We start from the raw sequence: 55,417 nt of genomic DNA on the forward strand, positions 1-55,417 counted from the left end.
CCTCGCGCTGCGAGGGCCGAAGAAGGCCGTGGACAAGGCGATCAAGGGACTCTCGCTGCACCGCTGAACGCTCCTCGGTTGTCCGCATGGCGCCGTCACGGCGCGCCGGTACATTCGCCGGATGCCATTGAGTCAAGCCGCCTGGGCCCGCATCGTCCCCTTCGCCCTCTTCATGCTGCTGCTGGCGCTGCGGGGCGCCTTGCCCGAACAGAACGCCCTGGGCCTCGATCCGCGCTGGATCTATGCGCTGAACCTGGTGGTGGTCGGCGGCGCGCTGGCGTGGTTCTGGCGGGGCTACGGCGAATTCGACCGGCAGAACCGGCCGCGCCTCGGCGAAGCCGCCTTGAGCGTCGCCGTCGGGCTCATCGTCTTCGGGCTGTGGATCAACCTCGACGCGTCGTGGATGCAGCTCGGCGAAGCCACCGCCGCCTTCGTGCCGATGACCGCGGACGGCCGCGTGGACTGGCCGTTGATCGCGGTCCGCTGGCTCGGTGCGACGCTGCTCGTGCCGGTGATGGAGGAACTGTTCTGGCGCAGCTTCCTGATGCGCTGGATCTCGAGCCCGCAGTTCGAGACCGTCGATCCACGCGCGGCCGGGCTGCGGGCGCTGGTGCTGTCGACTTTCGTCTTCATGCTCGCGCACACGCTGTGGCTCGCGGCCATCGTGGCCGGCGCGGCCTACGCGTGGCTGTACATCCGCACCGGCAAGCTGTGGTGTGCCGTCATCGCGCACGCGGTGACGAACGGCGTGCTCGGGATCTGGGTGGTCTGGAGCGGACGATGGGAATTCTGGTGATGCGCCCGCCGCGCCTCAACGCTTGAGCGCCTTCGTGACGGCCGCCGGCCGCTGCAGGTGCTTGAAGCGCTCGAACAGCCAGCAGCGCATGCCCATCACCAGCGTGAACTGGCGCTTCTCCTCGTCGGGGAGCTTCTGGTCCAGCAGATGCTGGCGCGCGAAGTCCTCGGCGACGCGCTGGAGCCGGTCGCGCAACTCCCGCGCCATGCCCGGGCTGAGCTGGCCGTGGACCAGCATCAGCAGCTCCGCATCGTTGTCGAAGCCGCCGGCGAAGAAGTCCTGCATGACGTTCTCGCGGAAGAAGGCCATCACCGGACCTTGCGGCCGCCAGCGGAAAGTCTTCGCGACCTGCAGCCGGTAGCGGTTCAGCGGCCGCAACTCGATGATCCCCAGCCGGTCCAGTTGCGTGAGCGCGCGCGTCACGTCGGGCTCACTCATCCGGTAGGTCGCGACGATCTGCTCGAAGCTCCACTGGCTCAGGCAGCAGATGGCGGTCAGCAGCAGCTTCTCGTCGGCGACGACCTCGCGTTCCTGCTGCAGCGTCAGTTCGCTGCGCAGCGACTTCGACTGGGCGAGACGCTGCGACAGCTCCGCGAAATCGGTCTTCAGCACGCGGCAGATCTCGTCGATGCGCGACAGCGGCATCTCGCCACCCGCCGCGAACATGCGCTTCACGCTGGACTCGGACAGGTCCAGCGCCGTCGCCAGCTGCGCATAGCTGATGCCGGACTGCTTCAGCTCGGCCTTGATGAGATCGATGAGGGATTGCGTGCTCGCCATGGGGGCGGACGTTAGCGCAAGTCGATGGACGCGACCCATGGCGGGTAGCGGGATCCGAGACCGGCCGTCTCGCGCGGCGATACCGCCGCAGGCCAAGCGCGTCGGAGGAAGCGCGCGTCCCGACCATCGCACCCGTTCCAACTTCCACGGGCGCCGTCATGCTCAGCCGACGTCATCTCCTGTGCTGCGGCGCCGCCGCGGCGGCGGGCCTCTTCAGCGCGCTCGCGGCCGATGCCGCGGGGCCGTTGCGCAATCCCTGCGGCCATGCGTCGCTGCCGATCCCCGGCGTCGATCCGCAATGGCTGGCACGCATCTGGGACGGCATCGACCCCGCCCAGCTCTGGGACGTCCATGCCCACCTGATCGGCACCGGCGACTCGGGGTCGGGCTGCTGGATCGCACCGTCGCTGTCGCAGTGGTGGCATCCGGTCGAGTTCGCCCGCAAGCACGCGATCCTCAACGGTGCCTGCGTCGATCCGCGCTCCGTCGCCGCGGGGGACATCGACCGCGCCTACGTCCGCCGTCTCACCGCGCTGGCCGATGCTTTCCCGGCGGGCGCACGCTGGCTGCTCTTCGCGTTCGACGAGGCCGTCGACGCGCACGGTCGACGTCGTCCCGACTGGACCACCTTCCACGTCCCCGACGCCTACGCCCGCGCCGTCGCCGCCGAACGTCCCGACCGCTTCGGCTGGGTCGCCAGCATCCATCCGAACCGCGAGGACGCGCTCGAGCGCCTCGACCGCGCGATCGCCGGCGGCGCGCTGGCGATGAAGTGGTTGCCGAGCAGCATGGCCATCGACCTGCGCGACGCTCGGTTGCGACCGTTCTACGACCGCCTTGCCGCCGCTCGTCTCCCGCTCATCGTCCATTGCGGGGAAGAGCATGCCGTCCCCGGCGCGGACCGCCAGGACCTCGGCAACCCGCTGCTGCTGCGCGAACCGCTGCGCCACGGCGTGCGCGTGATCGCGGCGCACTGCGCCTCGCTCGGCCATGCGATGGACCTGGACCTCCCCCGCCCGCGCTCGGTCCCGGCCTTCGAACTCTTTGCCCGCCTGATGGACGAGCCGGCCTGGCAAGGCCTGCTGCTGGGCGACGTCTCCGCGATGTTCCAGTTCAACCGCCGACCCGAGGTCTGGCGGACCGTGCTGCAGCGCAAGGACTGGCACGACCGGCTGCTGCATGGCTCCGACTACCCGCTGCCGGGCGTGCTGCCGCTGGTGCGGCTGCCCCAGCTCGCCCGGGCCGGCGTGCTGGACGAGGCCCACGTCGCCCCTTTGGGGGCATTGCGCGACCACCACCCGCTGTTGTTTGATCTCGCCCTCAAGCGGCTCGCCCGGTGGCAAGGCGACACGCTGGGCACGGCGGTCTTCGAGACCGCCCGCCACTTCCGCATGAGGCCGACTTGAGAGAGTCCCCCAACCGGGACCGTTCCCGCAGCTCCGGTCCGGACCGAGCGGTAGCACCGATCGATACCGGGACAGGCGGCGGGTGATACTCGCCGCAAATCGGCACCGGGAACCCGACGCCCGCGGCGACAGTCGCACCATCGCCACCGGAACCACTCACTGGGGCGACGAACCCTGGCAACCGCCCTCGATCTCGACCGCAAGGAACCTGCTCATGCGTCCCCGTTCATCCCTGCTCACCCTGCTGACCGCCGCCGCCCTCGCCTTCGGTACGACCGGCGCGGCCCGGGCCCAGGCCGGCCCCAGCGACGCCAGCGCGGCGCTGTCCGCCATCCCGGTCGCCATCTCGGTCGTCGCGCCCTCCGCGGTGCTGGCCGGCGGCGCGGCCTTCGTCGTCGTCGCGGTCGAGAGCACCGCCCGCGGTACGGTCTGGGTGCTGCAGCGCGCCTCCGACGGCGTGCGCCTCAGCGTCGAGTTCTCCGGCAAGGTCGTCTCCGGTGCCGCGAACTCGGTCGGCACCGCCGTCGTCATCACGGCGATCAGCACGGGCTACGTGATCTCCGCGGCGGCCGAGGCCATCGCCTTCATCCCGAACGAGATCGGCGCCTCGCTGCTCCACAACGAGCGCGTCACCGACAAGGACCGCGTCACGCGATGAGCGGCGGACACGCCATGAAGACGATGCTGGCGACGGCCGTGCTGGCCGCCCTGCTCGCGGCGGGTCCGGCGCAGGCCGGCCGCCCGTGCGAGAACGCCAAGCCCACGCTCGACCAGATCCGCCGCGGCATGGACCTCGCGCAGGCGACCGCCGCCGCGCTGGACCGAAGCGGCGCCGACGTGGTGCTGCTGGCGCGCGCGGGCCAGGACCTCAGCGAGTACGGGCTGCGCTGGTCGCACGTCGGCTTCGTCTACCGCGACACGATGGGCAGCGGCGCCGACGCCAAGCCGGTCTGGCGCGTGATGCACAAGCTCAACCAGTGCGGCACGGCGCTGGCCGACCTGTATCGCCAGGGCCTGGGCGAATTCTTCATGGACAGTCCGGTCCGCTACGAGGCGGCGTTCTCGGTCCTCAAGCCCGAACTGCAGCAGGCGCTGCTGCCGGTGCTGAAAGAGAACGCCCGCTCGGCGGCCTTGCACACGCCGGACTACAACATGGTCGCCTACCCGTGGTCGCGGCAGTACCAGCAGAGCAACCAATGGGCGCTGGAGACGCTCGCCGCGGCCGCGGCGCCGCGCGAGGTGCTCAACCGGGCGCAGGCGCAGGACTGGCTCAAGCGCCAGGGCTACGAGCCGTCGGACCTGCGCCTGTCGACCGCGAAGCGCCTGGGCGCGCGCATCGGCATGGCCAACGTGGCCTTCGACGATCATCCGTCCGCGAAGCGCTTCGCCGGCCACATCGAGACCACCACCGCCGATACCGTCTTCAACTGGCTGACCCGCAGCGGCTACGGCCAGGCGCCGCAGAGCGTCAAGGCCGCCCCGTGAAGGCGTCGCCCCGATCCCGCGCCAGTCTCCGAACGCCCGACCGTCGGACACCGATCCACGCCTTTCCCGCACTCCCACAGCGAGCCCTCCCATGAGCGACTCTTCCCACACCAGCCAGTTCGCGTTGCTGAGCCAGCGCCGGTTCGCGCCCTTCTTCTGGACGCAGTTCCTCGGCGCGGGCAACGACAACCTGTTCAAATTCGCCTTCACCGTGCTGGTGACCTACCAGCTCAACGTGAGCTGGCTGCCGCCGACGCAGGCGGGACTGGCGATCGGGGCGTTGTTCATCCTGCCCTTCGTGCTGTTCTCGGCCACCAGCGGCCAGCTCGCCGACAAGTACGACAAGGCGCGGCTGATGCGCTTCGTGAAGTCGCTCGAGATCTTCATCATGGCGCTGGCCGCCTACGGCTTCTACGCGGTCGACGTGCCGGTGCTGCTGGGCTGCGTGTTCCTGATGGGGCTGCACTCGACGCTGTTCGGGCCGGTGAAATACGCCTATCTGCCGCAGCATCTGAGCGATCACGAGATCACCGGCGGCAACGGCATGGTGGAGATGGGGACCTTCGTCTCCATCCTGCTGGGCAATCTGGCGGGCGGCCTGCTGGTGGCGACGCCGATCGTCGGACCGCAGCACGTGGCGATCGCCTGCGTGGTGGTGGCGCTGCTGGGTCGTGCGACGGCGCAGGCGATTCCCGCCAGCCCGTCGACGGTGCCGGACCTCGTCATCAACTGGAACCCGGTCAGCGAGACCTGGCGCAACCTGAAGCTGGCGCATAGCCAGCTGGCGGTGTTCCGCTCGTTGCTGGGCATCTCGTGGATGTGGTTCTTCGGCGCGGTGTTCCTGGCCAACTTCCCGTCCTTCGCGAAGGAAGTGCTGCACGGCAATGAGCAGGTCGCGTCGCTGCTGCTGATGGTCTTCTCGGTCGGCATCGGCATCGGCTCGCTGCTGTGCGAGGTGCTGTCGCGCCGGCAGGTCGAGATCGGCCTGGTGCCGCTGGGCGCGATCGGCATGAGCGTCTTCGCGATCGACCTCTACTTCGCCTCGCGCGGGCTGCCGCCGTCGGCGCCGCTGAGCGTGGGCGCCTTCCTCGCCGATCATGCGCACTGGCGCGTGCTGGCCGACCTGGGCCTGCTGGCGCTCTTCGCCGGCCTGTACAGCGTGCCGATGTACGCGCTGATCCAGATGCGCGCGCAGCCCTCGCACCGCGCGCGGATCATCGCGGCGAACAACATCCTCAACGCGCTGTTCATGATCGCCAGCTCCCTCCTGGCCGGCGCGCTGCTGGGCGCGGGTCTGACGATCCCGCAGCTGTTCCTGGTGGTCGGCATCGCCAACGCGGTGGTGGCGTTCTACATCTTCCTGGTCGTGCCCGAGTACCTGCTGCGCTTCTTCGCCTTCGTGCTGTCGCGGGTGGTCTACCGCTTCCGCGTCAGCGGCGACCAGCACATCCCGACGCAGGGCGCGGCGGTGCTGGTGTGCAACCACGTCAGCTTCGTCGACGCGGTGCTGCTGATGGCGGCGAGCCCGCGGCCGATCCGTTTCCTGATGGACCACCGCATCTTCCGGGTGCCGGTGCTGGGCTGGATGTTCAAGCTGGCCAAGGCGATCCCGATCGCGCCGCAAAAGGAAGACGCGGCGACCTACGATGCGGCCTTCGCGGCGGCGCAGGCGGTGTTGGACGACGGCGAGCTGGTGGGCATCTTCCCGGAAGGCGGCCTGACGCGCGACGGCTCGCTGCAGGCCTTCAAGGGCGGCGTGATGAAGCTGCTGGAGGGACGCCCCGACGTGCCGGTGGTGCCGATGGCGCTGCAGAACCTGTGGGGCTCGTTCTTCTCGCGCGTCGAGCAGGGGCAGGCAATGGTGCGGCCGTTCCGGCGCGGGCTGTTCAGCCGCGTGGGGCTGGTCGCGTCGGCGCCGATCGCGGCGAAGGACGTGACGCCGGAGTTGTTGAGGGAGCGGGTGGCCGAGCTGCTCGGTCCGAAGGAAACGGCGGCGGCGCAGCCGGTGAAGGCGTGAACTGATCTGATCCGGTACCAAGCAGGAAGGCCTCCGAAAGGAGGCCTTCTTCGTTCGGGAGCAGGCTACCCGATTCTTCTGTACAGGCTCATGGGTGACGCCCCACCCAACCCACCACTACACGGCGCTCGTCCTCGCGGTAATCGAAATAGATGCGCACGCACCGATCAGGATGAGTGGCTTCGGCGGGCTTGAGGTGCAGGTCAAATAACCGGCTGTCTCCGCCAGCATCCCATGTCCGATCGCGACGGTCGCCAGCCGAGTTCCTGATGGTCTCCGATTCCGTCGATGCGATCGCACCACGATCATTGAGCCAATCCACTGAGGTGGTGCCGAGCGGCCCGGCCCGTTTCGCCTGCGCCAACTCAGCCAGCGTTCCAAGGTAACGCAGGACTTTTTCTGGAGGTCCAGCGTCCGTTGCGACGCCAGCCACGCCTCCAGCCACATCGTTTCCAAAAATCAGAAGATCCGGATAACGACTCTTGGCCATCTGAACTGCTTCAGCGACCGTCGTTGGTTGAATGTCCTCGTCCGGCGCCACCTCGTGCTCAGCCTGGTCTGTCCATCGCATGGACAACTGCAACTGTCCGACAACATCTTGCAGTTCTCGAATTCTGTCCTGGTCAGCTTGTTGCTGTGCCAGCAGCCGGTAGTTGTCCTCCGAATATTGGGTGGCCAGCTGTTGCCAATCCTGGTCCGTGACAAGCGCATGGCGCTGCTCAGCAGCGACCCGATTGGCATGCTGCCGCCTGATTGCTGTGATCTCTCTAGGCTCCGGAATAGCGAATGCGGACATGCCGAGGAGCATGCGGCGCAACTGGCGGCGAATGCGTGCCGCAGCAACTTGAGGATCGCTATCCCGTGCCAAAAGCGATGACCGCGTCCAAAGCGGATTCGCCTGAGCTCTGCTGTTGGCATTCAACCCAGGCCAATACAAACGAACAGCGCCGTTAAAACACAACCATTCCTGACTTATGCGGCGCGTCAGCGATACACCTGCCGCCACGTCCAGGGTAGCGACGAGTGCCACGCCGGCCAAATCATGGGCAACCTTCTGCGGGAAGTCATCCGTCAGATAGTGACCTTCGAACGACGTGATCGCCACGACGGGGAGATTTCTTTCGCTATGCCAAAGCACCTCTTGCAGGCTGCGGCCACCTTCGTCGCCCTCAAACGGCACAGGCCGCGCGGTCAGCGGTACTTCTCCAAGACACCAGTCGTCGTATTCGGAGATCAACGTCTTGACGATGTTGGGACTTCGGATATCGACGTGTATGGGGGCGAGGCGATACTCATCGCCAGCGGCCTGCAACTCGATGTACACGACGATCCGATCACCGCACCGAGCCAATGAAACCTGCGTGCGCACCTTGGCGTTGTTCGAGGGCTCAACTAGCAAATGATCGATGACGATACTTCCATCGTCGCCGGACCACTCGGCCTTCGTGTACTCCGCAGGACGGCCATCAATCAGTCGAAGAAGATCCGCCGACTCCCAGGTGCCTTTGCCATCGAGCCAGCGGCTCACGACCTCGCAGACCGCAACGAAACGGACCTGCAGCTGCTCACCCAGCGCGGGCGTGAACAGCGCGCAACCGACTACTTTTCTCATCTGCGCCCCCCCGTGTAGATGAGAAGTCTGCGCAAACGGCATCAGCTGCACAGTACTGTTTTCCCCCTAGTGGAGCCGGGAAAACCGACTAGCAATGCAGTTGGGGGGTCGGCGATGCGACTGGCGACCTCGCGATGGCGACAACGGCTGCAAATGCTGGTCTCGACTTCGCGGGCTTCATGCGCCCAAATTCATCGAAACAATTCAACGGCAGCTCGCCGACGCCATCTTGAAGTCGCTGTTCTTCGAACGCTTGTAGACCACCTCGCAGCTGGAGTAGCCGTCGAGCGACCGCGCCAACTCAACGCGCGTTCGGAAGTAGCTGCAGACAGCGAAGCCGCCGGACATGCCTTGCAGGTTCCAGCTCTGCGTGCGCGTCGCGCCTCCCTTACCGTCCTTGCGCTCTTCTTCCTTGTCGTATATCTCGCCGTTGGGCGAGCCGACCGGGCCGCCGTTGACGGCGAAGTTGGTCAGGTCATGCTGGGTGCGCTCACTGCCTGCAGTCGTCGCAGACCAGCCCGCGGGTGCGGACGCGAGCGACTGACTTGTCAACGGAATCTGCACTGGACAGCTGAATGGCTCAGGCGCGGCCATCGAGTTGCCGGCAGCGGCGAGCAGCAGCGCGCCGGCAGCGCAGTGAAAGATCGACGAACGGATTCGCATTAGGTTCACCACTGGATGGTCGCGTAGTCGAGACCATTGTTCAGGTAGCTGGCACGCTTGCCGTGCTTTGCAGGCTCGAAGTACACGGTCCGCTCGGTGATCGCAACGATGCCGTTGTACTGCTCAATGATGCTGAAGCCGATGACCTCGCCCGACTTGTCCCGGACGGCGCCGTTGAAGAGGCCAGCATGCTGCCCAGTCGAGTTGTTGGGATAGTAGCCCCCGGCCGTCCAGCCCGTGGCGATGGGGGTTCCAACAGCAAGGCCCGCGACGAGGCGCCCGGTCAGATCCATCCCACGCTTCCAGTTGTTCGGCTGCGTCATAGGCGCGTCCGTGTTCTGCTTGACCAGCTCCACGCACGGTGTGGACGAAGAGCCAGGCCGATTCAATGGCGCCTTGCCGACGAGCTGCGACGGATTGAGGACGGCACCGAGATGCTCGGTGAACACGCGAGTTGGAGCGGAAGTGGCCACGGCGGATGAAGGGATCAAGTGAGGGCGACTGGAGTCTAGGAAGCCGATATCTCCCACCCTACCCACCAAAGTCACTTTGCGGGGCTTTGGGGTTAGGCGTTGCGATGTCCTCGCCGCATCAGCCGTTTGATCCTCAACTTGATCGCCCTTGCCGACCGCCACACCGCGCTCGCTCGCACCCAGACCAGCAGGCTTTCCTTCCACGCGGTCCAGCGGCCGTAGAGCCGCGCGAACCAGGGCAGGCTCATCAGCGCGGGCTGCGTCAACGCGAAGATCCGCGCGACCACGGCCGTGCCGACGACCTTCGCCAGCACGATGACGCTGAGCCCCAGGCCCGGCCGGCCGATGCCGATGAGCCAGAGCGCCAGCAGCTTGATCGGCAGCAGCAGCAGGCCCGGCAGGAAGAACACCAGCAGCGCCAGATACGGCGGAAGACGCCTCACGACGGCTTCCAGCTGGCGCAGTACCGGCAGGCGGCCGATGGCCGCCATCACGCGCTGCAGCGGCTCCCAGCCCCATTCCTCGAAGAGGATGACGATGGCCAGGACCACGCGGATCAGCCATCGGATCGGCGCGAAGAGCAACTTCAGCATCACGCCATCTTTGCACGCCCTGACTTAGCGCCTTCTGAAGTCAGACCCCGCGCGCCCGATCCGCCGCGAAGCGCTGCCGGAAGCCCTCGAAGGCGCCGGCGTCCAGCGACTCCCGGACTTCCTTCATCAGGTTGAGGTAGTAGTGCAGGTTGTGCACGCTCGTCAGCATGGGGCCGAGCATCTCGCCGCAGCGGTCGAGGTGATGCAGGTAGGCGCGGCTGAAGTTCTGGCAGCAGTAGCAGGTGCAGGTGTCGTCCACCGGCTTCTCGTCGGACTTGTAGCGCGCATTGCGCAGCCGCAGGTCGCCGAAGCGGGTGAACATGTGGCCGTTGCGCGCGTTGCGCGTGGGCATGACGCAGTCGAACATGTCCACGCCCTGCCGCACGCCTTCGACCAGGTCTTCCGGCGTGCCCACGCCCATCAGGTAGCGCGGCTTGTCCGCCGGCAGCTGATGCGCGATGTGATCGAGGATGCGCAGCATGTCCGCCTTGGGCTCCCCCACGGACAGCCCGCCGATCGCGTAGCCCGGCAGGTCCAGGTCCTTGAGCCCGGCCAGCGACACGTCGCGCAGGTGCTCGAACATCCCGCCCTGCACGATGCCGAACAGCGCGTTCGGGTTCTGCAGCTTGCGGAACTCGTCCTGGCAGCGCTTGGCCCAGCGCAGGCTCATCTCCATCGACAGCCGCGCTTCCTTCTCGGTCGTCAGCTGGCCCTTGGACTCGTAGGGCGTGCATTCGTCGAATTGCATGACGATGTCGCTGTTGAGCACCGTCTGGATCTGCATCGAGATCTCCGGCGTCAGGAACAGCTTGTCGCCGTTGACCGGCGACGCGAACTTGACGCCCTCCTCGCTGATCTTGCGCATCTCGCCCAGCGACCAGACCTGGAAGCCGCCCGAGTCCGTCAGGATCGGCTTGTTCCAGCTCTCGAAGCGGTGCAGGCCGCCGAACTGCTTCATGATGTCCAGGCCCGGTCGCATCCACAGGTGGAAGGTGTTGCCCAGGATGATCTGCGCGCCCATCTCCTCGAGCGAGCGGGGCATCACCCCCTTGACGGTGCCGTAGGTGCCCACCGGCATGAAGATGGGCGTCTGCACGACGCCATGGTTGAGCGTCATCACGCCGCGACGGGCGCGGCCTTCGGTCTTGAGCAGTTCGAACTTCAGCATGGGCGCGATTATCGGGCCCCGCGTTCGCTGGGGGTCGAGGCAGGCCGGCGCCTTCGGGCTCCGGCGTAGACTCGTCGCGCAATCGGGAGCGCAGACTCCCGCGGAGAAGCATCTTGAGGTCCTGGATCGCCGCCTTCGTCGCGACGGCCGCCTGCGTGATCGCGTCGGCGCCCGCGCTCGCCTGCGGGCCGTACACGGTCGGCCTCTACGAGTACAGCGGGCTCTACTACCGCGACGCCCAGGGCCGATGGACCGGGATCGACAAGGACGTCGTCGACGAGGTGGCCCGCCGCAGCGGTTGCAAGCTCAAGGCTGTCACCGAGTCGCGCGTGCGCATCTGGGCGCAGATCGCCTCCGGCCAGATGGACATGACGGTCTCCGCGCTGATGACCAAGGAGCGCGAACTGCTCGTCGAGTTCATCCCGTACATCGAGTCCAAGCAATTCGTCGTGATGCGTCCGGCGCTGGCGGCCCGCTTGTCGACGCCCGCGGCCTTCCTCGCCGACAGGGCGCGTCGCGTCATCGTCGTGCGCGGTTATGTCTTCACGCCGACGGTGGAGTCCTGGCTCACGTCCCTGCGCATCCAGGGCCGCGTCGACGAGGCGCCCGATCAGCCCACCGCGATCCGCATCTTCAAGGCCGGCCGCGGCGACGCCGTCGTGCTGGGCGCGCACAGCCTGGCCAGCGCGCGGCGCGCCGATCCGGTGTTCGCGGCCTTCACCGCGCTGTCCTTCGCGCCGAACGAGCGCAGCATCGGCGCGCTGGCGCTGTCCCGCGAGCGCATCCCGCAGGTCGATCGCGACCTCATGCGGCATGCCGTCGAGGAGATGCTGAAGGACGGCACCATCGACGGCTTCAAGCACCGCCATCTCGGCGACGTGTCCGAGACGCCCTAGCGACGGGCACCCACGGCCGGCGGCGTGCCCCGCCGGGCCGCGACAATCGCGGCCATGCCCCACAGCCTCGCCGCGCCGGTCCACGCCGAACTGATCATCAAGAAGAGCCGCTTCATCGGCTGCGTCGAGTCGGTGCCCGATCGCGCGGCGGCGCTCGCGCGGGTCGAGGCGCTGCGCGCCGAGCATCCCGGCGCCGCCCATGTCTGCTGGGCGCTGATGGCGGGCGGGCAGTCCGCCGCCAACGACGATGGCGAGCCCGGCGGCACCGCCGGGCGGCCGATGCTGGAGGTGCTGCGCCATCAGGACCTGGAAGGCGTGCTGGCGACGGTGGTGCGCTACTTCGGCGGCGTGAAGCTGGGCGCGGGCGGCCTCGTGCGCGCCTACACGGACGCCGTCGCGCAGGCGCTGCTGAAGGCCGACAAGGTGCCGGTGATCCGGCTGCGCACGCTGCGCTGCACCCTGCCCTATGCGCAGGAAGGCCTGTTGCGCCGCGAGGCCGAGAAGGCCGGCGCGCTGCTGGTGGACGTGGCGCACGGGGCGCTGGTCGACGTCACGCTGCGCTTGCCGGAGAGCGCCGCCGACGCGTTCATCGCCCTGCTCAACGAAGCCGGGCAAGGGCGGATCGGCTGGCTGAAGTCCCCCGAAGACTAAGGGGTCGCGCCGCAACGTCGCACATTGGCAGCGACGACGGCGGCAATGGCCGACCTGGTTGCCCGTCGGACGCCCTCTGCGTCCAACGCCTCGACCAGTCCGCGCGCGGTTTCGCACATCCCATCGATGACGGCCTTCGCATGTTGGTTCGGGATGTCGCAAGCCTGCGCCAGGTGCAACAGATGCTCGCGCCCCGGGCTCTGCGCTTCTCCCATCACCGAGGTCTGGTGGTAGCCGCCCGGCCCCGCATTGAAAGTCAGATCGAAGGCGGGCGCGAGCGACCATTCCATCCGTCGGTTCATCCTCAGAGCGAAATTCTTCGTGTGATCGTCGCGGTTGTTGAAGACGACGTTGAACACGCAACGTTGGAAGGCCTTGAGCACCTCCGGATGGCTGGCGGTCACGAACTTCGTCGCCTGCAGCAGCTGCTGATAGTCCGCCGAGGGCAGGCGGAAGTCGGCATGAAGCAGAGAGGCGAAGGACTGCACGGGCACTCGCATGCCATCGCTGCGATCGAAACGCTCCACGCCGAAGGCGGCCAGCTTCGGCGCGATCTTGAACAGATGGATCGGCGGCATGTCGATGTCTGCCGCCTGAGCGAGTCGCGCATAAGCGACTTCGATACCGCACACCTCGACGTGCTCGTCCTGCGCGGGAAACTTCACCAGCCACGGGGCGCCCGGCGCCTGGGGGTCGGTGCTCACACGGCGTGATTGCGGATCGAACTGGACCAGCGCCTTGGGCCGCGCCCCCTGCGGAGAGCCGCCCACCACGGCCAAGGTCTTGAGCGCCTCGGAGTCGCGGTCCTCCACCACGTCATGCGCCGCCTGGGCCAACTGCAGCAGCGTCAGGTCTTCCTGCGTGATCTCCACGTCGCTGGCCGGTTTGAACGAGAGTGCCCCCATGGCCCGGTCGGCGATGAAACTCAGTCGATCCAAGGTGCTCAGGCTCGCCGGTTCGCGTCCGGATTTCCGGAAGACCCGGTCCATCAGCAGCAAGCCCCAGCCATCGGGCAGCGCGTCGGCAATGAATCCGGGAACACCGCCGAGGTGGCGCGGAAAGTCCGAGTAGGTCTGTACCTGCAGGGGCACCCGCAGCGGTGAGAACTCGATGCCGCGCGCGATGGCCTCCGCGGAGTACTCGAACAAGGTCGTCCGTGCGCGCAACGCCAAGGTGCCCAGGGTCCACGACTGGCCCCAGCCCTGGAAGACGATCTCGACCTTGTTCATGTCTTCCCCGACCTCACGCGTTGGCGCGGCGGTGTCTCTAGCCGTTCGAGATCGGCGATGGACAGCGCGGCCTTCGGCTGGAAAGCGTCTTCCAGTTCGACGATGAGCGCCAGCACCTGCAGCACCTTCACGAGCGAGGCCACGGTGACGTTGCCACCCGCTTCAAGATTCCTCACGGCGTTCAGCGCCACACCGGCGCGCAGCGCCAAGTCCCGCTGGGTCCACGACCTCGACATCCTCTGCAGACGCAGCCGCTCGCCGAGCTCCGCCTGGATCTGGGTCGCCGATGCCAATCTGAAGTCAATCATGAAGCGTCCTTTTATAGATGCTTATGTCCCGATAATACGGCTTAAGCACCCTTAAAGAGGCTCTTATTTCCAACTCGCTCTGTCGAGGTGTCCCTCCCGGTTCCACTCCTCCATCGCCCATCCGCGAAGCCTCGCCGGCCTCCGCAGCCTAGAATCGCCGGCTGTTTTCCCCACTACCGCGCGAGACTGCCCGTGGCCGCAACCATCCTCCAAAAGATTCCCGCCGGCGAGCGCGTCGGCATCGCCTTCTCGGGCGGCCTGGATACCAGCGCCGCGGTGCACTGGATGCGCGGCAAGGGCGCCGTCCCCTGCGCCTACACCGCCAACCTCGGCCAGCCCGACGAGAGCGACTACGACGAGATCCCCCGCAAGGCCAAGGCCTACGGCGCCGAGATCGCCCGCCTGGTCGACTGCCGCGCGCAGCTGGTCGCCGAAGGCATCGCCGCCCTGCAGTGCGGCGCCTTCCACATCAAGAGCGGCGGCGCCACCTACTTCAACACCACCCCGCTGGGCCGCGCCGTGACCGGCACCGCCCTGGTCGTGGCGATGCGCGATGACGGCGTCAACATCTGGGGCGACGGCTCGACCTTCAAGGGCAACGACATCGAGCGCTTCTACCGCTACGGCCTGCTGGCCAACCCGGCGCTGAAGATCTACAAGCCCTGGCTGGACCAGACCTTCATCGACGAGCTCGGCGGCCGCAAGGAAATGAGCGAATACCTCATCGCCAACGGCTTCGACTACAAGATGAGCGTGGAGAAGGCCTACTCGACCGACTCCAACATGCTGGGCGCCACCCACGAGGCCAAGGACCTGGAGTTCCTGAACCAGGGCATGAACATCGTCAACCCGATCATGGGCGTGGCCTTCTGGAAGGAAGACGTCGTCATCCAGGCGGAGACGGTGTCGGTGCGCTTCGAGGAAGGCGTCCCGGTCGCGATCAACGGCCGGACCTTCCCCGACCTGGTCGAGCTGTTCATGGAAGCGAACCGCGTCGGCGGCCGCCACGGCCTGGGCATGTGCGACCAGATCGAGAACCGCATCATCGAGGCCAAGTCCCGCGGCATCTACGAGGCCCCCGGGATGGCGCTGCTGCACATCGCCTACGAGCGCCTGGTGACCGGCATCCACAACGAGGACACCATCGAGCAGTACCGCATGAACGGCATGAAGCTCGGCCGCCTGCTGTACCAGGGCCGCTGGTTCGACCCGCAGTGCCTGATGCTGCGCGAGACCGCCCAGCGCTGGGTCGCCCGCGCGATCACCGGCGAGGTGACGCTGGAGCTGCGCCGCGGCAACGACTACACGATCCTCGACACCGTCAGCCCCAACCTGACCTACGCGCCGGAGCGCCTGTCGATGGAGAAGGTCGAGGACGCGCCCTTCACGCCGGCCGACCGCATCGGCCAGCTGACGATGCGCAACCTGGACATCGCCGACACGCGCGACAAGCTCGGCGTCTACAGCCGCAGCGGCCTGCTGGGCAAGCATTCGGAAGGCTCGATCCCGCTGCTGACCGGCGGGGACGAGTAAGCCGCGGTTCCCTGTGAAAGCCGCCGTCATCGGCGGCTTTTTTCATGGGGTGTCGGCGGCGCCTCGCGACACTGATCGGGCTCCCCTGTTTCGTGAGAGCTCTCATGCGTCCGATCGCCCTGTCCGCCCTGCTTCTGCTTGCCGGCGTCTTGTCCGACGCCACCGCCGCAGCACCTCCCGCAGCCCCTTCCGAGTCAACGGCCTCCCCTGGCGAATGGAAGAAGTGGCACGGCGGTTGGGTACGGCTCGAAGCAGACGACAACCACAACCTGAGCTGCCTCAGTCCCGACGGCACGAACTGCTACTGGAGCGGTGAGGTGGCCGATCCGAAAACCTTCGACGAGCGCCAGTTGCGACCGCTCGTCTGCGGCACGGCTCACATGCGCTCGGTGTGGCAAGTCAACGGCTACAACGACGAGCGGGCCGGCGAGGAGGACGGCGACCTGCATTGGTGCCGCTCTGCCTATGCCACGCTGTTCGCGAAGTGGCAGGACTATTCCGTGCTCGGCGCCAGGCACTGGCTGTCCGAAACACCGGCCGGCGACGCCATGTGCCACTCGACGGATGGCAAGACTTGCACGCCGGTCACCCCGGGGCAATCGCAGCCGCCGGCCGGCGATGTGCATCCGCTGGTGTGCGGCGCCCATCACCGCCGCATGAAGGGCAATGACGGTTATGGTCAGCCCGATCACTGGTGCGCGACGCCCAAGATCGACGAGGACTTCGGCAAGCAACAAGCGACGGGTGACTGGACGCAGATCAAGGCCAAAGGATGGGTCAACGTCATCGAGCCCGCCATGCTCCTGCGCGTCAAGGTGCCTGAAGGGCGGTCGCTGACCCTGCGCACGGAGGCGCTGCTCGGCAACCCGGTGATTCATCAGCAGCAGGCACTTTCGAAGGCATTTTTCGGGCTGGAGTTCGGAAAGCACCTTCGTTTCCATCTGGGAGACGCCTCCGTCGAGGCACCCCCATCCTGGACGAGGCTGGAACCGTCGAGCGATGAGGTCACGGTGGCTGCGACCGTGACGCCGAAAGGCAATGCCTGCTTCTTTGCCGGGAAGAACGGGGGCCGCTTCTTTGCCGATGCGAACCTGATCGGCGACACCCGCCAGATGCTCGACGACACCGGGCAGCCTGTCCGTTTCAAGGCCAGCAGCACCGAAGCGATGGCGATGCTGATGACCGGGAAGCCGATGACGGCCGTCGGACCCGTCGATTGGCGCGCCGACGCCGGGCCCGACTTCGCGATCGACAAGGTGCTGATGCTGTACGCCCGTTTCGTACCGGTCGAAGGCGACGACACCGGCAGGAAGAAGCGCCCGATCTACTACGCGGCTGATTGCGACCAGCGGTGATCCGTCGCCCGGGGTCATTCGATCCCGGCAAAGCAAAAAGCCGCTGATCACTCAGCGGCTTTTTCTTTGCGTCGAAGCGAGGCGGGGCTGGGCGCGAGGCCCGTCAGCCTCAGCCGCGACGGCGGCGCGCCAGGAAGCCGAGCGCGCCCAGGCCGGCCAGCATCAGCGCGTAGGTGTGCGGTTCCGGCACGGCCGGTGCGACTGCGGCGTTGACGTTGGAGCTCAGGAACTCCGCGCGCAGGCCGGTGAAGTTGTAGGTCTGGTCGACCGTGTCGGTCACGACGAACTGCAGCGTGTTCACGCCGGCGAGGAAGCCGCTCGACGCCGAGAACGAGGTCCAGTCCGCATAACCGCGCTGGCCGGAGATCGTCGAGATCGCCACGCCGTTGAGCAGCAGCACGCCGTTGTTGTCCGCCGCCCAGTGGCCGGTGAACGCGGCGCTGCTGGCGTCGAAACCGGTCAGGTCGAAGCTCAGCGTCCAGGTGAAGGTCGAGTTGCCGTTCGGGCTGTAATTGGTGTTCTGGTCGGCACCCGGGATCAGCCACGCCGAGGACGCGGTGTTGGGCAGCCAGCTCGGGAACGGGTCCGCGTTGCCGTTGCTCACGACGCCGAAGCCCGACAGGCCGGCCGCGTCGCCGGTCGCCGTGTACTTGTAGTTGGTGTCGGTGCTGCCGGTCGACTGTCCGGCGCCGGTATTCACCAGGCCCCCGATGGAAGCGGCGGCGGCCAGACCGCTGAACAGCGCAGCGGCGGCGGCGATCGAGGTGCGAGCAAACAGCGTCATGTGAATCCCGGGCGGTGGTAGATCTTGTCGGCCCGATTGTCCCTAAAGCTAGGGATGTACGCCCCCCCGTGGGCACGGGGGGACACCACAGTCCGAAAGAGGGGTCGGGTGTTGCCCGAGCGGTCATGTCGCGCCAGAACAGCGCGCTTTCGCCTCAGAAGGGCGCATCGCGCCCATCACGGGATCATGTCGCACCGTCTTCGCGCGGGGCGGACATGCCCGGTGGGACCGGCGCCGGCGACGCAGCCGGCGCGATCCTGGGGAGGTGCCCGAGCTTGTCGGGATTGCGCTGGACATAGATCGCGCTGATCCGGCCCGGTTCCGGCGCAGGGCGCAGTGCGACGGTCTGGACCGGCTCGCCGGCCGCGTCGTAGACGATGTAGCCCGGCAGCCCGTTGACGCGCGCGGGGCGGATGCGCCAGTCCCGGGCGGCGGGCATCTTCACGAAACCCACGAAGGTCCGCGCCACCAGGGCCCCGCCCTCGAGCTTCCGCGGCACCGCCGAGACCTTGCCGCCGCCGTCCGCGAGCAGGATCGCGTCATCGGTCAGCAGCTGGGCCAGTCCTTCGACGTCGAAGGACTGCAACGCCCCCACGAAAGCCTGGAACAGGCGCTGGCGCTCCTCGTCCTCGACCTCGTGACGCGCGTAGTCCGCCTTGACGTGCTGCCGCGCGCGGCTCGCCAACTGGCGGCAGGCCGCCGCGCTGCGGTCCAACCGGCGCCCGATCTCCTCGAAGTCCAGCTCGAACACCTCGTGCAGCAGGAAGGCGGCGCGCTCCAGCGGGGACAACCGCTCCAGCGTCAGCATGAACGCCACCGACACGTCCTGCGCGAACTCCGCCTGGGTCTCCGGGTCCGGCGACCAGTCGCCGGCCTCGTCGATCAGCGGCTCGGGCAGCCACACGCCGACGTACTGCTCGCGCCGCATCGCCGCCGACTGCAGCCGGTCCAGGCAGAGGTTGGTCACCAGCCGGGACAGGAAGGCGCCGGCGTGGCGCACGGTCGACTCGTCGACATCGGCCCAGCGCAGCCAGGCCTCCTGGACGATGTCCTCGGCCTCGGCGCGCGATCCCAGCATCCGGTAGGCCAGCGCCCGCAGCGCCCGCGCGTGATCGCGGTCGTAACGCAGCGCACGCGCGGCGGGCGAGTCGTCAGTCACCGGATCGCTCCCGCGCGCTCCAGCAGCATGGCGTCGCCGTAGCTGAAGAAGCGGTAGCGCTGCGCGATCGCGTGGCGGTAGAGCGCCATGATCGGCTCGTAGCCGGCGAAGGCCGACACCAGCATCATCAGCGTGCTCTTGGGCAGGTGGAAGTTGGTCACCAGCCGGTCGACGACCTGGAAGTCGAAGCCCGGCGTGATGAAGATGTCGGTCTCGCGCGCGCCGGCCTTCAGTCCGCCGACCAGCGCCGCCGATTCCAGCGCGCGCAGCGTCGTCGTGCCGACGGCGGTCACCTTGCCGCCCGCGGCGCGGCAGCGCGCGATCGCGTCGACGGTCTCCGGCGTGACCTGGAACCACTCGCTGTGCATCTTGTGCTCGGCCAGCGACTCGACGCGCACCGGCTGGAAGGTGCCGGCGCCGACGTGCAGCGTGACATGCGCCGTGCCGACGCCGCGTGCCGCCAGACGCGCCAGCAGCGCCTCGTCGAAGTGCAGCGCCGCGGTCGGCGCGGCGACCGCGCCGGGCTCCCGCGCGAACACGGTTTGGTAGCGCCGCACGTCGTCGGCCGAGTCGCCGTGCTCGATGTAGGGCGGCAGCGGCACATGGCCGTGCTGCTCGAGCAATTCGAACGGGTCGCCGGACAGCCGCAGGTGGAAGAGCCCGTCGTCCGGCCCGCAGCGGCCGAGGACCTCGGCGTCGAAGGCGTCGGCGAAGCGCACCACGGCGCCCGCCTTCGGGCTCTTGCTGGCGCGCATGTGGGCCCAGACCTCGCGGGTGCCGGGCAGCACGCGCTCGACCAGCGCCTCGACGGCGCCGCCGCTGGCCTTGGCGCCGTACAGCCGGGCCTTGATGACCTTGGTGTCGTTGAACACCAGCAGATCGCCCGGGTTCAGCAGGTCGGGCAGTTCGCGGAACACGCGGTCGACGGGGGGATCGGACCGGCCGTCGAGCAGGCGCGAGGCGCTGCGTTCCGCGGCGGGATGCTGGGCGATGAGATCGGGGGGCAGAGCGAAATCGAAATCGCTCACCGAGAAGGTTCGGGACATGCGGGCGATTTTCCCACTACTGCCAGCGCGCCCCTTGCTGCAGCAGGATCGCGAGCCGGCCGCTGCCCTGCAGCTCGCCGATGCCGCGGCTCAGCGCGGCGGCCAGGCGCTCGCCCTCGGGCCGGAGCTTCGAGAACACGGTGTACAGCGGGATCTCCGACACCGCGGGTTCCAGCCACGCCAGCTTGCCGGCGGACTCGCGCAGGTGCGTCTCCATCAGGTGGGCGGCGACGCCCTTGTCGATCAGCGCCAGATCGACGCGCCCGGCCAGCAGCTTGCGCAGGTTGGCGAGGTCGTCGACGGCGCCTTCGACCGGCAGGTTCGCCGCGTCGAAGTGCGGCGGGTTCGCGTACCCGTTGACCACGCCGATGCGCAGGTCACGCAGGGCGGCGAGGTCGTCGACGCGGCGCCTGCGGTCCGCCCGCGCCATGAATCCGACCTGGTTGAGGATGCCCAGCGCCTGCGGGAAGCGCATCGTGCGCTCGCGCTCGGCCGACCGCCACGCGCCGATGACGCCGTCGTGGTCGCCGCGATGGAACTCGAGCAGCGCCCGGGCCCAGGGCCGGAAGGTGAGCGTCATCGACTGGCCCGCCTGGTGCAGCGCGGCGCGCGTGATCTCGCAGGCGATGCCGCCGCCGGGCAGGGTGCTGCCGGTATACGGCGGGAACTCCGTGGCGACCATGCGCACCGGCGCGTCCGCCGCGCGTGCGGGCAGGGCAGCGGCGGCAAGCCAGAGCAGGCTCTCGCGGCGGGTGGTCATGGACGTGCGGATCGGGCAAGGGAGGTGGACACAGCCTAGCAGCCAGCCGCGTCGGATGCGCCCCTGTCGATCGGGGGGAAATGCCCGGTCGCTCGCCCGGAAGCGGCAATCGGTCACGGCGGTCCATGAAAAAAGCCGGCCGGGTCTCGCGACCCCGGCCGGCTTTCAGATGCCGTCGCCTGCGCTTACTGGCCGCCGGTGCCCGTGGCCAGCAGGGTGCCGTTGCTGCCGGAGATCCAGCCGGTGCGGGCATCCAGGAACTGCACCTGCGTCAGCGTGCGTTGCGTGCCGGACGCCTGCGAGCGCCAGCTCTTGCCGCCGTCGGTCGTCAGCAGGATCGTCCCGACGTCGCCGACCGCCCAGCCCCGCTGCGCATCCAGGAAGCGGATGCCACGCAGCGACAGGCCGGTGCCGCCGAAGCCGGCCGACTGCCAGGTCACGCCCAGGTCGGTCGAGGACATCAGCAGCCCGTTGTCGCCGACGGCCCACAGCGTCGAAGGGTCGCTGAAGGCCAGCTGGCGCAGCGCCGAGGACGTGCCGGAGAAACGGCCGGTCCAGGTCTTGCCGCCGTCGGCGCTCACCGCGATGCGACCGCCCTCCCCGACCATCACGCCGTTCTTGCCGCTGAACTTGATGTCGTTGTAGGCGACGTCGAGCTTGGCCTGTTCGGTCCAGGTCTTGCCGCCGTCCGTCGTCGACAGCACCGTCGACGTCGCCGGGTACGCCCAGTAGGCGCTCGCCGTCACTGCGAAGCCGTTGGCCGCGTCGGTGAAGTGGAAGGCGCTCACCACCCGATTGGCCGGCATCAGCGGCGTCAGCCACTTGGCGCCGCCGTCTTCGGTCACGTAGACGCGCCCGTCGCCGGCCAGCAGCCAGCCGGTCTTGGCATCGATGAACTGGAAGCGGGACGCCTGCGTCGAGCTCGACGGCGACGCCAGGCCGGTCAGCTTGGCCGTCCAGTCCAGCCCGCCGTTGGTGGTCTCCATCAGGTCGCCGCCGTTGGTCAACGCGATGCCGCGCTTGGCGTCGAAGAACCAGAAGGCCGTCAGGGTCTTGGCGGCCGCATCCGGGTCCGGGCCCGCGACGCGCTTCCAGGTCTGCAGCCCGTCATTGCTCAGCAGCGTGGCGCCGTTGTAGGTGCTCACCGCCAGCCAGCTCTGGCCGCCGATGCGGGTCAGGCGGTAGGTGTAGGTCGGATCGGTCAGCCCCTTCAGGCGCGTCCAGTTGGCCCCGCCGTCGATCGACACGTCGTACACGGTGACGCCGGTGCCGTTCTCGTAGTACTGGCGCAGCCAGTTGCCATCCGGCTGCATCGAGTAGTAGGTGCTGAAGCTCGGCGCGCCGGATGGGGCCGGCAAGGCCGCCCAGGTGCGTCCGCCGTCCTGGGTGCGGTACAGCGTGCCGTTGTAGGTGAGGGCGCCCACCAGTCCGTCGAGCATCTGGATCGAGCCCGAGAAGGGCCAGTAACCCACGGGCAGACCCTGCGCATCGAAACTCGCCCAGGTCAGGCCGCCGTCGGTGCTGAGACGGAAACGCTGCACGTAGGTCGTGCCCGAGCCCGGCACGTAGGTCTCCGTGTAGCTGCGCACCTGGACCGTCCTGCCCCAAGCCTGGACGACGGGCTGGCGGTCCGTCGTGTCCAGGGTCAACGCGGTGGTCACCGTCTTGCCGAGATCCGTCGAGCGACGCAGCGTCAGACCCTCGAGCACCCACAGCGTGCCGTCATTCGCCAACTGGGGCTCGCCTTGGAAGGCCTGCTCGACCCAGGTCGCGCCGCCATCGCTCGTCGCGCGCAGACGGCTACCGTCGACCAGCGCCAAGGTGTTGGCACCGGCCAGCTGGAGCTTGGGCGCGTAGGCTTGTGCGGTGCCGATCGGCTGCAGCGTCCAGTGCTCACCGCCGTCCGTCGTGCGCAGCAACGCGCCGAAGTCGCCGACGATCCAGCCGTTCTTCGCATCGGCGAAGCGCACGCTGTTCAGGCGCGTGGTGACGCCACTGGCCACCTTGGACCATGTCTGCCCGCCGTCGACCGTGCGCAGGATCTCTCCGCCATCGCCGACCGACCAGCCGTTGTTGACGTCCAGGAAGCGGACGTCGTTCTGCACCGTGCCCGTCGGTCGCGGCGCCTGCCAGCACCAGCCGGCGTTGTCGGCGGCGCTGCAGTTCAGGCCCTGCACGTGGGCCCGGTTGAACACCGTCACCGCCCACTTGACCTCCTTGGAGGCCCCGGCGGCGTTCGACACCTTCAGCGACACCTGGTAATCGCCGACCTTGGCGAAGTCATGCTTGGGACTGGCGTCCGTGCTGGTGGTGCCGTCGCCGAACGTCCAGGCGAAGCTCAGGCCCGCGGTGGTGGCGGCATTGCTGGTGAAGGCGGTGGCCGACGTGACGTCGGTGGTCGCGGACGCGGCGATCGCCAGATTGTCGGGAATCGCCACGCCCTGCACCGGCGGCGGCGGGGGTGGAGGCGGCGGGGAATCGTCACCGCCGCCGCCGCAGGCGCTCAGCAGCGCGGCACTGATCAGCACGCCGGCCCAGCCGGCGCGCATGCGTTCGTTCATGCTCAAGGAATCCTCCCGATGTTTCAATTTGTTTGCTTTTTTTAGCGGGCGGATTCTGCATCAACTTCACGCGATCTGAACGCCTCGGTCCCTCGCCCGAACGGGGGATCGCCCCAAGGCAAAATCCCACCCACATGACCCAGGCCAGCACCGCTCCATCGTCACCGCCGCCGCCCGCGACGCCGGGTCGCGCGGGAGCGGGCGCAGACGCCGCTCCGCCCAAGTCCGCGCCGCAGAAGGCGATGGAGAAGATGGGACTGGCGCGCGACATCGACCTCGCGTTGCACCTCCCGCTGCGCTACGAGGACGAAACCACGCTGACGCCGCTGGGCCGCGCCCACGACGGCGACACGATCCAGTGTGAAGGCGAGGTCGTCGAGAGCCGCATCGAGCACCGCGGCCGCCGGCAGCTGCTGGTCAAGCTGCGCGACGACGACGGCGCGCTGCTGACGCTGCGTTTCCTGCACTTCTATCCCGCCCATCAGAAGACGATGGCGGTCGGCACCCGCGTGCGCGTGCGCGGCGAGATCCGCGTGGGTTTCTTCGGCCGCGAGATGGTCCACCCGAACTTCCGCAAGGTCGACGCGGACACGCCGCTGTCGACCTCGCTGACGCCGGTCTACCCGACCAGCGCCCAGCTCCCGCAGGCCTACCTGCGCAAGGCGGTCGCGTCCGCGCTGCGCAGAGCGCCGCTGGACGAGGTGCTGCCGCTGGCGCTGGTACCCAAGGGCCTGCCCGCGCTGCGCGACGCCCTGAACTTCCTGCACCATCCGCCGCCGTCGGCCGGCCTGTCCACGCTGGAGGACCACACCCATCCGGCCTGGCAGCGGCTCAAGTTCGAGGAACTCCTCGCCCAGCAGCTGAGCCAGCAGCGCGCCCAGCGCGAGCGCGCCCTTCTGCGCGCCCCACCCCTGCGCGGCGCGGCGGGCGGCCTGCATGAACGGCTGCTCGCCGCCCTGCCCTTCGCATTGACCGGTGCGCAGCACCGCGTCGCCGAGGAGATCGCCGCCGACATCGCCCGCCCGCAACCGATGCACCGCCTGCTGCAGGGCGACGTCGGCTCCGGCAAGACGGTGGTGGCCGCGCTCGCGGCCGCCGTGGCCATCGACGCCGGCTGGCAGTGCGCGTTGATGGCGCCCACCGAGATCCTGGCCGAGCAGCACTTCCGCAAGCTCATCGGCTGGCTGGAACCGCTGGGGATCCGCGTCGCCTGGATCACCGGCAGCGTCAAGGGCAAGGCGCGGCAGAAGATGCTCGACGCGGCCGCCTCGGGCGAGGCCGCGCTGGTCGTCGGCACCCACGCGGTGATCGAGGAGAAGGTGCGCTTCCACCGCCTGGGGCTGGCGATCATCGACGAGCAGCACCGCTTCGGCGTCGCGCAGCGGCTGGCGCTGCGCAAGAAGCTCGCCGACGAGGCGGCCGGGGCCGCGGAGGCAGGCGCGCCAGGCGCGCCCGGTTCGGGCCCGCTCGAGCCCCACCTGCTGATGATGAGCGCCACGCCCATCCCGCGCACGCTCGCGATGACCTACTTCGCCGACCTGGACGTGTCGACGATCGACGAGCTGCCGCCGGGACGCAGCCCCATCGTCACGCGCGTCTTCGCGGACGGCCGGCGCGACGACGTGATCGAGAAGATCGCCGCCGCCGTCGAGGACGGGCGGCAGGTCTACTGGGTCTGCCCGCTGATCGAGGAGTCCGAGGCGCTCGACCTCAAGAACGCCACCGAGACGCACGCCGAGCTCGGCGCCGCGCTGCCGGGCAAGCGGGTCGGGCTGCTGCACGGGCGCATGCCGGCGGCGGAAAAGGCGGCGGTGATGTCGCTGTTCAGCAGCGGGCAGATGGACATCCTGGTCGCGACGACCGTCATCGAGGTCGGCGTCGACGTGCCCAATGCCAGCGTGATGGTCATCGAGCATGCGGAGCGCTTCGGCCTGTCGCAGCTGCACCAGCTGCGCGGGCGCGTGGGACGGGGGTCGGTCGCCAGCGTCTGCGTGCTGATCTACACCGGGCCGCTGTCGGACACCGGCAAGTCGCGCCTGCGCGCGATGGCCGAAACCACCGACGGTTTCGAGATCGCGCGTCGCGACCTCGACATCCGCGGGCCGGGGGAATTCATGGGGGCGCGCCAGAGCGGCGCGCAGCTGCTGCGCTTCGCCGACCTGCAGGAGGATGCGCCGCTGCTGAGCGCGGCGCGGGCGCTGGCGCCCCGGCTGCTCGACGAGCAGCCGCGCGCGGCGCAGCTGCAGGTCGAACGCTGGCTCGGTCACAAGACCGAATACCTCAAGGCCTGAACCGTCCAGGCCTGATCGCGCGGGGCGGGACCAGGCCGGACCGGATCACCGCAGGCGGATCGCCCAGTACAGCAGGACTTCGGTCGCCGGGGTCTCGGCACCGGTGTAGAGCTGCGGCTCGGCGTTGATCTTGTCGACCGTGGCCTGGCCCGAGATCACGCGGCCGAAGGCCGCATAACCCGGATCCGTGGCGGACTTGTAGTCCAGCACCGCGCTGTTGTCGACCGAGTTGAAGAAGAACTGGCTGGTCGCAGAGTCGAACGGCGTGGCCTGGCGCGCCATCGAGATCGTGTACTTCAGGTTGGACACGCCGACGTTCGTCTCCAGCTTGATGGTGCCACCGAGGTTGGCGCCCGGGCTCTTGGAGACGTAACCCGTGATGAAGCCGCCGCCCTGCGCGACGAAGCCCGGCACCACGCGGTGGAAGATCGTGTTGTCGTAGTACTTCGCGTCGACGTACTTGAGGAAGTTGGCGACGGTGATCGGCGCGCGGGTGTCGAGCTCGACGACCATCTCGCCGTCGCTGGTCAGCATGCACACGACGTTGGCCGCGGTGCTCGCGGTCGCCGCGGCGATGCCGGCGGTGCTGCACGAGGTCGTCGGCGCGACCGGCACCGGGTTCGGCTTGGGCGTCTGCACCGGGGTGCCGCTGTCGTTGTCGCTGCCACCGCCGCAGGCGGCCAGCATCAAGGCGCCGCCCAGCGCGGCGCACAAGGCCAGCAGGCGGGGTTTGGACGAGATCGTGGAGGTGAGGGTGATCGACTTCATGTGGGCTCGCGTGGGAACACGGGGCTCCCGCTTTCTGGCAAAGAAGGGCGAAGTATCGTGGGCGGATCGACACAAGTCAGGGGGGTGGGTGCGCGCGCCGCACGAAATCAGACCGGGCTTTCCCTAACGCCATCTTTACAGAGTGTCGGACCTCACCGAGCGGATTGTGGACAGCCCAGGATCCTCGCCGGAAAGACACGTTCCGTTTCAGAACTCGAGGTTGTCGATCAGGCGCGTCTGGCCGATTTTCGCGGCGGCAAGCGCCACCAGCGCGTCGCCCTCGCGCGCCGTGCCGAGGTCATGGCGGCGGCGCAGCGTGAGGTAGTCCGGCGCCCAGCCCGCGTCCCGCAAGGACTGCATCGCGTCGGCCTCGATGCGGTCGAGGTCCCGCTCCCCGGCCTGCCAGCGCGCGATCATCGCCTTCAGCGTGCGCGACAGCAGCAGCGCCTCCTGCTTCTGCTGCTCGCTGAGGTAGCCGTTGCGCGAGGACAGCGCCAGGCCGTCGCCATTGCGCTCGGTCTCGCCCGCGAGGATGCGGATCGGCATCGCCAGCTGGTCGACCATGCGGCGGATCACCATCAGCTGCTGGTAGTCCTTCTTGCCGAAGACGGCGACGTCCGGCCGCACGATCTGGAACAGCTTGGCGACCACCGTGCAGACGCCGATGAAGAAACCCGGTCGGAAGTGGCCTTCCAGGATGTCGGCCAGGTCCGCCGGCGGGTGCACCTTGTAGCCCTGCGGCTCGGGGTACATCTCGCGCTCGTCGGGCGCGAAGACGAGGTCGCAGCTGGCGCTGGCCAGCAGGTCGGCGTCGCGCGGCAGCGTGCGCGGATAGCGGTCGAAGTCCTCATGCGGCGCGAACTGCAGTCGGTTGACGAAGACGCTGGCGACGACCAGGCCGTCGGGACCGACGGCCGCGCGGGCCTGGCGCACGAGCGTCAGGTGGCCCTCGTGCAGGTTGCCCATCGTGGGCACGAAGGCGACCTGGCGGCCGCCCGCGAGCGCGGCGCGCAGGCCGGCGATGTCGTGGTGGATCCGCATGATCAGTAGGTGTGCTCGGCGGCGGGGAAGGCGCCGGACTTGACGTCGGTCACGTAGCGCGAGAAGGCCTCGCCGATCGAGGCCGCGCCCTGCAGGAAGTCGCGCACGAAGCGCGGCTTGCGGCCGCCGCCCACGCCCAGCATGTCGTGCATGACCAGCACCTGGCCGGAGCACTCCGCGCCGGCACCGATGCCGATTACCGGCACGCCGAGGGACCGGGTCAGCTCGCCGGCCAGCGCCGCCGGCACCATCTCCAGCAGCACCATCTGCGCGCCGGCGTCGACCAGCTCGCGCGCATGCGCCTTGATGCGCGCGGCGCCGGCTTCGTCGCGGCCCTGCACCTTGAAGCCGCTCAACGCGGTCACCGTCTGCGGCGTCAGGCCGAGGTGGGCGCAGACGGGGATGCCGCGTTCGGTCAGGAAGCGGACCGTCTCCGTGGTCCAGCCGCCGCCTTCGAGCTTGACCATGTGCGCGCCAGCCTGCGCCAGCTGCATCGCGTTCTGCCAGGCCGCCTGCGGCGACTCGTGGTAGGTGCCGAATGGCAGGTCCGCGATGATCCAGGAGACCCGCCGCGCGCGCGCCACGTTGGCCGTGTGATACACCATCGCCTCCAGCGTGACCGGCACCGTCGTCTGCAGGCCCTGCACGACGTTGCCCAGCGAATCGCCGATCAGGATCGAGTCCACGCCGGCGTCCTCCATCGCATGCGCGAAGGTGGCGTCATAGGCGGTCAGCATCGCGATCTTCTCGCCGGCGGCATGCATGTCGAGCAGGCGCTGCAGCGTGACGGGCTTGCGGTCGGGCGAAGCGCCCGCCGGACGCGGCACGGCATAGAGGGACGTCGGCGAAGATGTCGGGGAAGGCGCCGGCGGAGCGGTCGGGGGGGAGGTCGATTCGGTCATGCGTATCCCCTGGAGGAAGATCCGGGGGGGTCCGGGGGGTGGGGCGGCAGTGTACCGGGACGGTGTCACGAAGCCGCTTTCTGAGGACAATGCCGGCCCATGACCCTGACTGAACTGCGCTACATCGTCGCCGTCGCCCGCGAGCGCCATTTTGGCCGCGCCGCGGAAGCCTGCTTCGTTTCCCAACCGACCTTGTCGGTGGCGATCAAGAAGCTGGAGGAGGAGCTCGACGTCAAGATCTTCGAGCGCGGCGCCAACGAGGTGACGATGACGCCGCTCGGCGAGGACATCGTGCGCCAGGCGCAGTCGGTGATCGAGCAGGCCAGCGCGATCAAGGACATCGCCAAGCGCGGCAAGGATCCGTTGGACGGGCCACTGCGGCTGGGGATCATCTACACGATCGGGCCCTACCTGCTGCCGGAGCTGGTCAAGCACTGCATCGACCTCTATCCGCGCATGCCGCTGATGCTGCAGGAGAACTTCACCCAGAAGCTGCTGGACATGCTGCGCACCGGCGAACTGGACTGCGCGATCATGGCCGAGCCCTTCCCCGACGCCGGCCTCGCGGTGGCGCCGCTGTACGACGAGAGCTTCGTCGTCGCGGTCCCGGCCGTGCATCCGCTGGCGAAGAAGCCGCGCATCAGCGCCGAGGAGCTCAAGGCCGAGACGATGCTGCTGCTGGGCAACGGCCACTGCTTCCGCGATCACGTGCTGGAGGTCTGCCCGGAGTTCGCGCGTTTCTCGACGGACGCCGAAGGCATCCGCAAGAGCTTCGAGGGCAGCTCGCTGGAGACGATCAAGCACATGGTGGCGTCCGGCATGGGCGTCACGGTGGTGCCGGCGCTGAGCGTGCCGGACCACGTCCCGCCCCACCTGCGCTACGTGCCCTTCGAAGACCCGGCGCCGACGCGCCGCGTCGTGCTCGCCTGGCGCCGGACCTTCACTCGCTACGAGGCGGTCGCGGCGCTGCGCAATGCGGTGTACGCCTGCACCCTCAAAGGCGTGACCTTGCTGTCTTGAGGCGGCGCGCGGCGGTTGGTTTTCCCAATCGTCGCGCTTGAACTATTCAAATATCCAGATCGATAGCTCTTCTCTAAAGTCCTCCTTCTGCGCCCTCGCGGTCCTCCCTTCGGGAGATTGCGGCGACGGGCGTTTCGGATTTCATCTGCAAGGAGCAAGACATGACCCCACGTTCCGGACAACGCACACTCGGTTGGCTGCTGGTCGCCACCGGCGCCGCGCTGAACGTGCAGTCGCTGATCGACTGGATGCGACACAGCGTCGCCTGAGCAGCCCCCGTCGCACGCGCCTCGGTCATGTTGCCGATCCCCTGGATCGGTTAGGCTGCGCAGCGTCTTTTGTCTTCCATTCCCGTTAGGAGTCCCTCGATGGCCAAGAAGAGCCCCTCTCCCGCCAAAGCCGCCTCCGCCAAGGGCGCCCCGTCCATCCAGATCGGCATCAGCGACAAGGACCGCGCCGCGATCGCGCAAGGCCTGTCCAAGCTGCTCGCCGATACCTACACCCTCTACCTGACCACGCACAACTTCCACTGGAACGTGACCGGTCCGATGTTCAACTCGCTGCACGCGATGTTCATGGCCCAGTACACGGAACTGTGGAACGCCGTGGATCCGGTCGCCGAGCGCATCCGCTCGCTGGGTCACAAGGCGCCGGGTTCGTACGCGCAGTTCGCGGCGCTGAGCTCGCTGCCGGATGCCCCCACGACGCCGCCCAAGGCGCTGGACATGGTCCGCATCCTGGTCGACGGCCATGAGGGCGTCGCCCGCACGGCGCGCGCACTGTTCGACCTGGTCGACAAGGCCAGCGACGAACCGACCGCCGACCTGCTCACCCAGCGCCTGACGGTGCACGAGCAGACCGCGTGGATGCTGCGCTCGCTGCTGGAAGAGTGATCAGCCCACGGCCTTGATGCGCCCGGCCCGCCGGGCCTCCGCCAGCATCGAGGCCAACGCGCACGACGCGAGCCGCGCCGTGCGCGAATCGGCGCGGCTGGTGAGCACGATCGGCACCTTCGCGCCCAATACCACCCCCGCCGCGTAGGCCTGCGCCAGGAAGCTCAGGCTCTTCGCGAGCATGTTGCCCGCGTCCAGGTCCGGCACGATCAGCACGTTGGCCTTGCCCGCCACCGGCGACACGATGCCCTTGATGCGCGCCGCTTCGGGATCGATGGCATTGTCCATCGCCAGCGGCCCGTCCAGCACCGCGCCGGTGATCTGCCCGCGGTCCGCCATCTTGCACAGCGCGGCGGCGTCCAAGGTCGACGGCACCTTCGGATTCACCGTCTCCATCGACGACAGCAGCGCCACCCGCACCTCCGGCAGATGCAGCGCGTGCGCGAGGTCGATCGCGTTCTGCACGATGTCGACCTTCTCCTCGAGCGTCGGCGCGATGTTGATCGCCGCGTCCGAGATGATCAATGGCTGCGCATGCCCCGGCACGTCCATCACGAAGCAGTGGCTGATGCGCCGCGCGGTGCGCAGGCCGCCTTCGCGCCGCACCACGGCGCCCATCAGTTCGTCGGTGTGCAGGCTGCCTTTCATCAGCGCGTCAACCTCGCCCTTGAGCGCCATCGCCACGCCCATCTCCGCGGCCGCATGGCTGTGCGGCGCATCGATCAGCGTATGGCGCGACAGGTCCACGCCGGCCGCCGCCGCGGCCTCCGACACCTTGCCGGCCGGGCCGATCAGGATCGGTTCGATCAGCCCCAGCGCGGCCGCTTCCGTCGCCGCGAGCAGGGACACGTCGTTGCAGGGGTGGACCACCGCCATGCGCAGCGGCGGCAGATGGCGCACCGCCTCGATGAGGCGGTCGTAGTGCGGATGGGCACCGGGCGTCTGTTCGGTCATTGTTCGATCACCCTGCGTCTCCCTGGGACATTGACAACGAGTCGCGGTCGATGATGCATGCTGCGGTGCAACAAATCAAGCCGAGCGGACCTCGCGAGGCGGTGCTGGGAGCAAGACGAATGTCCGGAACGTCCGACTGGATCCACGACTGGCAAGCGTACGCGACCGACGCGTGGCAGCGCTCGCTGCTGACGCTGGACACGATGCGCGAGCGCGGCAACGTGTTCCTCGACCACCTGAAGGCCGGCAAGCCCGCGCTGCTCAAGTTCGAACATGAACTGCTGATCGACGGCCGCGACCTGCCGCAGCCCTGCAACTACGCACTGCTGCGCATCCTGCCGGCGGACGGCGACATCGTCGATCCCACGCGGCGGCCCATCGTCGTCGTCGATCCGCGCGCGGGCCACGGCCCGGGCATCGGCGGCTTCAAGCCGGACTCCGAGATCGGCGTCGCGCTGCGCGCCGGCCACCCGGTCTACTTCATCACCTTCGAGCCGGAGCCGGTCGAGGGTCAGACCTTGCTCGACGTGGCGCGCGCCGAGGCCCACTTCATCGAGGAGGTGGCCCGCCGCCATCCGAAGGCGCCGGGCCTGCCGGCGGTGATCGGCAACTGCCAGGCCGGCTGGGCCGTCGCCGCGCTCGCCGCCGTGCGCAACGACCTGATGGGGCCGATCATCCTGAACGGCGCGCCGCTGTCGTACTGGGCCGGCTCGCCCGCGCAGAACCCGATGCGCTACGCGGGCGGCGCGCTCGGCGGGGCGTGGATGTCGGCGCTGTCGGCGGACCTCGGCGGCGACCGCTTCGACGGCGCGCACCTGGTCGCCAACTTCGAGAACCTCAACCTGGCCAACAGCTGGTGGGACAAGTACTACCACCTCTACGCCAACGTCGACACCGAGCGCGAGCGCTTCCTCGACTTCGAGCGCTGGTGGGGCGGCTACTTCCGCATGACCGGCGAGGAGATCGAGGCCATCGTCGAGAACCTGTTCATCGGCAACCGCCTGGCGCGCGGCGACATCGAGCTGGAGGGCTACCGGCTGGACCTGCGCAACATCACGGCGCCGATGGTGATCTTCGCGTCCTGGGGCGACAACATCACGCCGCCGCAGCAGGCGCTGGACTGGATCATCGACGTCTGGGGCAGCGAGAAGGCGCTCATCAAGGCGGGCCGCACCATCGTCTACATGCTGCATCCGCGCATCGGCCACCTGGGCATCTTCGTCGGCGGCGGCATCGCGCGGCGCGAGCATGAGCAGATCCTCGACACGCTGGAGCAGATCGTCGCGCTGCCGCCCGGCCTGTACGAGATGAAGATCGACGCCCGCGATCCCGACGCGCCGCTGGCCGCGCTGGAATCGGGCGACTACTCGGTGAGCTTCGAGACCCGCACCGTGGACGACCTGCGCGCGCTGAACCCGGAATGCCGCCGCGACGAGGCGCTGTTCAGCACGATCGCGCAGGTCTCCGAGATGAACATGCGCCACTACCGCCAGTGGTGGCAGCCGGCCGTGCGCGCGGTCGGCAGCAAGGCGCTCGGCGACTGGCTGCGCTGGATGCATCCGCTGCGCCAGCAGCATCTGGCGATCTCCGACCTGCATCCGCTGGCGCCGTGGCTCAAGCAGGCGGCCGACGGTGCCCGCGCGCAGCGCCAGGGCATCGACGCGGAGAACCCCTGGCTGAAGTGGGAGCAGCTCGGCTCCCGCGCGATCAGCGAATCGCTGGACCGCCTCGGCCATCTCCGCGACTCGACGCTCGTGCATTGGATCGAGGCGGTCTACGGACCGCAGGGCCTGGGCGTGCTGCTGCCGCCCCGTGAGTCGGACATCGCCTCGGGCACCGCACACGCGGCCGCCGATGAACGCGAAGGCCGTCGCATGGCGCTGGAACAGGTCGAACAAGGCGGCTTCGCCGACGCGGTCTGCCGCATCCTGCTCGCGGGCCTCGCGCACCGGGGCGTCGTGCAACGGCGCGGGCTGGTGCTGGGTCAACTGCTGGCCGATTCGCACCGCCGCATGGCCGCGGAGGCCGAAGGCGCCGTCGCCGCCGACGCGGTGCCGGGCGAGGATTGGGCCACGCTGCTGCATCGGCAGGCGCTGATCGTCACCTTCGCGCCGGACGAGGCGATGGCCGCGCTGCCGACCCTGCTGCCGACGCTCGAGGACCGCGAACAGGCCCTGGCGCTCGCGAGCGCGGTGCTGATGGCCGAATCCGAGCTCGCCGATCCGCGATCGCCGGCGGCGCGCTACGTCCAGGAGCTGCTGCACGTCGATCCGGCGCGCGTCGCCGACATGGCGCTGGCGTTGTCGACGCCCGCCACGCCGACCGCGGCAACGGTGTCGATCGCGGCGTCTCCCGCTCCCAAGCCCGCGCGCCGGCGCAAGGCGGTCGCATGAACTCCGCCGCCGTGCAGTTCGGCCGTCTGCTGGCCGGGCGCAAGGTGCTGATCACCGGCATCGCCAACGACCAGTCCATCGCCTACGGTTGCGCCCGCGCCTTCCGTGCGATGGGCGCGGACCTGGCGCTGACCTACCTCAACGACAAGGCGCTGCCGCACGTGAAACCGCTGGCCGACGACCTCGGCGCCGAACTCCTGCTGCCGCTGGACCTGCGGGACCCCGAGGCGCTCGACGCCGTCTTCGCCGCCGTGTCCGCGCGCTGGGGCGTGCTGCACGCCGCGCTGCACTCGATCGCGTTCGCGCCGAAGGAGGATCTGCACGGCCGCCTGATCGACAGCAGCGCCGCCGGCTTCGCGATGGCCATGGACATCTCGTGCCACAGCTTCATCCGCATGGCGCGGCTGGCGGAGCCGCTGATGCGGGCCGCCGGCGGCACCCTGTTCACGATGAGCTTCCAGGGCGCCAGCCGGGTGGTCGAGCACTACAACCTGATGGGTCCGGTGAAGGCCGCGCTGGAAGCCTCGGTGCGCTACCTGGCGCATGAGCTGGGTCCGGCGGGCATCCGGGTGCACGCGATCTCGCCGGGGCCGATCGCGACGCGCGCGGCGTCGGGCCTGGAGGAATTCGACCAGCTGCTGGCCGACGCCGCCGCCCGCGCACCCGCCCACGCGCTGGCGACGATCGACGACGTCGGCTACGCGACCGCGATGCTGGCGGGCGATCATGCGCGACTCATCACCGGCTCCACGCTGTACGTGGACGGCGGTTATCACATCATGGGGTGAGCGATGAATCCACGGCTTGAAGGCGAATTCATCGCGGTCGTCAACGCGGGCTCATCCAGCATCAAGCTGTCGATGTACTCGCTGCACGAGGACCGCCGGCGGGGCCCGCTGCGGCTCGAGCTGCGCGCGCAGGTCGAGGGCATCGCCACCGCGACGCCGCATTTCGAGGCCGCGCACGCCGACGGCTCGAAAGCCGGGTCGCGCGACTGGCCGGTCGGCGAAACGCTGACGCATGAGGGCGCGCTCGATCACCTGGTCGAGTTCGTCACCCACGAATTTCCCGGCATCGAGATGCTGGGCATCGGCCACCGCGTCGTGCATGGCGGCACCGCGTTCGCGCAGCCGGTGCGGGTCACGCCGCCGGTGCTGGCGCAACTCGAGGCGCTGGTCTCGCTCGCGCCGCTGCATCAGCCGCACAACCTGGCACCGATCCGCCGCGCCTTCTCGGCGCTGCCGGGGCTGCCGCAGGTCGCGTGTTTCGACACGGCCTTCCACCGCGGCCAGTCCGATGTCGCCGACGCCTTCGCCCTGCCCTACGCGCTGTTCGAGGCCGGCGTGCGCCGCTACGGCTTCCACGGCCTGAGCTACGAGTACATCGCCTCGCGGCTGCCGACGCTGTCGCCGCGATTGGCGGACGGCCGCGCCGTCGTGCTGCACCTGGGCAACGGCGCGAGCGCCTGCGCGCTGCACCGCGGCCGCAGCATCGCCAGCAGCATGGGCTTCACCGCCGTCGACGGCCTGCCGATGGGCACGCGCAGCGGCGCGGTCGATCCCGGCGTGCTGATCTACCTCATGGACGAGCAGCGCATGGATGCGCGCGAACTCGAGACCCTGCTCTACAAGCAGTCCGGGCTGCTGGGCCTGTCGGGCATCTCCAGCGACATGCGCCAGCTGCTGGCGAGCGACGCGCCGCGGGCGCGTTTCGCGATCGACGTCTTCGTCCACCGCGTGGCCCGCGAGATCGGCGCGCTGGCCGCGGAAATGGGCGGCCTGGACGGGCTGGTGTTCACCGCCGGCATCGGCGAGCATGCCGCGGAGATCCGTCGGCGCGTGCTGTCGCGCTGCCTGTGGCTGGGGGTGTCGGTGCAGGACGCCGCCAACCGCGAGGGGCCGGCCGAACGCCGGATCAGCACCGTCGACAGCCGGTGCGAAGCCTGGGTCATCCCCACCGACGAGGAATTCATGATGGCCCGCCACACGTTCCGGCTGCTGGCCGGTGAGGAGTGACCATGCGAACGCCCAAGCAACGCTACAGCCACGAGGAGTGGGAGAAGACCGTCGAGGACGTGGACCTGCAGATCGCGCAACTGGCGATCATGTGCCACGTGCGGCTGCTCGATCCCGGCGTCATCGAGCGCGTGCTCGACAACGACCTGCGCATCTGCGGCGACGGTCACGAGAGCGGTTTCGAGAAGCTGCGCGGCATGCTCTACCTGCACTACGAGGTCCAGGCCCGGCTGGCCGAGGAGCTCGGCCCGGTGGATGCCGCCGAGGTCGTCCAGCGCGTGCGCCAGCACCTGCTGGTGCGCATCGGCACGCAGCTCGGGACGCTGGGCACGCAGACGCCGGGCAGCCCCGGGGGCCAATAACCCCGACGGCTTGGGCCTGGCGGGCGACGGCGCTACAGTGGGCCGCATCGCCTTGCGGGCCTCCCGGGTCTCCCTCATGCGCATTGCCATCCTTTCCTTCGACGGCTTCAACGAGATCGACAGCTTCGTCCCGATGGGGCTGCTGAACCGGCTCAAGCCGCTGGGCTGGTCCGCCGAGCTGTGCGGCCCCGGGCCGGCGGTCACCTCGATGAACGGCGTGACCGTGCAGCTGAAGCACCCGCTCGAGTGGGCCAACGAGGCCGACGCGGTCTGGTTCGGCTCCGGCATCTACACGCGGGCGATCGCCGAGAACTCGGCCCTGCTGGACCGGCTGCAGATCGATCCGACGCGGCAGCTGATCGCGTCGCAGTGCTCCGGCGCGCTGCTGGTGGCGCGGCTGGGGCTGCTCGGCGACGCGCCGGCCTGCACCGACTCGTCCACCCGCCCCTGGCTGGTCGAGGCCGGCGTGCGGGTCCTGGACGAGCCCTTCCACGCCCGCGGCCCGGTGGCCACGTCGGGCGGCTGCCTGGCCTCGCAGTACCTGTCCGCCTGGCTCATGTGGACCAAGGCCGGCGAGTCCGCCGCGCGCGACGCGCTGACCTATGCCGCGCCGGTCGGCGAGAAGGACGAGTACGTCGAGCGCCTGCTGGGGCGGGTGAGGCCGTTCATGGCCGAGAACTGACGGCCGGTCCGAACGGTGACTGGGTTGAGGTGTTCAACGCATCGCACCAATGACCAGGCGCTCCGTATCCTTCGATTCCCCACACCTCTTGATGCTGCTTGCCACAGATCAGGGGATTCACGGATCGCCCTCGACGGGTGTCGACGGTTCCGGCAACGGAGCAATCCTTCCCGTTGGTCGAATGGCACATGACTTCCCCTTGCGGAGTCCTGGACAGCAGGCGTGCGTCGACCGCTTCCCATTTTGCGAACAGCGACGCGTAGACCGTGTTGCACCAATGGCCTCGCACCTCGTAGCCGTCGTTGGCATAGGCGAGCGCGTGCTGCCGACCACAGGAGAACCCCCTCAGACTCATGTCACGGCTGCCGCCGTTGACGTCGAACCACCACAGGTCGTTGTTGGACGCGCATCCTCGGTCTTTCTCCGGTTTGTGCCCATCGAGAGACAGACAGCTGAGATCGCCGTTGGCATCCAGGCGGAAGGACCGGTTTCCATATTCGACAAAATGCCCGAGAGCACCTGCCTGGGCGTAGGGGAGACAGGAGACGGCGAGCGCCGCGGCAAGCAATCGGAAGCGGGATGACAGTCGCATGGAGAAGCGCAGAGCGTTGTTGAAGCTCCGCTAGTGCCCGTGTCCCGCCGCAGGCGCATGACAACCGGCTGCGTCCGGCTGGACCGCACGGGGCCATCGTCGATAATCCCGCCCTTCGCCGCCGTCGCGGCAGCCCATTTCCGCGCCCGACGCCGATCGCGCGCCGCACGCCATGTCCACCGACCAGCCCAGCCGTATCCCCGCCGAAGTGCGCCGTCGCCGCACCTTCGCCATCATTTCCCACCCTGACGCGGGGAAGACCACGCTGACGGAGAAGCTGCTGCTGTTCTCGGGCGCGATCCAGATCGCGGGCTCGGTGAAGGCACGCAAGGCGTCGCGGCATGCGACCTCCGACTGGATGGAGATCGAGAAGCAGCGCGGCATCTCGGTGGCCTCCTCGGTGATGCAGATGGAGTACCGCGACTGCGTCATCAACCTGCTGGACACCCCGGGCCACCAGGACTTCTCGGAAGACACCTACCGCGTGCTGACCGCCGTCGACGCGGCGCTGATGGTGATCGACGCGGCCAACGGCGTCGAGCCGCAGACCCGCCGGCTGATCCAGGTCTGCCGCGCGCGCAACACGCCGATCCTGACCTTCGTCAACAAGATGGACCGCGAGGTCCAGGAACCGCTGGCGCTGATGGACGAGATCGAGCGTGAGCTGGGCATGACGGTGGTCCCGTTCACCTGGCCGGTGGGCATGGGCAAGCACTTCCACGGCGTGATGGACCTGCGCCAGCAGCGCATGCGCGTGTTCGCGCCCGGCGAGGACCGCGCCGCCGGCACCGAGGAAGTGCTGGACGGCCTGGACAACCCGGCCTACGCCGAGCGCTTCGGCCTGCAGTACGAGAACGCGCAGGGCGAGATCGAGCTGGTCAAGGAAGCCGCGCCGGCCTTCGACGAGGAAGCCTTCCTCGGCGGGAAGCAGACGCCGATGTTCTTCGGCTCCGCGGTCAACAACTTCGGCGTCCAGGAGGTGCTGGACGCGCTGGTCGAGCTGGCGCCCGCGCCGGCCGAACGGGCCGCGATGCAGCGCGTCGTGCAGCCGGAGGAACCCAAGTTCACCGGCGTCGTCTTCAAGATCCAGGCCAACATGGACCCGGCGCACCGGGACCGCATCGCGTTCCTGCGCGTGGCCTCGGGCCACTTCGAGCGCGGCATGCGCCTGAAGGTGGTGCGCTCCGGCAAGGAGCTGCGGCCCAACACGGTGGTGAGCTTCCTGTCCCAGCGGCGCGAACTGCTGGACGAGGCCTTCGCCGGCGACATCATCGGCATCCCCAACCACGGCGTGCTGCAGCTCGGCGACACGATCACCGAGGGCGAGGCGCTGCAGTACACCGGCCTGCCCTTCTTCGCGCCGGAAATGTTCCGGTCCGTCGAAGTGGCGGACCCGCTCAAGACCAAACAGCTGCGCGAGGGCCTGCGCCAGCTCGGCGAGGAAGGCGCGATCCAGGTCTTCCGTCCCGAGGCCGGCAGCGTGCTGCTGCTGGGTGCGGTCGGCCAGCTGCAGTTCGAGGTCGTCGCGCACCGGCTGGAGCATGAGTACGGCGTCAAGGCCCGCGTCATGCCGGCGCGCTACAACGTCGCGCGCTGGGTGACCTGCGACGAGGCGGACGGCGGCGAGAAGGAACTGCGCCGCTTCATCGACCACAACGCGCACCGCGTCGCGTGGGACGCGGTGAACGCGCCGACCGTGCTGCTCGAGTACGCCGGCGAACTCCGCGCGATGCAGGAGAACTGGCCGAAGATCAAGTTCCACGCGCTGCGCGAACATGCGGGCCTGGTCTTCCAGAAGCAGATGGACGCCTGACGGGGCAGTCCGGGCGGTTGACGCGGGTTGACGCGGGTTGGCGCGGGTCGACTCGGGCTGACGAAGGTTGCCGCGGGTCGATGGGTCGACGGGCCGACCGCCGTCGACGGCAACGGGGTCAGGTCTTTCTCCCCGGAGGTCGAGGCGGGCCGCCGTGAGCTTGTTGACGTTTATGCAACGACATCGTTGTCGTCCTGTCACCGCCCCTTCCTACACTGCATCGATGTCCCACGTGATCGAGCCCCTGCCGGAGCGCCGTCTGTGCTGCCTCCTGCTGGCGGCCGGACTGCTGCCGGGCGCCCTGCCCGCGGCCCTGGCCACGCCGGCGGCGCGCACGGCCGCCGGACCGGAGGAACTGGTCGCATTCACCGAGAGCCTGCCGCCGCTGAACTACGCCGAGAACGGCGAGGCCCGCGGCTTCAGCAGCGAGCTCCTGAAGGCGATGGCGGCCGACGCCGGTCTCTCCCTGCGCACGCAGGTGCTGCCGTGGCAGCGGTCGGTGCAGGAGGCGGCGCGGCGCGCGGACAGCGTGCTGTTCTCGCTGACGCGCACGCCCGAACGCGAGACCCAGTACCGCTGGGTCGGGCCGATCAGTCCGCGTCGCATCCTCGTCTACCGGCTGAGCCACCGCACCGAGGTGCGCCCCACCAGCCTCAGGCAGCTCAACGGCTGGCGGCTGGGCGTGTCGCGCGATTCAGCCGCCGCGAAGCAGCTGATCACCGGCGGCCTGCGACCGGAGACCGAGCTGGAGCTCGGCCTGGACGACGCGACCAACCTGCGCAAGCTGCTGGCCGGCCGCATGGACCTGATCGTGCTGCTGGACTGGGCCGCGGCCTGGCATCTGCGCGAGCTGAAGCTGCCCTATGCGACGCTGACGCCGGTGCTGCCGATGGACGTCGACAAGTCCTACTGGTACGGCCTGCCGGTGGACGGCGATCCGGCCACGGCGCGGCGCCTGCAGGCCGCGCTGGACCGCCTCAGGCGGGATGGGCGTTACGAGCGCCTGCGGCAACGTTATTTCGATTGAGCGTGGCCGTCGCGGCGGTTCCGGCGGCAGCCGGCGCGACGGGCAGGCACCCGAGCGCTTCCAGCGTGCGTTCGATCGCCAGGTCCAGCGGCGTGTGCGGCACGCCGCCGTGGCCGGCCAACTCCGCGGCCAGGCGCGCCTCGTCCATGCGCAGCGGCTCGCGCCACAGGTAGCGCATCTCGGCGAGCTCGCGAAACAGCGGCACCACCGGCTGCGCCAGGCGCACCGCCCACCAGGGGAAGTGGCTCAGGCGGGGCTGCGCGCCGGTGCGGCGCTGCACGACACGACGGATCGCTTCCGCCATCTGGCGCCCGTCGGCGTCCCAGTGGCCCGCGAAATGGAAGCGCGCGAAGGCCGGCAGCGTGTCGCAGCGTTCGATCAGCGCGGCCATCGCGGTCGCGACATCCGGCAGATAGGCCCATTGATGGCCGACACCGTCGGTGCCGGGCTGCTGGATCCGCGTCACCGGCTGGCCCGGCGTCACCAGTCCCTGCGAAAACCAGCTGTTCGCCGCGCCGGGTCCGAAGAAGTCGCCGGCACGCAGCACGATCGTCCGGAAGGCGCCGCGCGCTGCGCCTTCCTGCAGGCGGCGCTCCATCTCGACGCGGATCGCGCCCTTGCGCGTCAGGGGCCGCTGCGGCGCATCCTCCTTCGGATGGGGCATCGCGTCGGGTCCGAAGTTGTAGACGGTGCCGGGCAGCACGACGGTCGCGCCCCGGGCCGACGCGGCGGCGATGGTGTTGTCGAGCATCGGCAGCACCAGCTCGCCCCAGCGCCGGTAGCCGGGCGGGTTGACGGCGTGGACGATCACGCTGCAGCCCTGCGCGGCGCGCTGCACGTCCTGGGCGTCGAGCGCGTCGCCGCGCAGCCACTGCAGGCCGTCGCGGTGTTCGGATTCGCTGGCCAGTCCGCGCTTGAGCGCCCGCACCGTCCATCCGGCATCGCGCAGGGCCCGGGCCACCGCCCCGCCGACGCCGCCGCTCGCGCCGAGCACCAGCGCCGTCCGCCGCGCCACCGCCGTCATCGCGGCCAGCACACCGATCGCATCCATCGAAGTCATCGCATCCATCGTCAGCTCCTGTTGGACCGCGCCGGTCCTGTTGGGTGAAGGCATGGGAAGGATTCTGGGAAAAAGCGGCTTTCCTGAAAATTACCGAGCGTCGCCAGGCGGCTATACATTTCTGCATGGCTTCGAAGACCTCCCCGCGGACAACGCAGATCCCCTCCTTGGCCGACGCTGACGATGACGCCGCCACCGACACCGCGGCCGGTACCTCCTCCAGCACCGGCATCGCCTGGGAGTGGTACCGCTCCTTCCTGGCGGTGCTGCGGGAAGGCTCGCTGTCAGGCGCCGCGCGGGCGCTCGACCTGACGCAGCCGACGGTCGGGCGGCATGTGGCGGCGCTGGAGGCGCAGGTGGGGCAGTCGCTCTTCGTGCGGACGCCCGCCGGCCTGCTGCCGACCGAGGCGTCGCTCGCGCTGCGGCCCTATGCGGAAGCGATGGACAGCACGGCCGCCGCGCTGGAGCGCACCGCGCGCAGCCACGGCGACGGCGTGCGCGGCATCGTGCGCGTGACCGCGAGCGAGGTCATCGGCGTGGAGGTGCTGCCGCCGCTGATCGCCGGATTGCGCGAGCGCCATCCGGCGCTGATCGTCGAGCTGGTGTTGAGCAACCGGGTGCAGGACCTGCTGCGACGCGAAGCCGACATCGCGATCCGCATGACGCCGCCGAAGCAGGAGCAGCTGATCGCACGACGCGTCGGCGTGATCGAGGTCGGCCTGCACGCGCACGAGCGCTACCTGGCGGCGCACGGCACGCCGGACTCGATGAAGGCCCTGCTCGCGGGCGGCCATGCGCTGATCGGCTACGACCAGCCGGCGCCGTATGTCCGCGAGCTGGCGCGGCGCTTTCCGGGGATGGACCGCGAGCACTTCGCATTGCGCGCGGACAGCGACCTCGCGCAGCTCGCGCTGATCCGGGCGGGCGCGGGGCTGGGGCTCTGCCAGGTCGCGCTGGCCAGGCGCGATCCGGCGCTGCATCGCGTGCTTGAGACCCCACTCAGCATCCCGCTGGAGACCTGGGTCACGATGCACGAGGACCTGCGGGACAGCCCGCGCTGCCGGGCGGTGTTCGATGCGCTGGTGGCCGGCCTCGAATGTCATGTCGAGGCCGGCGGCTCCGCAAGTCTCAGCTGATCACGGCTTGATGCTGTAGTTCGCCGGCACCCAGCGGTAGCCCTTGCCGTCCGCGGTCACGTGGCCGAGGCCCGGGAAGGACACGTGCGCGATCGCGACCCAGTAGCCGTTCTTCGCCGCGTCCGCATAGGCCTTCTGGCGCTGCGGCATCGCCTGCTTCGAGTCGCTGTCGAAGTTGATCGTGACCGACGGATCCGGGAACTGCACCGCCGCGACGTGCATCAGGTCGCCCCACACCGCCAGCTTCTGGCCCTGGCTCTCCACCATGTAGACCGTGTGCCCCGGCGTGTGGCCGTAGGCCGCATGCGTGCGGATGCCCGGCACCAGCTCGGTCTCGCCGCTGAACGGCTTCAGGCGACCCGCGTCCTGGTACGGCTTCAACGCCGCGATCGCCGCGCCGAAGAAGTCCTTGTGACCCGGCGCCGCCTTCGAGGCGTTCGCCGCGTTCAGCCAGTAGTCGGCATCGTGCTGGTCCATCCGGACCACGGCGTTCGGGAACACGGCCTGGCCGTCCTTGGTCAAGCCGGCGGCATGGTCGGGATGCAGGTGGGTGATGTAGACCTCGTCGACCTGCTCCGGCTGGTAGCCCGCCGCCTTCAAGTTGGCCAGCAGCTTGCCCGTCGTCGGTCCGAACGCGCCGTTGGCGCCCGTGTCGATCAGCACCAGCTTGGTGCCGGTGTTGATCAGGTAGCCGTTGATCGAGGTCTCGACCGGCGGCTTCAGGTAGTTCTTGCCCAGCGCCTTGACCACCGTGCCGGGCTTGGCCTTGTCCATCAGCTGGTCGACCGGCAGATCGATCGTGCCGTCGCTGAGCGCAGTGATCTCGAAGTCGCCGAGCATCAGCCGGTAGTAGCCCGGCGCCTGCGTCTTCACCTGCGGCGCGGCCGCCTGCACGCCCGCGGCAGCCAGTGCGATCGCGAGGCCGAGCGCGAGGCCGAACGCGGCGAATTTTCCAGAACGGATCATGGGGAATCTCCTGTGCATGTGATGCGAATGTTCGTCGTGACCAATATGTTCGACGTGACGCGTGCGTCGAGGGCAACGGTGTCGGGTCGAGCCGCCGCGCAGCATAGCCACGCCTCGATCCGCTCACCTGCCCAGTTCGGAAGAAGCACCGTTCTCCCGCTGGAGATTCCGGTGACACGCGCTCGTCAGGACGGCGTTGTGGCACGTCCTGGCCCCTCGAGGGAACGCGGCGCGTCAGCCTCGTGCAAGACAGGTGCGGCGTCATGTGGAACCACCGCGCCGCCCCGGGCACAGAGGCCCGAGGGTTAGCCCTTGCGCAATGCTGCGTAAAGGGTTTTACGCTGTCGAGGGGCCCCGCCAGGGCCCTAAATTCCTGGCTCCACTACAGAGGCACCGGACCACCGGTGCCCACCCTTGCGCCGATGAGCAACCTCATCCTGGAGACACGCAAACTGACCAAGGAGTTCAAGGGCTTCACCGCCGTGGACTCGGTCGACCTGCAAGTGCAGCGCGGGCATATCCACGCGCTGATCGGCCCCAACGGCGCCGGCAAGACCACCTGCTTCAACCTGCTCACCAAGTTCCTGATCCCGACCCGCGGGCAGATCCTCTTCAACGGTCACGACATCACCGGCGAGAAGCCCGCGCAGATCGCGCGCCGCGGCGTGATCCGCTCGTTCCAGATCAGCGCGGTCTTTCCCCACCTGACCGTGCTGGAGAACGTCCGCATCGGCCTGCAGCGCTTCACCGGCACCAGCTACCACTTCTGGAAGGGCCTCGGCGGCCTGTCGAAGCTGGACGGCCGCGCGCTGGAACTGCTGGAGCTCGTCGACCTGCGCGACATGGCCGCGCTGCGCGCCGCCGACCTGCCCTACGGCCGCAAGCGCGCGCTGGAGATCGCCACGACGATGGCGATGGAACCCGAACTGATGCTGCTGGACGAGCCGACGCAGGGCATGGGCCACGAGGACGTGGACCGCGTCACCGCGCTGATCAAGCGCGTCGCCGAAGGACGCACGGTGCTGATGGTGGAACACAACATGAAGGTGATCAGCAGCATCGCCGACCGCATCACCGTGCTGGCCCGCGGCGCCGTGCTGGCCGAGGGCGACTACGCCACCGTGTCCCGCCATCCCAAGGTGCTGGAGGCCTACATGGGCTCCGAGGCCACCGAGCTGCAAGGAGCACATGCATGAAGCCGACGTGCCGTTGCCGCTCGGCGTGCGCCGCGCCGGGCCGCCCCAAGCAAGCACGCGTCCCCTCGGGGGACCGGCCGATGCTTGCCTCGGACGAGGGGCTCCAATGAACGCGCTCGAGATCAAAGGACTCCAGGCCTGGTACGGCGAGAGCCACATCCTGCACGGCATCGACCTGGCGATCCCGCAGGGTCAGGTCTTGACGCTGCTCGGCCGCAACGGCGCCGGCCGCACGACGACGCTGCGCGCCATCATGGGCCTGACCGACCGCCGCAGCGGGTCGATCAAGGTCCACGGCCAGGAATGCGTCCACCTGCCCACGCACCGCATCGCGCGCCTCGGCCTGGGCTACTGCCCGGAGGAGCGCGGCATCTTCGCGTCGCTCAGCACCGAGGAGAACCTGCGTCTGCCGCCGGTGTTCAAGAGCGGCCGCGGCAAGGTCATGTCCGAGGACGAGATCTACGCGATGTTCCCCAACCTCTCCGAGCGCCGCCACAGCCCCGGCACGCGGCTGTCGGGCGGCGAACAGCAGATGCTGGCCGTGGCCCGCATCCTGCGCACCGGCGCGGACATCCTGCTGCTGGACGAGATCTCCGAGGGCCTGGCCCCGGTCATCGTCCAGGCGCTGGCCCGCATGATCACCGCGCTGAAGGCGCAGGGCTTCACCATCGTGATGGTGGAGCAGAACTTCCGGTTCGCCGCGCCGCTGGCGGACCACTTCGTCGTGATGGAACACGGCCAGGTGGTCGAGTCCTTCAGCGCCGCGCAGCTCGACAGCAAGCGCGCGCTGCTCGACGAGCTGCTGAGTGTGTGATCGGCCTTCCGATACCGGCAGCCGCAGAACGATTTCCCGAGCTTCGAGTCTGAAACCCGCATGGGCCCGTTGAGGCCGTTAGAACAAGGAGACAAGCGATGAAGACGACCCTCAAAACCGTTGCCCTGGCCTCGGTGCTGGCCTGCGGCAGCCTCGCCGCACAGGCGCAGATTTCCGGCGACACGGTCAAGATCGGCATCATCACGGACATGTCGAGCGTCTACGCCGACATCGACGGCGCCGGCGGCGTGGAAGCGATCCGCATGGCCATCGCCGACGCGAAGGGCCAGGTCGCCGGCAAGAAGATCGAGCTGGTCTTCGCCGACCACCAGAACAAGGCCGACGTCGCCGCCTCCAAGGCGCGCGAATGGTTCGACACGCAAGGCCTGGACCTGCTGATAGGCGGCACCAACTCCGGCACCAGCCTGGCGATGGCCAAGGTCGCGGCGGAGAAGAAGAAGCCCTTCATCTCGATCGGCGCCGGCACCTCGCGCCTGACCAACGAGGAATGCACGCCCTACACCATCCACTACGCCTACGACACGGTGGCCCTGGCCAACGGCACGGGCGCGGCGGTGACCAAGTCGGGCGGCAAGACCTGGTACTTCCTGACGGCGGACTACGCCTTCGGCACCTCGCTGCAGGCCGACACCTCGGCGGTGGTGGCCAAGTCCGGCGGCCAGGTGCTGGGCGCGGTGAAGCATCCCCTGAACGCGAGCGACTTCTCCTCCTTCCTGCTGCAGGCGCAGAGTTCCAAGGCGCAGATCCTGGGCCTGGCCAACGCGGGCGGCGACACCATCAACGCGGTGAAGGCGGCCAACGAGTTCGGCATCACCAAGACGATGAAGCTGGCCGGCCTGCTGATGTTCATCAACGACGTGCACTCGCTGGGGCTGAAGACCACCGAAGGCATGTACCTGACCGACAGCTGGTACTGGAACCAGAGCCCCGAGGCGCGCGCCTGGGCGCGCCGCTTCTTCGAGAAGATGAAGCGCATGCCCTCGTCGCTGCAGGCGGCGGACTACTCGGCGGTGTCGCATTACCTGAAGGCGGTCGAGGCGCTCAAGTCCGACGACGGCGACAAGGTCGTCGCGCAGATGAAGGCCACGCCGATCAACGACTTCTACACCAAGGGCACGATCCGCAAGGAAGACGGCCGCGGCGTGCACGACATGTTCCTGCTGCAGGTGAAGTCGCAGAAGGAGTCCGCCGAGCCGTGGGACTACTTCAAGGTCGTGACCCGGATCGCCGGCGACGACGCGTTCACCAAGCTGGCCGACTCGAAGTGCCCGCTGGTCAAGAAGTGAGCTGAGGCCGGAGACACCGCATGACCGACTTCTTTGGCGTCCCGTTGCCGGCGCTGCTGGGCCAGCTCCTGCTGGGGCTGGTGAACGGGTCCTTCTACGCGATGCTGTCGCTCGGGCTTGCGGTGATCTTCGGCATGCTGAACATCATCAACTTCGCCCACGGCGCGCTGTACATGATGGGCGCGTTCCTGGCGTGGATGGGGCTGGAGTACTTCGGCATCAACTACTGGGCGATGCTGCTGATCGCGCCGCTGATCGTGGGGGTGTTCGGGCTGGTGATCGAGCGGCTGCTGCTGCAGTGGCTCTACAAGCTGGACCACCTCTACGGCCTGCTGCTGACCTTCGGGCTGACGCTGGTGATCGAAGGGGTATTCCGTTCCTTCTTCGGCGTCGGCGGGCAGCCCTACGCGGCGCCGGAGGCGCTGTCGGGCGCGACCAACCTGGGCTTCATGATCCTGCCGAACTACCGGGCGTGGGTGGTGGTGGCCTCGCTGGTGGTGTGCCTGGGCGTGTGGGTGCTGATCGAGAAGACCTCGCTGGGCGCGACGCTGCGCGCCGGCACCGAGAACCCGAAGCTGGTGCAGGCCTTCGGCGTGAACGTGCCGCGGCTGGTGACGCTGACCTACGCCGGCGGCGTGGCGCTGGCGGGTTTCGCCGGCGTGCTGGCCGCGCCCATCCTGCAGGTGAATTCGCTGATGGGCTCCAACCTGATCATCGTCGTCTTCGCGGTGGTGGTGATCGGCGGCATGGGCTCGATCCTGGGCTCGATCCTGACCGGCCTGGGGCTGGGCGTCGTCGAGGGCCTGACCAAGGTCTTCTATCCGGAGGCGTCCAACACGGTGGTGTTCGTCGTCATGGCCCTGGTCCTGCTGGTGCGTCCCGCCGGCCTGTTCGGCAAAGAGAAATGAACAAGAAACCGCTGGGCTATGCCGCCCTGTTCATCGCCATCGCGCTGCTGCCCTTCCTGGGCGTGTACCCGATCTTCGCGATGAAGGTGATGTGCTACGCGCTGTTCGCGTGCGCCTTCAACCTGCTGATCGGCTTCACGGGACTGCTGAGCTTCGGCCATGCGGCCTTCCTCGGCGCGGCGGCCTACGGCGCCGGGCATGCGCTGAAGGTCTGGGGATTCCCGCCGCTGGTGGGCATCGCGTTCGGCACGCTGATGGCGGCGGTCGCGGGGCTGGTGTTCGGGCTGCTGGCGATCCGGCGATCGGGGATCTACTTCTCGATGATCACGCTGGCGCTGGCGCAGATGCTGTTCTTCTACTTCCTGCAGGCGCCGTTCACAGGCGGCGAGGACGGCCTGCAGTCGGTGCCGCGCGGCAGCCTGCTGGGCATCAACCTGGAAAGCGACAGCGCGCTGTACTACCTGGTGCTGGCGATCTTCGTCTTCGGCTTCTGGCTGATCTACCGGACGGTGCATTCGCCCTTCGGGCAGGTGCTGACGTCGATCCGCGAGAACGAGGCGCGGGCGACCTCGCTGGGTTACGACGCGGCGCGGTTCAAGCTGATGGCCTTCGTGCTGTCGGCGGCGCTGGCCGGGCTGGCGGGCGCGACCAAGACGCTGGTGCTGGGCTTCGCGACGCTGACCGACGCGATCTGGACGACGTCCGGCCTCGTGATCCTGATGACGCTGGTGGGCGGCATGGGGACGATGGTGGGACCGATCGTGGGGGCGCTGGTGATCATCGCCCTGGAAAACAAGATCGGTGACCTGGGCCAATGGCTGGCCAACCTGACCGGCATCCAGTGGTTCACCGGCCTGGGCGAGTCGGTCAGCCTGGTCACGGGGCTGATCTTCATCGTCTGCGTGCTGGCGTTCCGGCGCGGGCTGGTGGGCGAAGCCGGGGCGCTGTTCGAACGGCTTCGCAAGCCGGCGAATGCTCGTTAAATCGAGCCTTATCGCTTTAATGCTCGATTTGACGAGCATGGAGATCACTCAGCGCCGCGCGCCGCGTTGAGCGATGCGCGCAACGCGAGTGCCCGCTCCCCCCACCCCGCGCCCGGCGCGACAATGCGCGCCATGACCTCCGCAGCCCCCGCTCCCGCCGCGCCGTCGCGTCTGTCGCTCTACCTGAACCTGATCCGCTGGGACCGCCCCACCGGCACCTACCTGCTGCTGTGGCCGACGCTGGCCGCGCTGTGGATGGCCGCCGACGGCTGGCCGGGCTGGCACCTGCTGCTGGTCTTCACGATCGGCACCTTCCTGATGCGCAGCGCCGGCTGCGCGGTCAACGACGTCGCCGACCGGGACTTCGACAAGCACGTCAAGCGCACCGCCCAGCGGCCGGTGACCTCGGGGCTGATCTCCGTGAAGCTGGCCCTCGTGCTCGGCGCGGTGCTGGCGCTGATCGCCTTCGCGCTCGTGCTGACGACCAACCCGCCGACCATCCTGCTGTCGTTCGCCGCGCTGGCGGTGACCATCCTCTACCCGTTCACCAAACGCTGGGTCTCGATGCCGCAGGCCGTGCTGGGCGTGGCGTTCTCGTTCGGGATCCCGATGGCGTTCTCCGCGGCGCTCGGCGGCCGCGAGTGGAGCCTGCAGGCGATCCCCGCCTCAGTCCCGATGGCCGCGTGGGGCCTGCTGGTCGCCAACCTGTTCTGGGTGCTGGCCTACGACACCGAGTACGCGATGGTCGACCGCGACGACGACATCCGCATCGGCATCAAGACCTCGGCGCTGACGCTGGGCCGCTTCGATGTCATCGGCGTGATGGCCTTCTACGTCGCGTTCCTCGCGCTGTGGGCCGCGCTGGGCCTTCGCCTGGGCATGGGCCACTGGTTCCTGGCCGGCCTCGCCGTCGCGGCGGCCCAGGTCGTCTGGCACTACACGCTGATCAAGGACCGCAGCCGCGAGGGCTGCTTCAAGGCCTTCCGCGAGAACCACTGGGTCGGCTTCGCGCTCTTCGCGGGGACGGTGGTGGATCTGGCGCTGCGCTGAGCGGTCCGGCTCAGGAGAGCCACTGGACGATCGCGTCCGGATGCAGCGGCCATCCGGCCAGTCCCGCCACGCCCATCAGCACGCCGAAGACCGTCGGCACCATCGCCGCCGCGTACAACCACCACAGCTGCGTCAGCGCGGTCACCGCCAGCATCGCGATCGCGATGGCCAGCAGCGCATCGGACAGGTCGAACTGGTCGTCGCGGTAATTGAGCGCGTCGTAGCGCCGCTGGTCGGCCTCGGCCTGCTTGCGGAGCTCGTCCTTCTTCGCCGCCTGGTCGGCGGCGAGCGTCTCGTAATGCGCGATCGCCTGGCGGTAACCGTCGGCCGCCGACGCTGGCGCACCGATCGCCTGCAGCTTCAGCTGAGTCAGCGCGGCCTTGGCGACCTCCTCCCGCGCGTTGCGCGCCTGGTAGAAGGACCAGTGGTCGATCTTGTCCGCCTGCGCCTGCTGCATGCCCTGGCCGATGTTGTCGTCCTTGATCTTGCAGATGCCCATGAAGGTCGCCAGCAGCGCGACGGTCAGCGCGACCGCCACGTTGAGCCGGGACTGCGGCGTCGGGGCCTCCGCCCGCTCGTTGGCCTGGCGGGCGGTCTCAATCAGTTCGTCGGGGTCGATGTCCATCGGCGGCGCGGTGTTCAGAATCGGCCGCGGTAGCATAACGAGCGAAGCTGAGCGGGACCTGTACGGCCGCTTAGTCCGCGCTTAGTCCTTGCCTAGTCGCGCTCAGTCCGCGCTTGGGCGCCGCCAATGGGCGCCCTTCGCTCAGCGCTGATCCACCCGCACCAGCGCCGCCACCAGGTCGGACTGCGTCAGGATGCCGACCAGTCGCGCCTCGTCGCCGACGATGGGGATGTGGTGGTGGCCGGTCGCCGCGAACAGCGGTACCAGGTCCACCAGCGGCCGGTCCGCGCTGGCCACGCGCACCTGCCGGCTCATGATCTGGCCGACCACCTCCGGCTTGTCGCTGTGCGTGGTCGGCGTCGGACGGATCATGCGGCGCAAGCGCGTCGCCCAGTCGTCGTGCAGGTCCAGCGAGGCGCCGCGCATGAAGTCCGCCAGCGTCACGATGCCAACCACCCGCCGCGCCCGGTCCACCACGGGCAGCGCCTTGATCTGATGCGTCCGCAGCAGCGCCCAGGCGTCCTGCAGCGGCGTGCCCCACTCGACCGTCTTCACGTCGCGCGACATCACGTCGGCGCAGCGCAGCGTCGTCATCCGGCGCCGCGTGGCCAGCAGGCCGGCTTCGTCGACGATGGCCTGCAGATCGTCCCGCGGGATGTCCAGCACCTGGTTGTAGTGCGCCAGCACCGTGTCCAGGTCGACGCCGCTGAACGGCGGTGCGCCTCCCGTCGCCCCGTCCGCTCCGCCGGCCCCTGCCGTGGCGCCGCCCTTCGGCGGCGCGGCAGAGACCGTCGTCTGCGGATGCGGGTACTTGCGTCCGGTGATGCTGTTGTAGGCCATGCCGGCGAGCACCATCAGGACCGAGTTCAGCAGCACCGGGTCGAGCGCGAAGCGCCAGTCGTGCACGCCGCTGAGCACCATCAGCAAGGCTGCGGCGCCGCCGGGCGGATGCAGGCAGCGCAGCAGGAACATCAACCCGATGGCGCCACCGACGGCGATCGCGGCGGCCAGCTCCGGCGTGCCGCCGAACAGGTGTGCGCAGGCGATGCCGACCAGTGCCGACGCCGTGTTGCCCATGATCACCGCCCAGGGCTGGGCCAGCGGACTCGCCGGCACGCCGAACACCAGCACCGCGCTCGCGCCCAGCGGCGCGACCAGCCACGGCACACCCGGCACATGACGGGACAGCAGCTCCGTGAGCACCCCGGTCAGCAGCAAGCCCGCGATCGCACCGGCCACCACGCGCAGCCGCTCGCGCGCATCGACGCGCATCGGCGCCGGGCGGAACGCCTGCAGCCAATGGCGGAACCGGCTCCTCACCGGCGCGGCCTCGACCTGCGCCTCAGCGGTCCGGGATCGCGCAGCGCGACGTCCGGCACGAACATCTCCATCACCCGCAGCTGCTGCCCGTGCCGGGTGAAGACCGAGTTGCGCGACCACTGCATCAGCGCGGGCGCTTCGGTGCCCGTGGCGGCCAGCCATTGCCGCTGCATCTGGCGATGCGTCGCGCCGTGCCGTGTGACGCGACGCGGCTGCAGCTCGCTGCGATGGATGCGGGGGTCGTCGTAGAGTAGGTGGCCCAACGGTCGGCTGCCCAGTCCCTTCAGCGCCTTCCACGGACCGGCCACGGCGTGGCCGTGCACCGCCGAACGCGCCCACACCAGCGGTCGGCCGTCAACGCGCAGCAGCACCTCGCGCACGAGCGTCAGGCCGCGCTTGGGCAAGCCCAGCGCGGCGCGCTCCTGCGGCCGCAGCGGCGCGGTCGTCTGGCGCAGCACCTGCACCTCATAACGACAGCCGGTGGCGGCCAGGCGCTTGCTCAATGAACCCGGCGCGTGCAGCCACGCGCGCAGGCTCCAGCGATCGGCGATCCCCATGGATGGAAGCAGCTCTCAGCAATCAGTCAGAAGGCGGCCGACGAGCAACGCGTGGGCCGTCGGTCTCGGGCGCGGTGGCATCAAGCGCGGCCGAACTCGTCGCCCAGTTCGCCGGCGCGCCGGTGCGCGGCCTTCACGGCGCGCTCGACCGCCTCGCCGACACCGTCGGCCTGCAGGCTGGTGATCGCGGCGTGCGTGGTGCCGCCCTTGGACGTCACCTTCTCGCGCAGCGCGGTCGGTGAATCGCTCGACTGCAGCGCCAGCGCCGCGGCACCGCCGCACGTGGCCAGCGCGAGCTCGCGCGCCTGGGTCTCGTCCAGGCCCAGCGCGCGCGCGGCGGCGACCATGTGCTCGACGAGGAAGAAGAAGTAGGCCGGCCCCGAGCCGGACAGCGCGGTGACCGTGTCGAGGTCGCCCTCCTTGTCGACCCACATCGTGCGGCCGGTCGGCTGCAGCAGCTGCTCGACCAGCGCGCGATCGTCGGCCGTCACGGCGGCGCTCGCGTGGAGTCCGGTGATGCCCTGCCCGATCAGCGCCGGCGTGTTGGGCATGCCGCGCACGACGCGCGAGGCGCCGGTGGCGCGCGCGATCGCGTCGCTGCGCAGACCCGCCATCACCGACAGCTGCAGCGCGCCGCCGACATGCCGCGCCACGGGTGCGGCGGCTTCCTGGAACAGCTGCGGTTTCACCGCCCAGACCACGGCGCGGGCTCGGGCCAGCGCGGCCTCCGCCGCCGCCAGCGGCCGGATGCCGAAGTCGGCGGCCAGGCGCTCGCGCTGCGCCTCGAAGGGCTCGACCACCAGCAGGTCCTCGGCCGGGACACCGGCCCGGCGCAGGCCGCCCACGATGGCGCTGGCCATGTTGCCTCCGCCGATGAATGCGATGCAGGAATTCATGGGCCGGCAGTTTAGTCCCGCCCCGGCGCAGGAGCGGATCCGCCTCGGGCGCTCAGCGCGCCATCAAGCTGCCATCAACCCGCCATCAGCGGGCCGTCAGCGGACCCTCAGCGCGCTCTCAGCATCGATGCGCAGAGCTCGCCGAGCGTCGCGATCGCGCGCCGTTGCGCGTCATCCATCGGATTGCCGGCGTTGATGCGGATGAAGTGGTCGAAGCGCTCGGAGTTCGAGTACATCAGCCCCGGCCCGAGCCGGATGCCCTTCTCCAGCGCGGCGTCGAACAGCGCCAGCGAGGACAGGCCCTCGGGCAACTCGACCCACAGGCTCGGTCCGCCCGGCGGCAGGCTGAGCCGCGTGCCGGCCGGCAGTTCGTCGGACAGCGCCGCCACCATCTGCTCGCGCTGCGTCGCCAGCCTGGCGCGCAGCGCACGCAGGTGGCGCTCGATCTGGCCGCCCGCCAGGAACTCCGCCAGGATGGCCTGGCCGAGCATCTCGTTGGGCCGGCTCTGCGCGTACTTGAGGATCTCGACGCGGGGCTGCCAGCGCCCCGCCGCGATCCAGCCCACCCGCATGCCGGGCGCCAGCGTCTTGTGCAGCGACGAGCAGAAGATCACCCGACCCGTCGTGTCCCAGGATTTGATCGCGCGCTGCGGCGTGTCGCACAGCAGCGCATAGGTGTCGTCCTCGATGAGCGCGAGGTCGCGGGCCTCGCAGACCGCGAGCAGCGCCTGCTTGGCCGCGTCCGGCATCACCGCGCCGAGCGGGTTCTGCAGGTTGGGCACGACGACCACCGCCTTGAGCCGCGGCTCGCGCAGCGCCGCCGCCTCGAAGGCCTCGACCGACAGCCCAGTGTGCGGACTGGTCGGGATCTCCAGCGCGCGCAGGCCCAGGCTCTCGAGCAGCTGCAGCAGGCCGTAGTAGGTCGGCGATTCGACCGCCACCACGTCGCCGGGCGTCGTCACCGCGCGCAGCGCGATGCCGAGCGCCTCGGTGCATCCATGCGTGATGACGAGTTGGGCCGGATCGAGCTGGATCTGCGCGTTGAGCGCCAGTCGCGACAGGCCCTGGCGCAGCGCGAGCAGGCCTTGCGGATCGGGCTGGATCCCGAGGATCTCGGGCCGCCGGCGCAGCAGGCGCTGGCCGTGCAAGGCCAGCGCGCGGGTCGGATACAGCGAAGGATGCGCACAGGCGCCGGACAGGTTGACCTCCGGCTTCGCGGCGATGCCGCGGGTGAGGATCTCGGAGATGCGCTCGTGCACGCCGACGAAGCGCGCCGGATCGGCCTGCGTCTCGCGGGGCTCGGCGGCTCGCGCCAGACGCGTGGGACGCGGCGGCCGCACGAAGTAGCCGGCGCGCTGGCGGGCCTGCAGCAGGCCCTGGCTTTCGAGCAGCCGGCAGGCCTGCAGCGCGGTGCTCAGGCTCACGCGGTGCAGGCCCATCAGCGTGCGCACCGACGGCATCCGGCTCCCCGGCGGCATCGTGCCGGCCGCGATGGCCTGGCGGTAATGCGCGGCGACCTGCGCGTACAGAGGGTCCGAAGCATCCATGCCGGCGATTCTGCGCTCGCGCTCAGGCGAAACACCGGAACAGCCGGCGCGCAGTCGATACGGAACAGCCGCGCCTCGGTCGCTGTTACGCAGAACAAATGGCGCCGCTGTGCCTGTCAGGTCGCGTCGCCGATGGGAACACTGGACGCCCGTTCCAACGAGGCGCCCCCGGGCGAAGCCGTCATGTTCCTCGCCGCCGTCCTGAGATCCCTGCCCATTCCCTGGCCATGGCTGGCCACCCCCGCGCATGAGGCTGCGCCATCGCGGACCGTGCCCGCGCTGGCCGCGCTCACGCGCGTGCTGCAACCTTCGGCGGCGCCACGGGAACTCCGGCTGGTCGCGGGTCAGTCGCTGATGCTGAAGCTCGCTCGAGGCACCGTGATGCACCTGCAGGCCGGCGTCGTCGATGTCGAGGACGCACCCGCGCTGTGGGCGGACCAATGCTGGCCGCAGCCGCGTCGCTTCAGGCGCGGCGAGGTGTGGATCGTGCCGCGCACCGGCTGGTGGCGGTTGGAAGGCCGGGTCTCGCGCGACCCGGCCTGCCGGATCAGTGCACGCCCGCCAGCAGCGCGGCGTTCCCGCCTGCCGCGGCCGTATTGATCGTCAGCGTCTGCTCCGCGACCAGTCGGTAGAGCTGGCGCGCATCGGCCAGTTCGACCATCGGCACGACCGGCAGGATCGCGCCATCCCGGCCCGCCAGCTCGCGCTGGACCGGCACCTGCAGCGCCGCCGGCGCGATCACGCCTGCCAGTCGTGTCGCGCGCAACACCGCGCCGAGCTGGTCGGCCGGCAGCAGCTGCATCGTCGCGGCCGTCACGCCCCCCCGCATCAGCGCCGTGCGCAGTTCCACCGCCACATCGCCGCCGCCGACGACGGCGACGGCATTGCCCGCCACCAGCGCCGCGCCCAGCGCGCGCGCCAGTTCCTCGGGCGACGCGCCCTGCGCCAGCACCGCGATCACGCCGCGGCCGTGCAGGCGCAGCTCGTTGCTCTCCCCGGTCGGTCCGGGCAACTTCAGGTCGAC

Annotated in this window: 53 protein-coding genes and 1 pseudogene (2 of these 54 cut by a window edge); 28 read left to right on the plus strand and 26 right to left on the minus strand. The window is 69.1% G+C overall.

The window, feature by feature from the left end; translation table 11 throughout:
• Window positions 1-67 (plus strand): annotated as a pseudogene (locus tag AC07O8_RS01740) (DUF2000 family protein); its annotated part reaches 62 nt to the left of the window's first position; the annotation flags it as partial.
• A 54-nt stretch (window positions 68-121) separates the two neighbouring features.
• A complete protein-coding gene (locus AC07O8_RS01745) occupies window positions 122-796 on the plus strand; it encodes a CAAX prenyl protease-related protein (RefSeq protein WP_495046403.1) in 675 nt (224 codons plus the stop codon).
• Window positions 797-811: 15 nt separating this feature from the next.
• Here AC07O8_RS01745 and AC07O8_RS01750 read toward each other — a convergent pair whose 3' ends face one another.
• Complete coding sequence (locus AC07O8_RS01750) at window positions 812-1,576, minus strand: helix-turn-helix domain-containing protein (protein ID WP_495046404.1); 765 nt, start codon at window positions 1,574-1,576, stop codon at window positions 812-814.
• Window positions 1,577-1,734: 158 nt separating this feature from the next.
• Between AC07O8_RS01750 and AC07O8_RS01755 the strand changes: the two genes are divergently transcribed.
• The 4 genes from AC07O8_RS01755 (at window position 1,735) to AC07O8_RS01770 (ending at window position 6,484) form a co-directional block, all read left to right on the plus strand.
• Window positions 1,735-2,982, plus strand: a complete 1,248-nt coding sequence (locus tag AC07O8_RS01755; RefSeq protein ID WP_495046405.1) for an amidohydrolase family protein — start codon at window positions 1,735-1,737, stop codon at window positions 2,980-2,982.
• A 214-nt stretch (window positions 2,983-3,196) separates the two neighbouring features.
• The gene (locus tag AC07O8_RS01760) at window positions 3,197-3,640 is read left to right on the plus strand and encodes a hypothetical protein (protein ID WP_495046406.1); all 444 of its coding nucleotides are present in this window, start codon (window positions 3,197-3,199) and stop codon (window positions 3,638-3,640) included.
• A gap of 14 nt (window positions 3,641-3,654) precedes the next feature.
• Window positions 3,655-4,467, plus strand: coding sequence for a DUF2145 domain-containing protein (locus AC07O8_RS01765; RefSeq protein WP_495046407.1), 813 nt, complete (start codon window positions 3,655-3,657; stop codon window positions 4,465-4,467).
• A 91-nt stretch (window positions 4,468-4,558) separates the two neighbouring features.
• Entirely contained in the window at window positions 4,559-6,484 is a 1,926-nt protein-coding gene (locus tag AC07O8_RS01770) for an MFS transporter (protein WP_495046408.1), read from the plus strand.
• A gap of 88 nt (window positions 6,485-6,572) precedes the next feature.
• On the opposite strand, the gene AC07O8_RS01775 is transcribed toward AC07O8_RS01770, so the two are convergent.
• From AC07O8_RS01775 to tgt, 5 genes are all read right to left on the minus strand, one after another.
• Entirely contained in the window at window positions 6,573-8,096 is a 1,524-nt protein-coding gene (locus AC07O8_RS01775) for a hypothetical protein (protein ID WP_495046409.1), read from the minus strand.
• A gap of 204 nt (window positions 8,097-8,300) precedes the next feature.
• Window positions 8,301-8,759 (minus strand): STY0301 family protein, encoded by a 459-nt coding sequence (locus AC07O8_RS01780; protein WP_495046410.1) that lies wholly within the window; start codon window positions 8,757-8,759, stop codon window positions 8,301-8,303.
• Window positions 8,760-8,764: 5 nt separating this feature from the next.
• Window positions 8,765-9,208, minus strand: coding sequence for a BPSL0067 family protein (locus tag AC07O8_RS01785; RefSeq protein WP_297530140.1), 444 nt, complete (start codon window positions 9,206-9,208; stop codon window positions 8,765-8,767).
• Window positions 9,209-9,324: 116 nt separating this feature from the next.
• On the minus strand, window positions 9,325-9,825 hold the full coding sequence (locus AC07O8_RS01790; protein ID WP_495046411.1) for a hypothetical protein: 501 nt from the start codon (window positions 9,823-9,825) through the stop codon (window positions 9,325-9,327).
• Window positions 9,826-9,865: 40 nt separating this feature from the next.
• On the minus strand, window positions 9,866-10,993 hold the full coding sequence (tgt, locus tag AC07O8_RS01795) for a tRNA guanosine(34) transglycosylase Tgt (protein ID WP_495046412.1): 1,128 nt from the start codon (window positions 10,991-10,993) through the stop codon (window positions 9,866-9,868).
• Window positions 10,994-11,106: 113 nt separating this feature from the next.
• Here tgt and AC07O8_RS01800 point away from each other — a divergent pair, with 113 nt between their 5' ends.
• Both AC07O8_RS01800 and AC07O8_RS01805 read left to right on the plus strand, forming a co-directional pair.
• Window positions 11,107-11,889, plus strand: a complete 783-nt coding sequence (locus tag AC07O8_RS01800) for a substrate-binding periplasmic protein (protein WP_495046413.1) — start codon at window positions 11,107-11,109, stop codon at window positions 11,887-11,889.
• 54 nt (window positions 11,890-11,943) lie between these two features.
• Entirely contained in the window at window positions 11,944-12,540 is a 597-nt protein-coding gene (locus AC07O8_RS01805; RefSeq protein WP_495046414.1) for an IMPACT family protein, read from the plus strand.
• Here AC07O8_RS01805 and AC07O8_RS01810 read toward each other — a convergent pair.
• The gene (locus AC07O8_RS01810) at window positions 12,537-13,769 is read right to left on the minus strand and encodes a type II toxin-antitoxin system HipA family toxin (protein WP_495046415.1); all 1,233 of its coding nucleotides are present in this window, start codon (window positions 13,767-13,769) and stop codon (window positions 12,537-12,539) included. The two genes, AC07O8_RS01805 and AC07O8_RS01810, sit on opposite strands and share 4 nt — an antisense overlap.
• A complete protein-coding gene (locus AC07O8_RS01815) occupies window positions 13,766-14,077 on the minus strand; it encodes a helix-turn-helix domain-containing protein (protein ID WP_495046416.1) in 312 nt (103 codons plus the stop codon). The genes AC07O8_RS01810 and AC07O8_RS01815 overlap by 4 nt, the downstream gene beginning before the upstream one ends.
• 192 nt (window positions 14,078-14,269) lie before the next feature.
• On the opposite strand from AC07O8_RS01815, the gene argG reads away from it, so the two are divergent.
• Window positions 14,270-15,610, plus strand: a complete 1,341-nt coding sequence (argG, locus tag AC07O8_RS01820) for an argininosuccinate synthase (RefSeq protein WP_495046417.1) — start codon at window positions 14,270-14,272, stop codon at window positions 15,608-15,610.
• 104 nt (window positions 15,611-15,714) lie between these two features.
• On the plus strand, window positions 15,715-16,965 hold the full coding sequence (locus AC07O8_RS01825; RefSeq protein ID WP_495046418.1) for a hypothetical protein: 1,251 nt from the start codon (window positions 15,715-15,717) through the stop codon (window positions 16,963-16,965).
• Between the two features lie 109 nt (window positions 16,966-17,074).
• Here AC07O8_RS01825 and AC07O8_RS01830 read toward each other — a convergent pair whose 3' ends face one another.
• The 5 genes from AC07O8_RS01830 to AC07O8_RS01850 all read right to left on the minus strand — a co-directional run bounded on the left by AC07O8_RS01830 (window position 17,075) and on the right by AC07O8_RS01850 (window position 23,275).
• Window positions 17,075-17,749, minus strand: a complete 675-nt coding sequence (locus tag AC07O8_RS01830; RefSeq protein WP_495046419.1) for a PEP-CTERM sorting domain-containing protein — start codon at window positions 17,747-17,749, stop codon at window positions 17,075-17,077.
• Window positions 17,750-17,933: 184 nt separating this feature from the next.
• On the minus strand, window positions 17,934-18,908 hold the full coding sequence (sigJ, locus tag AC07O8_RS01835; RefSeq protein WP_495046420.1) for an RNA polymerase sigma factor SigJ: 975 nt from the start codon (window positions 18,906-18,908) through the stop codon (window positions 17,934-17,936).
• Entirely contained in the window at window positions 18,905-19,954 is a 1,050-nt protein-coding gene (gene queA, locus AC07O8_RS01840; protein WP_495046421.1) for a tRNA preQ1(34) S-adenosylmethionine ribosyltransferase-isomerase QueA, read from the minus strand. Before queA ends, sigJ begins: the two co-directional genes overlap by 4 nt.
• A 16-nt stretch (window positions 19,955-19,970) precedes the next feature.
• Window positions 19,971-20,714, minus strand: a complete 744-nt coding sequence (locus AC07O8_RS01845) for a substrate-binding periplasmic protein (protein WP_495046422.1) — start codon at window positions 20,712-20,714, stop codon at window positions 19,971-19,973.
• Between the two features lie 185 nt (window positions 20,715-20,899).
• On the minus strand, window positions 20,900-23,275 hold the full coding sequence (locus AC07O8_RS01850; RefSeq protein ID WP_495046423.1) for a YCF48-related protein: 2,376 nt from the start codon (window positions 23,273-23,275) through the stop codon (window positions 20,900-20,902).
• A gap of 134 nt (window positions 23,276-23,409) precedes the next feature.
• Here AC07O8_RS01850 and recG point away from each other — a divergent pair, with 134 nt between their 5' ends.
• On the plus strand, window positions 23,410-25,566 hold the full coding sequence (recG, locus tag AC07O8_RS01855; protein WP_495046424.1) for an ATP-dependent DNA helicase RecG: 2,157 nt from the start codon (window positions 23,410-23,412) through the stop codon (window positions 25,564-25,566).
• Between the two features lie 45 nt (window positions 25,567-25,611).
• Here the strand turns inward: recG and AC07O8_RS01860 are convergent, their stop codons facing one another.
• The 3 genes from AC07O8_RS01860 to panB all read right to left on the minus strand — a co-directional run bounded on the left by AC07O8_RS01860 (window position 25,612) and on the right by panB (window position 28,277).
• On the minus strand, window positions 25,612-26,334 hold the full coding sequence (locus tag AC07O8_RS01860; RefSeq protein ID WP_495046425.1) for a peptidylprolyl isomerase: 723 nt from the start codon (window positions 26,332-26,334) through the stop codon (window positions 25,612-25,614).
• A 207-nt stretch (window positions 26,335-26,541) separates the two neighbouring features.
• Window positions 26,542-27,375 carry a pantoate--beta-alanine ligase gene (panC, locus tag AC07O8_RS01865; RefSeq protein ID WP_495046426.1) on the minus strand — a complete coding sequence of 278 codons (834 nt, stop codon included), beginning with the start codon at window positions 27,373-27,375 and terminating at the stop codon, window positions 26,542-26,544.
• A gap of 2 nt (window positions 27,376-27,377) precedes the next feature.
• Complete coding sequence (gene panB / locus AC07O8_RS01870; RefSeq protein ID WP_495046427.1) at window positions 27,378-28,277, minus strand: 3-methyl-2-oxobutanoate hydroxymethyltransferase; 900 nt, start codon at window positions 28,275-28,277, stop codon at window positions 27,378-27,380.
• 99 nt (window positions 28,278-28,376) lie between these two features.
• Here panB and AC07O8_RS01875 point away from each other — a divergent pair, with 99 nt between their 5' ends.
• Together AC07O8_RS01875 and AC07O8_RS01880 are read left to right on the plus strand one after the other, a co-directional pair.
• Window positions 28,377-29,297, plus strand: a complete 921-nt coding sequence (locus AC07O8_RS01875) for a hydrogen peroxide-inducible genes activator (protein WP_297532779.1) — start codon at window positions 28,377-28,379, stop codon at window positions 29,295-29,297.
• 368 nt (window positions 29,298-29,665) lie between these two features.
• Entirely contained in the window at window positions 29,666-30,190 is a 525-nt protein-coding gene (locus tag AC07O8_RS01880; protein ID WP_067280034.1) for a Dps family protein, read from the plus strand.
• On the opposite strand, the gene AC07O8_RS01885 is transcribed toward AC07O8_RS01880, so the two are convergent.
• Window positions 30,191-31,144, minus strand: coding sequence for a phosphate acetyltransferase (locus AC07O8_RS01885; protein ID WP_495046428.1), 954 nt, complete (start codon window positions 31,142-31,144; stop codon window positions 30,191-30,193).
• 119 nt (window positions 31,145-31,263) lie between these two features.
• Between AC07O8_RS01885 and AC07O8_RS01890 the strand changes: the two genes are divergently transcribed.
• From AC07O8_RS01890 to AC07O8_RS01910, 5 genes are all read left to right on the plus strand, one after another.
• Entirely contained in the window at window positions 31,264-33,537 is a 2,274-nt protein-coding gene (locus tag AC07O8_RS01890; protein WP_495046429.1) for a DUF3141 domain-containing protein, read from the plus strand.
• Window positions 33,534-34,325: an enoyl-ACP reductase FabI gene (gene fabI, locus AC07O8_RS01895; RefSeq protein ID WP_495046430.1), complete on the plus strand. Its 792-nt coding sequence runs from the start codon at window positions 33,534-33,536 to the stop codon at window positions 34,323-34,325. Before AC07O8_RS01890 ends, fabI begins: the two co-directional genes overlap by 4 nt.
• A 3-nt stretch (window positions 34,326-34,328) precedes the next feature.
• Complete coding sequence (locus tag AC07O8_RS01900) at window positions 34,329-35,552, plus strand: acetate/propionate family kinase (protein WP_495046431.1); 1,224 nt, start codon at window positions 34,329-34,331, stop codon at window positions 35,550-35,552.
• Between the two features lie 2 nt (window positions 35,553-35,554).
• Window positions 35,555-35,914, plus strand: coding sequence for a hypothetical protein (locus tag AC07O8_RS01905; protein WP_495046432.1), 360 nt, complete (start codon window positions 35,555-35,557; stop codon window positions 35,912-35,914).
• Window positions 35,915-35,990: 76 nt separating this feature from the next.
• Window positions 35,991-36,596 (plus strand): DJ-1/PfpI family protein, encoded by a 606-nt coding sequence (locus AC07O8_RS01910; RefSeq protein ID WP_495046433.1) that lies wholly within the window; start codon window positions 35,991-35,993, stop codon window positions 36,594-36,596.
• On the opposite strand, the gene AC07O8_RS01915 is transcribed toward AC07O8_RS01910, so the two are convergent.
• On the minus strand, window positions 36,580-37,188 hold the full coding sequence (locus AC07O8_RS01915) for a hypothetical protein (protein ID WP_495046434.1): 609 nt from the start codon (window positions 37,186-37,188) through the stop codon (window positions 36,580-36,582). The genes AC07O8_RS01910 and AC07O8_RS01915 overlap by 17 nt on opposite strands.
• Before the next feature lie 172 nt (window positions 37,189-37,360).
• Here AC07O8_RS01915 and AC07O8_RS01920 point away from each other — a divergent pair, with 172 nt between their 5' ends.
• Window positions 37,361-39,001 (plus strand): peptide chain release factor 3, encoded by a 1,641-nt coding sequence (locus tag AC07O8_RS01920; RefSeq protein ID WP_495046435.1) that lies wholly within the window; start codon window positions 37,361-37,363, stop codon window positions 38,999-39,001.
• 223 nt (window positions 39,002-39,224) lie between these two features.
• Window positions 39,225-40,028 (plus strand): substrate-binding periplasmic protein, encoded by an 804-nt coding sequence (locus AC07O8_RS01925; RefSeq protein WP_495046436.1) that lies wholly within the window; start codon window positions 39,225-39,227, stop codon window positions 40,026-40,028.
• Here the strand turns inward: AC07O8_RS01925 and AC07O8_RS01930 are convergent.
• Window positions 39,979-41,088, minus strand: a complete 1,110-nt coding sequence (locus AC07O8_RS01930; protein ID WP_495046959.1) for an NAD-dependent epimerase/dehydratase family protein — start codon at window positions 41,086-41,088, stop codon at window positions 39,979-39,981. The two genes, AC07O8_RS01925 and AC07O8_RS01930, sit on opposite strands and share 50 nt — an antisense overlap.
• Before the next feature lie 230 nt (window positions 41,089-41,318).
• On the opposite strand from AC07O8_RS01930, the gene AC07O8_RS01935 reads away from it, so the two are divergent.
• On the plus strand, window positions 41,319-42,224 hold the full coding sequence (locus AC07O8_RS01935; protein WP_495046960.1) for a LysR family transcriptional regulator: 906 nt from the start codon (window positions 41,319-41,321) through the stop codon (window positions 42,222-42,224).
• On the opposite strand, the gene AC07O8_RS01940 is transcribed toward AC07O8_RS01935, so the two are convergent.
• Complete coding sequence (locus AC07O8_RS01940; RefSeq protein WP_495046437.1) at window positions 42,225-43,190, minus strand: MBL fold metallo-hydrolase; 966 nt, start codon at window positions 43,188-43,190, stop codon at window positions 42,225-42,227.
• Window positions 43,191-43,612: 422 nt separating this feature from the next.
• Here AC07O8_RS01940 and AC07O8_RS01945 point away from each other — a divergent pair, with 422 nt between their 5' ends.
• From AC07O8_RS01945 to ubiA, 6 genes are all read left to right on the plus strand, one after another.
• The gene (locus AC07O8_RS01945; protein WP_495046438.1) at window positions 43,613-44,386 is read left to right on the plus strand and encodes an ABC transporter ATP-binding protein; all 774 of its coding nucleotides are present in this window, start codon (window positions 43,613-43,615) and stop codon (window positions 44,384-44,386) included.
• Window positions 44,387-44,492: 106 nt separating this feature from the next.
• Window positions 44,493-45,200: an ABC transporter ATP-binding protein gene (locus tag AC07O8_RS01950; RefSeq protein ID WP_495046439.1), complete on the plus strand. Its 708-nt coding sequence runs from the start codon at window positions 44,493-44,495 to the stop codon at window positions 45,198-45,200.
• Window positions 45,201-45,298: 98 nt separating this feature from the next.
• Window positions 45,299-46,507, plus strand: a complete 1,209-nt coding sequence (locus tag AC07O8_RS01955; protein WP_495046440.1) for an ABC transporter substrate-binding protein — start codon at window positions 45,299-45,301, stop codon at window positions 46,505-46,507.
• A gap of 20 nt (window positions 46,508-46,527) precedes the next feature.
• Window positions 46,528-47,415, plus strand: a complete 888-nt coding sequence (locus AC07O8_RS01960; RefSeq protein WP_297530240.1) for a branched-chain amino acid ABC transporter permease — start codon at window positions 46,528-46,530, stop codon at window positions 47,413-47,415.
• On the plus strand, window positions 47,412-48,398 hold the full coding sequence (locus tag AC07O8_RS01965; protein WP_495046441.1) for a branched-chain amino acid ABC transporter permease: 987 nt from the start codon (window positions 47,412-47,414) through the stop codon (window positions 48,396-48,398). Before AC07O8_RS01960 ends, AC07O8_RS01965 begins: the two co-directional genes overlap by 4 nt.
• Before the next feature lie 132 nt (window positions 48,399-48,530).
• Window positions 48,531-49,448, plus strand: a complete 918-nt coding sequence (gene ubiA / locus AC07O8_RS01970; RefSeq protein WP_495046442.1) for a 4-hydroxybenzoate octaprenyltransferase — start codon at window positions 48,531-48,533, stop codon at window positions 49,446-49,448.
• A 10-nt stretch (window positions 49,449-49,458) separates the two neighbouring features.
• On the opposite strand, the gene AC07O8_RS01975 is transcribed toward ubiA, so the two are convergent.
• From AC07O8_RS01975 to AC07O8_RS01995, 5 genes are all read right to left on the minus strand, one after another.
• The gene (locus tag AC07O8_RS01975) at window positions 49,459-50,073 is read right to left on the minus strand and encodes a DUF4337 domain-containing protein (protein ID WP_495046443.1); all 615 of its coding nucleotides are present in this window, start codon (window positions 50,071-50,073) and stop codon (window positions 49,459-49,461) included.
• Window positions 50,074-50,214: 141 nt separating this feature from the next.
• A complete protein-coding gene (locus AC07O8_RS01980; RefSeq protein WP_495046961.1) occupies window positions 50,215-51,345 on the minus strand; it encodes an HPP family protein in 1,131 nt (376 codons plus the stop codon).
• Window positions 51,346-51,389: 44 nt separating this feature from the next.
• Complete coding sequence (locus AC07O8_RS01985) at window positions 51,390-51,950, minus strand: chorismate--pyruvate lyase family protein (protein ID WP_495046444.1); 561 nt, start codon at window positions 51,948-51,950, stop codon at window positions 51,390-51,392.
• A gap of 80 nt (window positions 51,951-52,030) precedes the next feature.
• Window positions 52,031-52,846, minus strand: a complete 816-nt coding sequence (proC, locus tag AC07O8_RS01990; protein WP_495046445.1) for a pyrroline-5-carboxylate reductase — start codon at window positions 52,844-52,846, stop codon at window positions 52,031-52,033.
• 107 nt (window positions 52,847-52,953) lie between these two features.
• Window positions 52,954-54,393: an aminotransferase-like domain-containing protein gene (locus AC07O8_RS01995; protein ID WP_495046446.1), complete on the minus strand. Its 1,440-nt coding sequence runs from the start codon at window positions 54,391-54,393 to the stop codon at window positions 52,954-52,956.
• Window positions 54,394-54,525: 132 nt separating this feature from the next.
• On the opposite strand from AC07O8_RS01995, the gene AC07O8_RS02000 reads away from it, so the two are divergent.
• Complete coding sequence (locus AC07O8_RS02000) at window positions 54,526-54,993, plus strand: hypothetical protein (RefSeq protein ID WP_495046447.1); 468 nt, start codon at window positions 54,526-54,528, stop codon at window positions 54,991-54,993.
• Here the strand turns inward: AC07O8_RS02000 and AC07O8_RS02005 are convergent.
• Window positions 54,941-55,417: the 3' end of an L-glutamate gamma-semialdehyde dehydrogenase gene (locus AC07O8_RS02005; RefSeq protein ID WP_495046448.1), read on the minus strand. The gene runs 3,111 nt beyond the window's last position; the window shows 477 of its 3,588 coding nt (coding positions 3,112-3,588); the start codon falls outside the window, past its right edge — the gene reads right to left on this strand; it ends in the stop codon at window positions 54,941-54,943. The genes AC07O8_RS02000 and AC07O8_RS02005 overlap by 53 nt on opposite strands.

This window comes from Roseateles sp. GW821-FHT09G09 (assembly GCF_059415965.1).

Excerpts from the sequence above, each read along its gene's own strand:
- AC07O8_RS01745 (WP_495046403.1), top strand. The coding sequence starts at position 122 with ATGCCATTGAGTCAAGCCGCCTGGGCCCGCATCGTCCCCTTCGCCCTC.
- AC07O8_RS01750 (WP_495046404.1), bottom strand. The coding sequence starts at position 1,576 with ATGGCGAGCACGCAATCCCTCATCGATCTCATCAAGGCCGAGCTGAAG.
- AC07O8_RS01755 (WP_495046405.1), top strand. The coding sequence starts at position 1,735 with ATGCTCAGCCGACGTCATCTCCTGTGCTGCGGCGCCGCCGCGGCGGCG.
- AC07O8_RS01760 (WP_495046406.1), top strand. The coding sequence starts at position 3,197 with ATGCGTCCCCGTTCATCCCTGCTCACCCTGCTGACCGCCGCCGCCCTC.
- AC07O8_RS01765 (WP_495046407.1), top strand. The coding sequence starts at position 3,655 with ATGAAGACGATGCTGGCGACGGCCGTGCTGGCCGCCCTGCTCGCGGCG.
- AC07O8_RS01770 (WP_495046408.1), top strand. The coding sequence starts at position 4,559 with ATGAGCGACTCTTCCCACACCAGCCAGTTCGCGTTGCTGAGCCAGCGC.
- AC07O8_RS01775 (WP_495046409.1), bottom strand. The coding sequence starts at position 8,096 with ATGAGAAAAGTAGTCGGTTGCGCGCTGTTCACGCCCGCGCTGGGTGAG.
- AC07O8_RS01780 (WP_495046410.1), bottom strand. The coding sequence starts at position 8,759 with ATGCGAATCCGTTCGTCGATCTTTCACTGCGCTGCCGGCGCGCTGCTG.
- AC07O8_RS01790 (WP_495046411.1), bottom strand. The coding sequence starts at position 9,825 with ATGCTGAAGTTGCTCTTCGCGCCGATCCGATGGCTGATCCGCGTGGTC.
- tgt (WP_495046412.1), bottom strand. The coding sequence starts at position 10,993 with ATGCTGAAGTTCGAACTGCTCAAGACCGAAGGCCGCGCCCGTCGCGGC.
- AC07O8_RS01805 (WP_495046414.1), top strand. The coding sequence starts at position 11,944 with ATGCCCCACAGCCTCGCCGCGCCGGTCCACGCCGAACTGATCATCAAG.
- AC07O8_RS01810 (WP_495046415.1), bottom strand. The coding sequence starts at position 13,769 with ATGAACAAGGTCGAGATCGTCTTCCAGGGCTGGGGCCAGTCGTGGACC.
- AC07O8_RS01815 (WP_495046416.1), bottom strand. The coding sequence starts at position 14,077 with ATGATTGACTTCAGATTGGCATCGGCGACCCAGATCCAGGCGGAGCTC.
- AC07O8_RS01825 (WP_495046418.1), top strand. The coding sequence starts at position 15,715 with ATGCGTCCGATCGCCCTGTCCGCCCTGCTTCTGCTTGCCGGCGTCTTG.
- AC07O8_RS01830 (WP_495046419.1), bottom strand. The coding sequence starts at position 17,749 with ATGACGCTGTTTGCTCGCACCTCGATCGCCGCCGCCGCTGCGCTGTTC.
- queA (WP_495046421.1), bottom strand. The coding sequence starts at position 19,954 with ATGTCCCGAACCTTCTCGGTGAGCGATTTCGATTTCGCTCTGCCCCCC.
- AC07O8_RS01845 (WP_495046422.1), bottom strand. The coding sequence starts at position 20,714 with ATGACCACCCGCCGCGAGAGCCTGCTCTGGCTTGCCGCCGCTGCCCTG.
- AC07O8_RS01850 (WP_495046423.1), bottom strand. The coding sequence starts at position 23,275 with ATGAACGAACGCATGCGCGCCGGCTGGGCCGGCGTGCTGATCAGTGCC.
- recG (WP_495046424.1), top strand. The coding sequence starts at position 23,410 with ATGACCCAGGCCAGCACCGCTCCATCGTCACCGCCGCCGCCCGCGACG.
- AC07O8_RS01860 (WP_495046425.1), bottom strand. The coding sequence starts at position 26,334 with ATGAAGTCGATCACCCTCACCTCCACGATCTCGTCCAAACCCCGCCTG.
- panC (WP_495046426.1), bottom strand. The coding sequence starts at position 27,375 with ATGCGGATCCACCACGACATCGCCGGCCTGCGCGCCGCGCTCGCGGGC.
- panB (WP_495046427.1), bottom strand. The coding sequence starts at position 28,277 with ATGACCGAATCGACCTCCCCCCCGACCGCTCCGCCGGCGCCTTCCCCG.
- AC07O8_RS01875 (WP_297532779.1), top strand. The coding sequence starts at position 28,377 with ATGACCCTGACTGAACTGCGCTACATCGTCGCCGTCGCCCGCGAGCGC.
- AC07O8_RS01880 (WP_067280034.1), top strand. The coding sequence starts at position 29,666 with ATGGCCAAGAAGAGCCCCTCTCCCGCCAAAGCCGCCTCCGCCAAGGGC.
- AC07O8_RS01885 (WP_495046428.1), bottom strand. The coding sequence starts at position 31,144 with ATGACCGAACAGACGCCCGGTGCCCATCCGCACTACGACCGCCTCATC.
- AC07O8_RS01890 (WP_495046429.1), top strand. The coding sequence starts at position 31,264 with ATGTCCGGAACGTCCGACTGGATCCACGACTGGCAAGCGTACGCGACC.
- fabI (WP_495046430.1), top strand. The coding sequence starts at position 33,534 with ATGAACTCCGCCGCCGTGCAGTTCGGCCGTCTGCTGGCCGGGCGCAAG.
- AC07O8_RS01900 (WP_495046431.1), top strand. The coding sequence starts at position 34,329 with ATGAATCCACGGCTTGAAGGCGAATTCATCGCGGTCGTCAACGCGGGC.
- AC07O8_RS01905 (WP_495046432.1), top strand. The coding sequence starts at position 35,555 with ATGCGAACGCCCAAGCAACGCTACAGCCACGAGGAGTGGGAGAAGACC.
- AC07O8_RS01910 (WP_495046433.1), top strand. The coding sequence starts at position 35,991 with ATGCGCATTGCCATCCTTTCCTTCGACGGCTTCAACGAGATCGACAGC.
- AC07O8_RS01915 (WP_495046434.1), bottom strand. The coding sequence starts at position 37,188 with ATGCGACTGTCATCCCGCTTCCGATTGCTTGCCGCGGCGCTCGCCGTC.
- AC07O8_RS01920 (WP_495046435.1), top strand. The coding sequence starts at position 37,361 with ATGTCCACCGACCAGCCCAGCCGTATCCCCGCCGAAGTGCGCCGTCGC.
- AC07O8_RS01925 (WP_495046436.1), top strand. The coding sequence starts at position 39,225 with ATGTCCCACGTGATCGAGCCCCTGCCGGAGCGCCGTCTGTGCTGCCTC.
- AC07O8_RS01930 (WP_495046959.1), bottom strand. The coding sequence starts at position 41,088 with ATGACTTCGATGGATGCGATCGGTGTGCTGGCCGCGATGACGGCGGTG.
- AC07O8_RS01940 (WP_495046437.1), bottom strand. The coding sequence starts at position 43,190 with ATGATCCGTTCTGGAAAATTCGCCGCGTTCGGCCTCGCGCTCGGCCTC.
- AC07O8_RS01945 (WP_495046438.1), top strand. The coding sequence starts at position 43,613 with ATGAGCAACCTCATCCTGGAGACACGCAAACTGACCAAGGAGTTCAAG.
- AC07O8_RS01950 (WP_495046439.1), top strand. The coding sequence starts at position 44,493 with ATGAACGCGCTCGAGATCAAAGGACTCCAGGCCTGGTACGGCGAGAGC.
- AC07O8_RS01955 (WP_495046440.1), top strand. The coding sequence starts at position 45,299 with ATGAAGACGACCCTCAAAACCGTTGCCCTGGCCTCGGTGCTGGCCTGC.
- AC07O8_RS01960 (WP_297530240.1), top strand. The coding sequence starts at position 46,528 with ATGACCGACTTCTTTGGCGTCCCGTTGCCGGCGCTGCTGGGCCAGCTC.
- AC07O8_RS01965 (WP_495046441.1), top strand. The coding sequence starts at position 47,412 with ATGAACAAGAAACCGCTGGGCTATGCCGCCCTGTTCATCGCCATCGCG.
- ubiA (WP_495046442.1), top strand. The coding sequence starts at position 48,531 with ATGACCTCCGCAGCCCCCGCTCCCGCCGCGCCGTCGCGTCTGTCGCTC.
- AC07O8_RS01975 (WP_495046443.1), bottom strand. The coding sequence starts at position 50,073 with ATGGACATCGACCCCGACGAACTGATTGAGACCGCCCGCCAGGCCAAC.
- AC07O8_RS01980 (WP_495046961.1), bottom strand. The coding sequence starts at position 51,345 with ATGCGCGTCGATGCGCGCGAGCGGCTGCGCGTGGTGGCCGGTGCGATC.
- AC07O8_RS01985 (WP_495046444.1), bottom strand. The coding sequence starts at position 51,950 with ATGGGGATCGCCGATCGCTGGAGCCTGCGCGCGTGGCTGCACGCGCCG.
- proC (WP_495046445.1), bottom strand. The coding sequence starts at position 52,846 with ATGAATTCCTGCATCGCATTCATCGGCGGAGGCAACATGGCCAGCGCC.
- AC07O8_RS01995 (WP_495046446.1), bottom strand. The coding sequence starts at position 54,393 with ATGGATGCTTCGGACCCTCTGTACGCGCAGGTCGCCGCGCATTACCGC.
- AC07O8_RS02000 (WP_495046447.1), top strand. The coding sequence starts at position 54,526 with ATGGGAACACTGGACGCCCGTTCCAACGAGGCGCCCCCGGGCGAAGCC.